The organism is Alteromonas sp. CyTr2 (assembly GCF_947311905.1).
GTDB lineage: Bacteria > Pseudomonadota > Gammaproteobacteria > Enterobacterales > Alteromonadaceae > Alteromonas > Alteromonas macleodii.
Genome location: NZ_CAMZMZ010000011.1, coordinates 1 through 57,671 on the forward strand (window position 1 = coordinate 1; position 57,671 = coordinate 57,671).

A 57,671-nucleotide genomic window follows, 5' to 3' on the forward strand; every position below is an offset into this window, starting at 1 on the left:
CAGTTACCTGATACCGGATTTTGAAGCCTTAAAAAGATCGGTCAACCGATCATTAAATTCTTAACTGATCGGCATTAGCCATAAAGGCGCTTTTTGAGTTTCTGTAAGCTTTGAACGCCTACTTTTCCGCTAACTTCGCTTCAAGCTCAGCAATGCGGCTTTCCATAGCGTCTAGCTTTTCACGAGTGCGAATAAGCACTTGGCTTTGAATATCGAACTCTTCGCGAGTCACTAAATCAAGCTTAGACAGCTGCGACTGCAATACCGCCTTTACTCGACCTTCGGCTTCTTCAGCCATGTTTTTAACGCCAGGTGGAACGGCATCAGCAATTTGTTTCGCTAAATCTTCGAGTTTCTTCGGATCCAACATGGAATTCCCTTATAATGCGCAGCTCAAATTATGAAAGCTATTCTATCGGTATCGACACGACATGCAATGAAAACTGTGTCGCGCCAAAAATGTACGTTGTTCTAGGTATTAAATGAAACTAAATGAAGCTCAAGAGTCTGCCGTAACCTTTGTGTCTGGCCCATGTTTGGTGCTGGCTGGGGCGGGTAGTGGTAAAACGCGCGTAATTACCAATAAGATTGCTCATTTAGTTAGAAACTGCGATATGCCAGCTCGCTACATTGCAGCGGTAACCTTTACCAACAAAGCAGCACGTGAAATGAAAGAACGTGTAGCGCAGACCTTGGGCAAGCCGGAGGCGCGCGGGCTAAAAGTGTCGACCTTCCACACTATGGGCTTAACCATTATTAAAGCGCATGTGAAAGATCTTGGCTTAAAGCCAGGTTTCTCGTTATTCGACGATAAAGACTCGTTCGCGTTGCTTAACGATTTGACGTCCGACACCCTCGATGGCGATAAAGATCAGCTTCAGCTCTTACAAAGCTGCATCTCGAACTGGAAAAACGATCTTATCTTACCTGATGCTTTATTAAAATCAGCAACCAGCACGGGCGAGAGAGAGTTTGCAGAAGCCTACAAGCGTTACCAAGACAACCTTAAGGCATATAACGCGCTAGACTTCGACGACCTAATTTTATTACCTACATTGCTTTTAAAAAGTAGCGAAGCAATAAGAGCCAAATGGCAGAGCAAGATTCGCTACTTGCTGGTGGATGAGTACCAAGATACCAATACCAGTCAGTACGAGTTGGTAAAGCTATTAGTAGGTGAGCGTGCGCGCTTTACCGTAGTGGGCGACGATGACCAGTCTATCTATTCATGGCGTGGCGCTAAGCCGCAGAATTTGCACCTGTTACAGCAAGACTTTCCGCGCTTAAACGTCATTAAGCTACAGCAAAATTACCGCTCGTCAGGCCGTATTCTGCATTGCGCGAATATTCTTATTCAGAACAATCCGCATTTGTTCGATAAAACCCTGTTCTCAGAGCTGCAGTACGGCGAGCCGCTAAAAGTGATAGAGGCGAAGAACGAAGAGCATGAAGGTGAGCGCGTGGTGGCAGAACTGCTGGCGCACAAGTTCATGAACCGCACCCAGTTTAAAGACTACGCCATTTTGTATCGCGGGAATCACCAAAGTCGTATTTTTGAAAAGCTGTTAATGAGTAACCGCATTCCGTACAAAATCAGCGGCGGTATGTCGTTCTTTGGTCGTGCTGAAGTGAAAGACATCATGGCGTATTTAAGGTTGTTGGTGAACCAAGACGACGATAACGCTTTGCTTCGCATTATTAACACGCCAGGGCGCGGTATAGGCCGCGCTACGCTGGAAAAACTGGGTAACTTTGCAAATAGCTTGGGCGTGTCTATGTTCGAAGCGGCGACGCACCCTAACTTAAATAGCGTGCTGCCCGATAAAGCCTTTCATTCGGTTTCTACCTTTGCCCGTTGGGTAGTAGAGCTATCGGACAATGCGGAACGGGGCAACACCGCTGACGCGGTTCGCACCATGATCCGCACGATGGGCTACGAAGAATGGCTATATGAAACCAGCGCCAGCCCCAAAGCCGCCGAAATGGCCATGGCCAACGTAAGTACCTTATTCGGCTGGGTTAACGATATGCTGGAAGGCAATGACCTAGACCAACCCATGACCTTAACCGAAGTGGTGAACCGTCTGATATTACGCGACATGATGGAGCGCGGCGAAGACGACGGGGAAGGGGATCAAGTTCAGTTAATGACGCTGCACGCTTCAAAAGGTTTGGAATTCCCCATTGTATTCTTAGTGGGCATGGAAGAAGGCTTATTGCCGCACCAAAGCAGCATTGACGAAGACAACGTAGAAGAAGAGCGCCGACTTGCTTATGTGGGAATTACTCGCGCCCAGCGCGAGCTTATATTCAGCCTTGCTAAAGAGCGTCGACAGTTTGGTGAAGTGATTAACCCAGAGCCAAGCCGCTTTTTATTCGAACTGCCGCCAGACGATGTACAGTGGGAAAATCAGAAACCGAAGGCGACAAAAGAAGAGCGCCAGCAAAAGGCACAGGTGGGAATTGCTAACCTACGAGATATTCTAGGGAAAAAGTAGTCTGCTAATTGAGGCGAGGTTACGCTGGCAAGTAAGTACTAACTATCAGCTTGCTAGCGATGTCATATCCAGCACTTTTGCGTGCTTCAATACTTTGCCTTGGCCATAAATGCATTCAATTTCGTTAAGCGCATCTAGCTGCGCCTGTGAGTCTACGCCTTCAGCAATAACCTGAAACTTCAAATGTTCTGAAATAAGCATGACAGACTGAATAAGCTTTAAGTTTCGTTGAGAGCGAGGCAGTGACTTAACAAAGCGATGATCAATTTTGATGAAGTCGAAAGGGTAGGCAAACAAATAACTCAATGAAGCTAATCCGCTTCCAAAGTTATCCAGCACCAAAGTTACGCCCGCACGTTTTAACTTCTTAATAGCTGGAAGAATGAACTGAGAGCGGCGATTTAAGTCGTTTTCATCAAACTCAAATACCAGCTGGCTAGGCGTAATACCTGATGTTTCAATCACATTAATCATCTGGTTTATCATAGAAGCCTGTAGTAAATGATTAATTGAAACGTTAACTGCTATTTTATTTATCGGGTCGTCGGTGTTTTTATAATGGTTTAACAGCTCGCATGCTTTGGTCAGCTGGAACAAGTCTAAATCTAGCGTAAGGCCACTATGTTCTGCCACTTGTCTAAACTGCTCTCTTGCAATCTTGCCGTAGGCAGGGTGCGACCAGCGAATATACATCTCTTTATACAGCGTGCTGTCGTCATTAAGCTTTATAACGGGCTGTAGGAAATAATCGAATTCTTCTTCACGCAGTGCACGTCTGAATTCATTTTCAAGCTCAAGCTCTTCAATAAGCCTGTTGCGCATGCTCTTGTCAAACATAACAAAGCGTCCGCGGCCTAGCGTTTTCGCTTGATACATGGCGGCATCGGCATCACGAAGCACTTCATCAGCGGCGCGATAGTAGGTTTCTAAGTGCGCAATACCAATACTTGCACCTGAATACATCTCCCGACCATCAAGCAAGAACGGCTCGGAAATAGATGAAATTATACGGCTAGCCACTTCTTTTACGTCTGCTTCATCTTCAAAGTTATCAAGCAATACAACAAACTCATCACCGCCTAAGCGCGCTAGCAGGTCGTGACCACGAATACATAGCGCGATACGTCTGGCTACTTCAATTAAGAACTCATCGCCGGCGTGATGACCTAGGGTATCGTTAATAACCTTGAAGCGGTCTAGGTCGATAAACAGCACCGCAAACATGTTTTCGCTGTAACGCTGCTTACTGGCAATAGCCAGCTCTAAGCGGCTAGTGAACATGGCACGGTTAGGCAAATCAGTTAACGAGTCGTGATGCGCATCGTGAATAAGCTTAAGCTCAATCTCTTTACGCTCTTCAATCTGTTGCTTTAAGAATTTATTAGCGCGGTTTAGCTCAGCTGTGCGTTCTTTAACACGCTCTTCTAGCTCAACGTTATAGCGCTGCATCGACTCGGTATTGCGCTTACGCTCAATGGCTACCGCAATATGGTGCGATACAAAGCGCAAAAGCTCTTGGTCGCGAGAATTGTATTTAGCGTGTTTACCGTATGTTTGTACGGCAATAACACCTGCAATTTCTCCATCTACAACAAGCGGCGAACCTAACCACGAGTTCGCACTGTTTAGCATAGTTTGCGCAACCGACACATCCAAATCGCCAGACTCTGCAAGCTCCAATACTCTGGGCGGGTTAACCAGCTCAGCTTGCCCCGTTCGCAATACGAATTCAGTTAGACCAAGCCCCAAAGGCCTTGAACTTATGTTCTTTTCTTGTGCGTCACTAAAATACGGGAATGCGAGTAGCTCTTTTTCCTTGTCAAGAATGGCAATGTAACAGTTAGGTGCGCTAATTAGCCTGGCTAAAATTTCGTGCAGACTGGAGTAAAACACATCCATATCGCCTTCAAGGTTAGCGGCCAGCTCAGATATCTCGAATAAAGCCTGCTGTAGCGACTCTACTTTTTGGCGCTCTAATATTTCTTCTTGAAGGTCGTCGTTAATTTTTCGCAGTTGGCGGGTGCGTTCGCGGATGGTGCGTTCAGTGAGCTCACGGTTTTTTACTCTATCAACCGTGGTAACAATGTGTTGAGAAACGAACAGCAGTACTTCTAAATCTTCTTGCGTATAGTGCACACCTTCATCATAAGTTTGCACTACCATGGCACCTATGACTTGGCTTCCTCGTTTAAGGGGCACGCCCAGCAGCTCAAACGGCTGCGAGCCAACTAGCTTTATATTATGCTGAGAGGCAAAGTTTTCTTCGTCGTCACGTTTGTAAAATAGGTGATTGCCGGTTTTGAGTATGTAACCGGTCATGCCGTCCATTAACGATTCAGCGGGGAACTGGCGAACAGTTTGTTCGTCGAATTCGTCAATGAAGTAAGCGAAATCGACAACGTTACTGTCGGGTTCGTAAAAGGCGACAAAGAAGTTATCGGCATTCATAAAATCGGCAATGATTTCATGAATAGCGGAGTAAAGACGGTTAAGGTGACTTACAGAACTAGCAAGTTCAGAAATGTCGAAAAGCGCCTTCTGAACACGTTCAGCGCGCTTGTACTTGTCAGTGAGTTGCTGAAGCTGCGGTATAAGTTCGCGCAGTTCTTCTTCCGTCAACTCATGTTGCGTCGAATCTTGTGACATTCCGCTCGCCAGTAAAAAAGTAACGTTTCCCCAAAGAGTTAAATTACCCGATCAGAGGGTAAAACGCTACTTTTTCCATCAAGTTGTTACGATTTAGCGGGTATTAGATACCTTCAATCATATACTCGATTGCAGCTTTAATTTCGTCATCAGAACAGTTACCGCATGTACCACGAGGAGGCATAGCGTTAATACCGTTCAATGCGTTTTGCCATACGCCATCAAGACCGCGCTCGTCTAGACGTGGTTGCCAGTCTGCTGCAACGTGAACTTTAGGAGCTCCTAAAACGCCTGCTGAGTGACATGCAACACATGCAGAGTTGTAAACGTCTTCACCAGACTTTGCACCGCCAGCTGCGCCAGCACTTCCTTCAGCCGCTGCGCCTGCAACGTGTACCTGACCTACCGGCTTAATGCGATCGGCAATTTCATCGTTACTCATTTCTTGTGCTTGTGCTGCAAAAACAGTTAGCGCAGTAGCAGCAACAGTTAACCAAGTCTTTAATTTCACATCTGTCTCCAGGCAATGATGAATTTGTTTAAAATATAACTGGCCAGATTATAACGGTTAATTGGGGTTGAACAACTATTTGAAGCCAATTACCCATAAAAAGTAAGGATTTTTAACACTTGTTCCAAGCCACCTAAAGAGATTTTAATAAATGAGTTGAAGCTAACCCACCGCGTAAGTATTATTACGCCCCGTCTGCAGCGTACATTTAACTGCGTATTTTTCCTTTGCGAACGTACACGGTTATTACAACCGAAGCACGATCCGCCCTTAGCTCAGCTGGATAGAGCGCGGCCCTCCGGAGGCCGAGGCCAGAGGTTCGAATCCTCTAGGGCGGGCCATTTCCTTTTCTAGTGACCTATGAAGGAATAATCTCCTTCAGCCTTTCTATATCAGAATCAGCACGCCTACCTTAGACGCGGCTGCAACTCTAACGTCGAATCCAATGCAACATCAAAGTCATTCCAACGCATAGCAAAGTCGTTATACTGTTTTTCACTAGTTCATTTTAAAGCGTATCAACGTGCCAATAATGTCGCCTCAGTCTATTCAACGCCCAAGTTTTACTCAGTCACTACTTTGTTTTGGTGTTATTGTCGCACTGATAGCAGGCGGATTATTTGGCCTGGGCATTAGCCTGCATGTATTACTATTTCTGTGTTTGCTATGGACTGGTATCAATGCCTTTAGTTTGGGTTACAAGTACCTGCAAATCCGCGATTTAATGACCAGCGCATTAACCCGGGCCATGCCTGCAATCTATATTTTTATTCTCATTGGTATGGTTATCGCCAGCTTTATGCAAAGCGGCACTATCTCAACGCTAATTTTTTACGGTTTAAGTTGGCTAAACCCCAGTATCTTCCTTGTGGTGGGATTGATTTTGTGTGCGGTAATGTCGGTAGCCACAGGCACATCATGGGGTACGGTGGGCACTATGGGTGTAGTGCTGATGGGTATTGGCGCTGCCATGAACATACCACTCCCCATTGTGGCAGGCATGGTGGTATGTGGTGCGACGTTTGGCGATAAAATGTCCCCGGTGTCTGATACCACCAATCTCGCATCCATGAGCGCGGGTACCAACCTGTATCGGCATATGTACGCCATGCTGCTAACTACACTGCCTAGCTTTCTTCTAACTTTAGTAATTTTCTTGGTAATTGGCTTTAGCTACGCAAACCAAAGCTTAAATGTTGACGAAATAATTGAAATAAAAGCAGCACTCGCCAGTCACTATAACCTTGCACCCTATATAACACTGTTACCGCTGGTGTTGCTTACGGTAATGAGCATCAAGAAAGTGCCGGCTGAAGTAACCATGTCGTGCAGTATTCTGCTTGCCGTTATCATTGCTATTTTCTACCAAGACACCAATACCATTAGCGTGCTTAACGCATTGTGGGAAAACACCCCTCAAAATACGGGTATCGCAAATTTAGATGCCTTACTAGGACGAGGCGGCATCAGCAGTATGAGCTGGACGTTGCTCCTCGCCTTAATGGTAATCGCATTGGGTGGCATACTGCACGGTGCAGGCTTTCTAGCTGCGTTACTGACAGGCATTATTGAACGGGTAAAACGCACAGCAACCCTAATTGCTGTGACCATTGCGTCTGGTTTTCTAGGCAATGTGGCCATGGGCGAGGCCTATACCTCTATCATTTTGAATTGCCAGCTGTTTAAACCGAAATATGAACAGCAAAACCTTGACCCCGCTGTGCTATCTCGGTCGGTAGAAGAAGGTGCCACTATGACCATAGGCCTTATTCCGTGGACAACGGCGGGTGCGTTTTACTCTGCCACCCTGGGCGTTAACGTGCTCGATTACGTGCCCTATGCGTTCTTCAACTATCTAAACGGCGTTATTGCGGTATCTATGGCCGCATTGGGCATGGGCATGCTAACAACCAAAGCACGAATGAATAAACGCACATCGATTTGAAGCAGCCCAATAGCTAACACAATTCTGATAAACTGTTTTTTAAGATCGCCCGTTTAAAGCCAAACGTATAAGGCATCTATAAAAACAAAACAAAGGATCGTGTATGAGTAGTAATACCCGAGATGCGGCCTCCTCCAAGGCCATTATTAAACAGGAAGGCGCGTTTAGCGTAATCGACAAGCCCACTTTTTTTGGCTCTCTAATTCTTCTTCTCTCTGTCACCATTCCCCTAATTATTTGGCCGGACCAAGGCGCACAGTGGGTGGCAGCCGCAAAAGACTTCGTAACCAGTAAACTTGGTGTTTTATATCTCTTGCTTGGTGTTGGCGCTGGTGGGTTCATGGTTTACATCATGTTCAGCGACATCGGACAAATAAAACTAGGCGACCCGGAAGAGAAGCCCGAGTTCTCGCCAGTATCATGGGCTGCCATGCTGTTTTGTGCAGGCATTGGCGCGTCTATTTTGTATTGGTCCATGATTGAATGGGTGTACTACTACCAAGCGCCACCGTTTCATATAGAAGGTGAAACCCCCGAAGCCGCAAAATGGGCTGCAGCCTACGGTATCTTCCATTGGGGCCCGCTTGCTTGGGCTATTTACCTCATTCCCGCCGTACCTATTGCGTACTTCTACTATGTGCGCAATCACAGCGTACTTAAAATCTCTGAAGCACTCATGCCGGTTATTGGCGAGAAAATGGCTCACGGCTGGCTGGGTAAAATTATCGACATCAGCTTTATCTTCGGAATGTTAGGCGGCGGGGCGACCACGTTAGGTTTGGCTGCGCCAATGATAAATGAAGGGGTGCACGAACTATTCGGCGTGCCTAAATCACTTACCACCCAAGTTCTGGTGCTAGTAACCTGTACAGCTATCTTTGGTTACAGCGCGTATGTAGGTTTAAAGAAGGGCATTAAGCTGCTGTCAGACATTAACTTTTGGCTGGCCATAGGGTTGCTACTATTTATATTTGTTGTGGGACCTACGTTGTTTATGGCCAATACCGGCCTAGATGCTTTGGGCAGAGTACTTAGCAACATCATTAAAATGGCTACCTGGCTAGAGCCTTTTGCTGAATTTAATGGCTTTCAAAACACGCATTTCCCTCAAGACTGGACCATATTCTATTGGGCATGGTGGCTGGTATTTGCACCGAGCGTAGGGCTTTTTATCGCGCGCATTTCAAGGGGGCGCACCATTCGCACTATGGTCGCGGGCTCCATGTTCTTCGGTACTATGGGGTGCTTCTTATTCTTCATGGTAATGGGCAATTACGGCCTGTACCTACAGCTATCGGGTGAACTAGATGTAGTTACTATACTGAACCAACAAAGCCCAACAGCGGCTATTTTTGCCATGCTGCATACGCTGCCGCTCGACTACTTAGTTATTTCTGTATTCACGCTATTGGCGCTAATATTTACCGCCACGACGTTCGATTCCATTTCATACATTTTGGCTGCCGTTGTACAAAAAGAAGTAGACGAAGAGCCACTGCGCTGGAACCGCTTATTCTGGGCCTTTGCGCTATCTTTCATGCCTATAGTGCTTATGTTTGTGGGCGGATTAGAAACACTGCAAACCGCATCGATAATTGGTGGCGTACCGCTATTAGCTGTAGCCTTTATGCTGTGTATTTCAATTGTACGGGCCGCAAACTACGACATGCGTTACCAGCCCGACTACTCGGTAAAAGAAATTAACATAGGCGAGTTCCCAGACGACGACCCGTGGAGCGAAGAGGGCAGCTGGGATCTTGAAGAAGAAGCCGAAGACGACGTGCCCATAGCCGCAAAACCCAAACCGCGCGGGCCGAAAGATCACATTGAAGGCGACCCACACAGTAAGCCATCGCGATTGTAGGCTTTACCGAACAGGTCATAAATACTGGTTAACTTTTAAATAGTGATTAAGTGACCCGTAAGTTATAAAGCAAAGCGCTACCAAAAGGTGGCGCTTTATTCATTTTGAAGCGGCACAATTAACTTTCACGAAAGTCGTGCTGTGTTAACGTAGCCACCACGAATAGCCCTATTTTTTTGCAATAACGTTCAAGTAAATGGCAGCATGTCAGTAAAGAATTACCAAAAATTCTACCAGCCACTAAGAGCCGTGAATTCAGAAGACTTCGGGCGCTGCTTCTATTGCGGCTGCGAGACTGCACGCCAAGACTTTATCCCGCCCATAAAATTCATTCACGACTGGCAAAGCGGGCACCTGCAGGCCGACTTTATTTTCGTACCTTCATGCAATGAATGCTTCGACCTGCTAAAAGATGAAAACAACGGCACCCTAGAGCCCAGAATAAACACCTTAAAAAAGCGTTTGGCAGAAAAGTACAAAAAGGCTATTCGGGTGTTTAACCACTGGAGTATGGAAGAAATTGAAGAAATGGACGCGGCATTTCAGATAAGCCTTAAAGGCGGCATGCGATTAGGTAAAGAAACACTGTCACGCCTTCAATTTGCTGGGTTCGACTATGAAATAAACGGCAGCACAACGCGGGTGGCCAAACCCCAGCGCGAAGTGTTTAACGTGTTCGACGAAGAGTTTAGCAGTTTTAGAGAAGCGCTAGCCTTTGCCAGCGCCACCTACAAAATAAAGAAAAGCCGATTAAGCCAGCTTTATTTCGACAACGATGAAAGCTTTGATATGGCTATAGAGGTTTTTCATGGGTTGGTTGAAGATCATCAATCAAAAGCTGATTGATGTTATCAGACTCCGGAATCAGCGGTTCGAACCCTATCGGCCCACCATTATTCTTGACCGTTCTTTAAGAAGTACAAATCAGAAAACCCCATTTTTACAAACTCGGTATCTCTGAAGTTTCTTACGGTTTTTTGTCTTTGCTGATAGCGGCAAGTTGCTGTTCAGTTTGCAGGAACTGGGAAAGGTCTATTCCCTCAGCATCGGCCACAGCTTCGTGCATATTTTGATAGCGGCTGTAAGAAAAATTTATCTCTTTTGCCACACCTTTAAACTTATAACGTACTTTATGGGCCATGTTCTACTCAAGTTGGTCGATGTAATTCAAAAACGGTTTAACCGCTATTATAAACTCAATTAGCGCCAATAATTAGCGTATTAAGAAATGCGGGTGGTAAAACCACAGCGCGAGGTGTTTAAAGTGTTCTAGAATAATAAAAGCTTTGATAGGGCTATTGAGGGCTTTCATGGGTTGGTCAATAAAGGATAAATACTTTAGATTGCTATGATGTTTTAAACCAAACATCATTAAAGCTTACCTAAAATACGAGGGATGTATGGGGCCTGATTTCGAAAATAGTAAAGTTCTCCTAATGAGGGGACCTGTTGAATTGATCAGCGAGGGATATGCTGGAATTGGATGGGGACAATTTGAGCTCTGTGAATTTACCGTTGCTGATGAGTTTTTTAAGCATCTTGAAAGAACACAGCAAAGTGTGGGGCGTAGTGGTAATCAATTGCGTCGATTCATTGAAGTTAAGCAAGGCGACATCATCGTGGTGCCAGCGCCTGCCCGCATATACATTGGTATTGCTACTGGCGAGAAACGATTCTGCGCAAATAAACCATGGGGCGAAAACCAAATAGAAGTTACGTTTCCCTGCGATGCCGAAAACGAGCCAATTTCTATCGCACGTACAGACCTGAAACAAGGTCTACAATCTAGGCTGCGTATACGTTTAACGGTTGCTGATTTAGACTACTTCAAAGACGAAATCATAGAGCGCTACAATGACATTAAAAATAATGTTAGCAGTGGTGCTTTATCCAAAATTAACGAAAAAGCCGGGGAAAAATTAGAGCAATTTAAGGCAAAACTGTTAGATAACCTTCGAAATAGAAATCATTACTTGGAAGCTGGTGGGCAGGGCTTAGAGCACCTTGTAAAAGAATTGCTTGAAATTGAGGGTTACACCGCTGTTATACCTAGTAAGCAAAGTCACGAGGTTGGTGTAGATGTTGATATAGAAGCCCAGTCACGCAATCCATTTATTACGCAGGAATTGCTGGTTCAAGTGAAAGATCACGTGGGATATACAGGTAAGCATGCCATCGAGCAGATAGCGAAAGTTGAGAAAAAAGACGATTGTTACCGATGGGTAGTATCATTAGGAGATTTTGCCGAAGATGTAACACAGCACGCGGACGGATTGAGCGTTAACTTAATGAATGGAACTCAACTTGTAGATTGGTTAGCAGAGCGTTGGCAAGATCTGTCCCCTTTGACCAAGCAAAAACTTGGTATCGCTTCAGTGCCACAACTTATTTTTTAGGCTTTATAGCGCAGAGTTGTTTCTTGTTACATCTTCCTTGCTACTTCTTAATTCGTCCTTGGAACTTTGCCTGTACCTGTAAAGTACATGTGTCTATGGTTAGCTTAAAGTCTATTATTTTTCACATAGGTATGGATAAGGTGAATTTATGTGAGACCAATGCCGAGATAAGGTTCAAAACGAACACAGGTTTTTTCACAACTTAAGAAATTTGTTCTACTTTGACTATTATGTTCGTAACTTTTACTAAAACAAAGGAATGTAAAAATGCTTAATTGGCCTCCCTTATCAAAAATAACTTGCTATAACATGGATGATGAGGAAATAGCATCGTCCTACCGTGGAAAGTTGGATCTTGCCGACTCGTTAATGCTTTATTACTTCGAAGCTGAGCCTCTTGAATGCACTATCACTGTTTCTACAAAGTCTAAAAAGTGGGTATCGTGGAACACAGAGAATGTGGAAAAAATAGAATCACATATAAATTATGATTTAACTGAAGATGGTTACCTTGTAGAGATTGAGCGAATCTCAACACCCAGTAAAAAGCATTGCACTAAGCCATTCATCTGGCGCTTAACTATAACTGCTGATGACGATGACGAAGAAGTTGAAAAAAACAAAACGGGATTGCGTTATAAAAAAGCGAGAAAAGACGCGTCTATCTCAACAATTCAAAAGCAAATAGAGAAAGTGTTCGGTCTACCAGAGGGGTCTGCACAACTACTTAATGCAAAGAGAGAGCCAATGAAACCTGAATCAACGATAGATGATTTAAGACATGACTGGCTTCAACCTAAACCGAAACCGTCAATAGGTGAAATTAAAGTAAAGCTCAAATCTCCGGAGCAAGAACTTGAGGAGAAGTTTGAGGAAGCATCTAAGAGACATGATGAATTAAATAGTTGGATGGAAAAACAAGGTTTCGACTCTGGACGGAAAAATGACGCTGACCATGAGATTGAAGAATTTCTTTGTAATGTGGGCGAGCTTATCGACGAGGCTCCCTTAAGTGAGTTGGATCTTTATAAAGAAGACTTGGAAGGTCTATTAGATAATTTCACTGAGTGCTACCGTCCAGAGTACCACCTTAATGATATGTGCGAAAAGCTCGAAGCAGAATATGACGGTGATGTTTATGAAGATATCTATAACAAATTCCAAGACACCTTCGACGAAAAATTCAAAAGCGCGCTAAGTGCCTTGTGTGAACTACATGAGTTTGTAAATAACGTTTATCTCTCTAGCCAATAGTGGTTCACTAAAAGTGTATTGAATTTACAAAGGTAAATCGGTAGGGCGGCCATAGTCGCCTTTTTTGTGCAGTTATATTTAACTACGCAATTTCTTAATGAGAATTTCCACCCAAAGACGTTTGTTTGAAGACAAGTGAGAAACGCTATTTACCGCAAAGCTAATTTTTATTAGCTGTAGTCTTAATCCGTTATGAATATTAAAATTTGATCACAAATACTGCTATTACTTAAGGAAAATTATAAACTTCACTGAGTATAGTCTGTGGCTAAAGATAGCTTGAATTGTTAACATAATAATGTAATTAATACAGATGGTTAACGATGCTGAGTGGTTAGTGATAATAATTAAAAACTAATATGTTGTTCTACGTTTTTGTTTACATTCGGATGTTTTAGCAATATTAAGGATAGTAATGACCACAAAATATAATGGATATATTGAATACTTAAATTCCCTTCATAATGTTAGCCCTTCAGGTGCAAACGCGCTCGCTGAGTCTCAAGCTTTAAACGATTACTTTCCTGAAGTCTATGAGCCTTTACCCATCGTCGATCATGTGGCTGAACTATTACGTAACGGTGGAGAAAACGTTGTCATTCTTACCGGGCACGCAGGTGATGGTAAATCTACGGTAGCGTTAGATATCTATAAAAGGCTTAGCGAGCTCCCTCTTGAATCCAGCTTAAAAGCACCGCTAAGAGAGCGCGAAGAGTTGAGCGATGTCGGTGTCAATATCGTCAAAGATATGAGTGAACTTAGTTCAAAAATGAGAGTGGAATGGCTTAGTGAAGCGTTCTTAAGCCCAGGAAGTTGGCTTATTGTGAGTAATACGGGCCCTCTTTTAAGCGGTTTGCTTGAATTTAAACAACGAAGTGGGGAGGCCAGTAAGTCCGAACTCGTGCACTTAGAAAGTAACATTTTGCGCGCTCTCGATAGACCCCTTGAACAAGAATCTTCAGCTGAGCATGTGATTGAAGGATTCGCAAAAGACCTAATTATCCTTAATCTCACCAAGCTTGATAATGTAAATGTAGGTTCTCGATTATTGACTAAATTAGTCGAGCATTCTGCCTGGAGTACATGTGAAGGGTGCCAGGCAAGAAACACCTGCCCAATCAAAAAGAACCATGACGCACTTACACAAACACTTGACACAACAGAGCGACGCGTCCGTTGGTTATACACTAGGCTTAACGCTTATGAACATCGTTTGACCCTTCGTCAGATCATTGGTCACCTGGCTTACAGCATCACCGGGGGGGAAAATTGTATAGATATTCTTGATAATAGTCTTTCATCATCGGGGGCCTCGTTTAGCCAGCAAGACGTTCTCTTTAGTGAGTCTTTCTTTGGAATGCGAAATAAAAGGAAGTGTGATGAAGCTGAACGGCTTCATGCTGTTTCGCTGCTGAGCAGATTGAACTTCGGTGCCCCAATCGGCATTGAGTTCGAACGGAATTTTGAGAGCAGTGAAAGCAAATCTTGGTTTACTATGCCCAGCGCAATGGCTGATGTATACAATGCTTGGTCCAGCGAAGCTAAAAGACAGGAAAGTGTGAGGACTCGATTTGCACTTCGGAGAATGCAATACATTTTCGGCATAGAAAGAGAAGGGTTTGCACTACAAAGCCAATTGTTTTTTGATGACTTTCTCCAATCCCTAAGTGCAAGAGATTTTGACCGCTGGAAAGAACTTGGCACACTCGATTGCAGCCGCTCAGACAGGCGTAAACTGTGCGAACTTTGTCTCAAGGTGTTGTTGGAATTTTTCACCGGATTTAGCGCCAATCAATATGCTTCAACTGATAAGTTGTATCTTAGCCTGCGACGGAAAGATGAAAGTGTTGTTCAACCTACTCAGCTGGTGATTGGGTCAATTCCCTTCAAATCGTTTGATATCGCTTTCGATACAAACGTGAATCTACCCAAACTTTTTGTGAAGGGTGAAGCGGCAGAACTCGTTTTATCGCTACCACTGTTTGATTACATTAAGGCCAGAAGTCATGGTGAAATTGGCTCGTCACTGGCGCCTATCCATCAATCAAAAATCGATTGGTTTCATTCAGAGCTACTTAAAACTCATCATAATTCAGGAGACAGCGAAGAAGAAATTATCGCTATCAAAGCGGGTATCAATGGTGAGGTAACGCTACATAATTTCATATTAGATACCGAACAAGGAATGTTGGAGGTAGATCGATGAAAGAAAGTATTAAAACCATGCTTAGTAAACGTTTTCCTCAAAATACGGCAGTTGGAGGAGATGGAAAAGATAAGACAAATGCCGCAATTAGACTTTATGGGAGAAGGCTTTACAAAGATCAAACTCCTGTCGAATACCTAGCTGAATTCCTCTTGGTTTTTTTGTCACCAAAAGGAAATGAGAAGGAATATGAAAAGTCATTTATGCTTGATGAGAGCTCAGAGCCTTGCTACTGGCCTGAAAATCGCCTCGCTCTGAAGTTATTTTCATTTTTCCCTTCATCCAAGTTAGAGACGAGGCACAGTATTCATCAAAAAACCTATCTGGAAGCCCTAGAGCTGTTGCGAAAAAAAATAGAAGGCTCATCAGAGGAAAAAGATGAAACGATTCGAATTTTGCAGAACCTTTTTTCAGGGTTCACAGGAGTCGCTAAGAATCGAACCTGGGTTACGTATAGCTTTTTGCCAGCTGCAGAATCTTTCGTTTCACGAGAGTTAGCTTGGAAACATACACAAGCACAAAAAGATGCTGCTCTCTCTAACTGGGATTCAGCAAAGCAATATTTTTCGCATAATGGGCATTTGTTTTTAGCAAGGGGCGGGGAAGTGCTTTTTCTTCAATTGGCACATCTGTTTTCAGAGCACGCAACAAGCAGCGACTTGATAGCAGCTGTTAAGGAAAAGAAAGGCTACGAGCACCTTACCGAACTCAAAGTTTCTGAATTACAGAAAAGTCTGGAAACTGGAATCAGTGCGCTTTTTACGGGTTCAATTCAGAAAATCGATCACCTCTCCGCTTTTGTGGAGGAAACGCTATCTGATATAAACAGACTCGGTGAGCCTAAAGACTCAAAATTAGGTTGGATATCACGCGCAACAGCTCCTGAAGCATTTTTATTTGCCTGCGAACTCAATAATATATGCTCATCAGCCATGAGCGGCTTAGACAAACTCGAGTTATTGCAGACATTGTGTTGTTTGCATGTTTTACGCAGCCTGTGTTTTCAAGCTCATAGGGTGGATGAAGTCCAGAAGTCCACAAACGGGTTTGTGGGGAATTATACGTGGATAGTTTCGAACCCCGATTCAGCACCCGGTGACGCCGATCGGAAATTATCTCAAGCCTCATTCGACCGGACGGAGAGCACACTTTACCGTGTCCTTAGAATTGTGAATGAAGTCTATGATGAGGGAGGTGCAGGTACTGAACTCACACAGGCTGATGACCACGGTTTTAAAATATTCAGAAAAATCGCAAAAGAAATTGGCTTAGTAATCCCTAAAACCGGACAAGGTCAGAGATTCGTGATGACACCATTGATTATGCGGGTGCTGGTAGCAGCAACTGTCAGGCCTGCCGAAAGAATCCGTCTGACTACTTTTTATGAGAGAGTGTTTGCCCATTTTGGCATTGCATTGGCAGACCAGCAATTATCTCAAGCCATGACGTGGCTGTCCGAAGAGGATGAATTAGTTGATTATTCGGTTAATAAGGATTCACTTTGGCTAGAGGAAGGACTCAAGCAAGGCGGTTTCCTGGTAGAGCTTTCGGATGCCGTGTCTATGGTTCATAACCCAGGCAGTAAGGAGTAATTGTTATGAATCTTCTTGTAAAAACGCTAGATAGCTATCTAAAAAAAGAATGGAGCGAAACCCAGAGACATGAACCAGGCTCCCTAGAGGCTCGCTTCATTATACAGAGTATGGGGCCCTCAGAAGTATTCGAATTATTTTCCTCGCTAGAAGAATACAAGTGCCAGCAACAGCAACAGCATTCACTAAAGTGCTATTTCCGTATTGCCAGTGGTCTTTGGAAAGATTGGTGTAAAGTAGATGGCCAGGAAGATGAACTGCAAAAGGTTATGGAGGGTTATGGTGCAATTGGGCCAAACCGTGAGCGTCTCTGGATTGATGAAGAGGATAAGCTGACTTGGTATCGGAATCGTACAGTTAGTGATGAAAAAGTAGATACCCTTATCGTTGTGTTAGTGGGGTTAAATCATGCTACTGATCAGGGCGGCCTGTCAGACTTCCATATTGTTGATGAATCCAGTGTATGGGCGTATCTGCAAAAAAGCTTTAAGTTCTGGATAGAAGCAATCTGCGACCATAGAGATATTGGTCACACTGCAGGCCCAACGCAAATCGAGAGCTTAGAAAAGATTTTTCAGCAACTTTTTGAAATTCGACCACTACAGCTTAGCAAACTTGCACGTTTTATTGAGGAAAGGTTACTTACACAGAGCTATACCTCGGTGGAGCAGTTACAAGAACAGCTATTGGCTGAATTACCCTATTGGGGTATTCCACCTATTCTTAATGTCAGCACGTTTAGCTCAAATGTCATATCGTTAATTAAGAATGCGGACAGGTTCATCTCCCACCAACAATTTAAGAACAAATCTACGCAGAAAAAAGAGTGGGCAAAAATAGAGAAATGGCTCGAAGATCCACTTTTAGACCTACCAGCAGCCACGTCTTCTGAATTTTCACTAAGTACAGTTGATGAATATAAGGATATTCTTCAGCGATTTATATTTAGGGCAGATGCATCTGCTAAAAGACACTTACTACAGCTAGATATTCGTCCCTTACTCGACACGCTTGCTAAAAAAGAGCGAAAGAAAAGGTCTAGCAAAAAGTCCATTAAATCATTTAAGGGCTTTGCGTTAGAGTCCATTCTGCAAGGGGTTGAGGAAGCAGTAACGGACTTTAAAAAGTCATGCGAAAGCCAGAGCTTAGTTGAGAGTCTTCAAAGTATTCATGTCGAAGTTATTAGCTTTGAACACGATCTGTCTTTCGACGAAGACAGCAGTTTAGGAGGCGGGGATTTAGCCAAAATCTTGTTGGTTGGTTGTTTAGGCGGGCTTGAACAGGTTTTTACCGAACTCGATTGCCGGCTTCCCAAAGACGAAGAAGAGGTTTTACTACAGACTGACAATTGGAGTGTGCAGCTTCCCATTAAGTTTGGCTTCGACAAAGACTCTGTGCTTTATATGGCAAGTCGTTCCAATCCTAGAGTTAAATTCAAAGTTGAGGCGGTTGGGTATACCGAAGAAGAGTCTATCGAGCAGTTGTTTTATTGGCAGCTTTCACCTACACAATCTGAAAGAGTCTTCGTCGATAGTATTCGGTTTGCTCGCACTAAGTGGGAGGCTGCCGAAGACCCCGCTAAGTTAATGCCCGCTTTTCAGATTCCTGAAGTGAACATGACTGCTCTGTATTACGCTGCAGACGAAACTGAGGCCAATCGTTTGGTCAGTCAGTCAATGACCGATATGGAGATACTCAACCTACTAGAAGGCTGCGGCTCAAGTGATTTTGCGGCGTCGCTAAATTTGGAGATTAGCCAATTTATTCTCGCGTATCGGGACTGGTTAGAAAAATCATTCAATGACGGATTTCACAGTGCTTTATTCACGGAATTAAGCACCATGCTACAAAAATATGTGGCCTTAGCGGAAATGGCGCTTGATAAAAACTTGTTGGGCAGTTCGGAGTTTTTGCGTCGTTTTTATAAAGCTTTCTTCATTGTCGATCAGCACAGTAAAGCTAATGATGCATATTTACAAGCCGGCGTAGCGTGGGGGCTTTCTCCCGCGGTATTAGAGCAAATAAAGGCAAAAGTTCGCTTTTTAATCGATGGATTTCCAGAAGTGATCGCGAAGCTAGCTTTAGGTGAAGCGCATTCGGAGACATTTGACCGCCTGATTGATTTATCACAAATTCACAGGCCAATCGCTGGCTTGGTAACTGAAGAAAACCAATTAACTGCAGACTTAAGCTCATATGGGCTCATTCACTATTTAGGTGCAGAGCCTACTAGTGAGATGAGTTTGGCAGTTCAAACACTGCTTCGGGAGAGTGATGAAGAGGACGGAGATAACGTCAAAGAAGCAGTTAGACCCTGTCAGGAAACGAAAGCCGTATCTCGAGTGTTTGAACAATATTTGTCATTGTATCCGCACGCACACGACGGTATTCGAGTATTAGCGGTGAACGTCAAAGAACTTCAGACCATTCTTTCGGGTCTGCAACACTTTCTCACTAAATATCTCAAAAATACCTTGCCGGGGACATCGTTACCTCCGTTTCACCTTTACTTGATGGTTTATACGTCCTCATCTTCTCCGATGGTAATGGAAAAGCTATTAAGCGCTTGGAGAGAGCAACTAAACGAAACTTTCGATGGCAAATTCAGAAGATTGAAAGTAACCGTAGGACACAAATTCGCTTCGCATGAAAATGTAGAGGATCTCTTGAAAAAGGAGCGTTTACGTTATGACATCGCTTTCTTGTTTCACTTTTTAAAGGATGGGTTAGTAGGTCGTGCTGACCTTGCACAGCCTTATAAGTTTGCGTTCGATAATTGCTCTTTTTTCCCCATAGCAGAGCACCCCAGGCCAGTTAATGCGGGTGATGCCAGCGTTCGCTATAACCTGATTAGTAACCGAAGATTGCGTGCACAAACGCGACACGGAGATATGTCAGCTCGGCTATGCTTTGGAGGCTCACAGGGATATGACCATATAATTTTTGGTAAGGTCGATTTTCAACCATGGAAAAAAACAATTGAAGCGCTTCATGGTGCGGGTCATTGGGTTGTATGTGTCGACCCTTTTGTCGACAAAAAGCTGTTGTCTGATGATGAAGACCTAACAACCAGGATTGTTGGGTTTGCTTCAGGACTCGGCACTTATGGAGAGTTAAACCTCACGATATCCACTCAGCAGGATACGCTTAAACAGCTTACTAAGAAGGTATCCGATAGGCTTAACATGCTGTTCTCTTTTGAGTCCAGTGAAACAGTAAATGTTATGGCGGTCCGCGTCGTTAATGAACTGGAAAACATTGTCGGGCTGTCCTCAATCAGCGCTGTGATCGGTGAAGACCAAAGGGTCAGGGATGTTATTGGGTTTGCTGCCATACGACGGGCACTGCAAATTCCCTGTGGTCATATGTCTCAGTTCGTGCCGCTTGATGATATGCAGCACTGGTATTCGGATAACGATACGAATATGCGTCAGGATCTTCTGCAGTTGACGCTTGAGATGCGGGATAACGATGTACCGCTTATTCATGCAAACTTGGTGGAATGCAAGTTGGCCTTGAAGAATGAAGACCATGTTGAGAAGGCCTACGAACAAATTCAATCGGGTCTGCGCTATCTGCCAATCCTGTTGGCACCGAAAGTTAAAGGCCTGAAAAGCACTGATTTTGACCGGCGTTACTGGTGGGCACAATTGCACAGGGCAATTAGCTCGAGAGCCTCTGTGAATTTACCTGAAAACGAGTGGCGTAACCTAGATCATGCTTTAGAAAATATTGCAGAAGGACTGTACGAAATTCACTGGAGAGCATCAATTTTTACATTTTGGACGGATGACGATTCGACCCAGGCGACCGTGGATCAATTGTTACTTCCCTCCGGGATTGTAAACGACCCCTTTGTAGTTGATGAAAATTTCACTATCCAGCATATATCAGTCGGTTATAAGGTTTTAACTTCACTGTTTGAAGAGAAATGCCCTGCTCCGCTTTTAAAACTAAGCGAGAGTAAAATTTCGCTCAAACCGAATTCAAATAGATCTAAATTTAATTCAGATATTGAACAGAAAGCGGATGATGCAAATTCAGGCATTGACTCAACAGGTTTAAACCAGGAAGACACCTCAAGTGAGGATCACGAAAGTGCACCTTGTACCGGAGAAAACTCAGACACTACCCGAATAAAGGATGAAGCTGATAACGGATTATTAAAGCCTGATGTGGAAGTGGCGCCGACAACGGTTGATTATGGCAGCACTGACCAAGATGAAGAGATAGCAATAGTACCGGCAGGTAATGGGGAAGTTACAACACCTACCTCGTCTACTGATTTATTGCCTAGTTTCAAGGTGCCTGATAGGGTGTTAATCGGGACACGGCGAAATAATGAACCCGTCTATTGGCATTTTGGGCACCCAAAATTAGCAAACAGACATATGTTGATTTTTGGTGCATCGGGCTCAGGTAAAACCTATGGTATTCAATGCTTGCTATCTGAATTGGCAGCGCAGCAGGTTCGGTCGTTCATCATTGACTATACTAACGGCTTTTTACCCTCCCAAGTCGAACATGAATTTAACAAAGTAGGGAAACCTAGAAATCATCTTGTCAAAACAGACAAACTGCCACTGAACCCTTTTAGAAAGCAGCAACAGCTAATAGACCCGTCTCTTCCAGCCATGGAAGAGAGCACATTTGATGTGGCAAGCAGAATTACAAGCATATTCACAAGTGTTTATCCCACTATGGGTGACCAACAATCTGCTGCATTGAATAGAGCCTTTACCAAAGGGCTTGATTCTGATGAACACTTTAGTTTTGACAAGCTGTTACCGCTGCTGCGAGCTGAGGGTAGTCAAGGTGAGTCACTAGCGAATAAGTTGCAGCCTTTCGTTGATTCTAGATTATTTAGCGAAAGTCAAAACAAAGCATGGGAAGAGATGTTATTAACTGAAGGACACTGGGTCCATGTTCTTCAGTTAGTTGCCCTAAATCGGGACATACAAAAAATTATTACCGAGTTCACTTTATGGGATCTGTGGGATTACGCTCAGAACTTTGGCACTAAAGATAAACCTATTCCCGTGGTGCTCGACGAAATACAGAACCTCGATCACCGCAGTGATTCCCCAATCGATAAAATGCTAAGAGAAGGTCGAAAATTTGGCCTGTCTATGATTTTGGCAACGCAGACAACCAGCCAGTTTAATCAAGAGCAACGCGACAGACTATTTCAAGCTGGCCATAAATTGTTTTTCAAACCTGCTAATACCGAAGTGGAAAGGTTTGCTCAAATTTTAAGCCAAGCGACTACGGGGATACCAAAAGCGGAGTGGGTACAACGACTTAATAAATTAGAAAAAGGTCAATGTTGGTCTTTAGGGCCAGTAGAAAAATCAAATGGCGCACTGGTTGACGAGCCTGTACTTGTTTCGGTAACAGCGCTGACTGAACGCGGGTTTGGCGGTTAGACTGATGAGCTTCAAAGCACAGACGTTACCATTAAGTTTCATGCAGGATTTTAAGCCCGAGAGAATGCTAATCGCAAAACTGCTGGCGTTTGTACGGGATGATGGTTCTGGCGACAAACACTATATCAGTAACCAAACGGGAATTCCTACAGGCCAAAGTTCTGGAAAAGTAGAACCGATGATCTACTACGCAACGGGGATGGGCTTGATAGAGTCAAGAAAGAAGGGAAATGAGTGGCAGCTCACATTAACGGATTTAGGTAATGTGGTATTGAGAGAGGATCCCTTTTTAAGTGAAAGAGTGAGTTTATGGTTACTACACTTAATGCTCTGTCGCCCACTTGCCGAAGACTCCTCTAAACAGGTTGGCGTGGTCCCTCCTTGGTACAACCTCTTTATAGAGGGTGTTACCAGGATGGGAGCAAGTTTCAGTGCAGAGGATTATCTGGCGTTTATGAGAGAATGCTTTGGAGACTCATCCAACCGCAAGGGCATGGTTAACCTGATTCTTAAAAGCTATATAGAAGACAGTTGTCTGGGTTTAACTCGTGCTCTTAGGGTCAGCTTGTCTGGAAATGAAGAGATATACGCCAGAAACCCCGCCCCAAAAGACATTGAGTTCTATCCCGCTTATACAGCATATCTGATATTGCTCTGGGAGCAGTTATATCCTGAGCGAGAGCAGCTTCAGCTCGATGAGTTTTTTCAAAGAGCAGGGGTTTTGATTGCACTTAATTGGTCACAAAACGATGCTAAAACTTGGCTGGACTGGGCAGCCGATCACGGCATTTTACAACTAGACAGACAGACAGGTCAGACGTTGGCGTTAAGAACTGCCAGCTTAACGGTGGTATTAGCAAGCATTTACAGTGAGTTGGTTTAGCGGCGCAAGGAGTAAATCGTGAAAATTGGAAGCATAGTTACTTTTGATGATGAACTCTTCTTTGACGGAGCGGTTCAGCTAAGTTGGTTTGAGAGAAGAAAGGAGCAAGCTCAACGGGCCGCGCAATCTTTTGTCTTTCATGGCCCTCGCTACCATGGTGCTAACGATGCCGCCACCGATGGTGTGGATAGCAGTTATCAACTCAAGGACACTGCAAGCTTTACTCGGGAGTTAATTGGTTCATTATTAAGCGGTGAAAGGGGGCAAGACACCAATCCATATTGGCTAGTCGTTGCCGGATATGGCTCGGGAAAATCACATTTAGCCCTGACGTGCTCTACTCTGCTATCAGCGCCCCAAAGTGAAGCTGCATCATCCATAGCGCAACATATTATTCAGGCCGATGCAGAGATAGGAAACAAAATTTCAGAGGACCTGGCGCTGTTAAAAAAGCCAGCACTAGTTCTTCCTCTCGATGGAATGTCAGGCTTTCATTTGGGGAATGCGTTAAGCAAAGCCGTTTTCAGCCAATTCAAGCTCTTAGACATTGATCCAACGCCGATACGTAACCTCTCCCCCAGGTTTAAAACGGCCGCGCAGTTCGTTGAAAGAAATTACTTAGTCCGCCAGGAAGAGTTTAACGATGTCCTTTCTGGCCTGACTCAAGATGAAATTATTCAGAAATTGAATGAAAACGATGAGAGCGTTTACGAAGGTGTTGATAGGGTTTATGAGGAGGCTAACGGCCATTCTATTCCGGTAGAAGGTCAGGAGTCAGCTCAGGACCTCATCGATACTCTGTGCAACTATTATTGCAGTGATGATGGGCCGTTTTCCCACGTCATTATTATGTTCGATGAATTCGGGCGCTATCTTGAGTATGCAGCTGATAAGCCACACCTAGCTGGTGACGCAGCGTTACAGCAAATTTTTCAAGGCATTCAGGATAATAGTGAAAAAGTTCGTTTTATCGGCTTTATTCAATATGAACTAAAGACTTATCTCAAGAGGTTTAGTGGCAATGGTTTGAGACAGTTGCAGCGTTACATCACACGATTTGATGCGGCTGAAAAATGGTATCTCTCTTCAAATCTCGAAACCATTTTCGCCCATATGATCAAAAAAGATGAGACGTTAATCGATGAACTATGGTTGAAGACTAACGCCGAAGTGGTTTATCAGCAGGCACACATTCGCCTGTCGAGTTGTTTGCCAGGGTTCTCCCGGTACCCTGTATGGCAAGATGGAAGACGTTTTAACGAAGTAATTGGTAGAGGCTGCTGGCCTTTACATCCTCTAGCGGTTTGGTTTCTAACGCGGCAAAAAGATGTTGTTCAGTCACGTTCGGCATTAACATTTATCAAAGCTATTGTAAGTCGCGTATCAGATGATGAGGCTGCACACGAGGGTAGGATACAGCAAGTAAGCGTTGCTGAGCTGTTATTGCAGAACATGTTATCTGAACTTGTGGCTGCTGAGCGTGATGCCGGAGGCACGGTTGCTGAGACACTACAAACATTGCTAGAAAAGTTTGGCGGACACTTAGATCAAACTCTTCAGTTAATTCTTGCTGGTACTGCGGCCTTAGAAAAAATGCGTATTGGCCGCCAAGCTCGAGAAAATGCGGAGGCCCTGATTTGTGAGGCCACATCATTAGATAGCCTGGTCGTAAAAGATGGATTAAAGAGCCTATCTGAATTAGGTGCGCTTGAGTGGAATAGTGACTTAGGGCAATTTGAGCTGTTAACTGACGGAGCAAGCAGAGCCCAATTCCAACAATGGCTGAGGAAACTTCAGCAGGATGTCAAAATAGGTGATATCTATAACTTATTTATGCGTTATGGCGCAAAAGAACAACCCCTTGCAGACATCGTCACAGATTTTGGGGCACTAAATCAAATTTCGACACCAGACTGGCGATTTGAATCATTACTGGCTCACCCTGGTAACATCTCAACCTGTATAAAGCAGGCCTTCAAAAACTGGTCAGAGGCATATTTACCAACAGATGCCAAAGGCAAAGTCATTTATTTCTACATTGGCAATGAAGACAATAGCAACGACTTGCAAAGCCAAATGCATGCTATGTTCGCCGAAGAATTGCAAAAGTGGGGGGTAACTAAAGCGCCGATTTGGGTGATTGGTATACGCGACAACCAATCATTAATTGGGACGAACCTGACAAAGCTACACCTGTTCGAAGAACAAGTCAGTGCTAGTGATCAAGAGAGGTTTCGTCGCTTTATCCCAGAAGAGGTTGAGCGAAGCAAAGAGGCACTTGAGACTGCGCTAAAAACTGCTTTGAAAGAGCGCCTGTACTGGGTTCCAGGGATAACGACTCTTACGGAGCAGAGACAAAAGCGGGTTGGTAGCGAAATATTCTCTACTATTTATACGCATCCAATCCCCTTTCCTTTTGATGGTTTTGCGACAAAAAATGGAACTGCCAAAGCTGATTGTGCGCAGCTAATGAGAGGTCTCGTTGCGCGTCAGGTTGACGGTAGTTGGGTCCAGTCTCAAAGGAAATCATTACATAATCGCGTGGACTCTCTGCTGGCAAAAACCTGGGGCAGCCTTCTTCCCTCCGGAGCGCTCGTCGCTCCTCGAGAGCCCAATACGAAAAGTATTTTCGATACGTTGGTTGAAGAGCATAAGAGCAAGACAGACTTAACGCTTGAGTCCAGTTACAAATGGTTGATATCTCCGCCGTACGGTATGTCGGCAGCTTCGGCAGGCATACTGATTTCCTTGCTAATCTCTCTTGATGTGCCACCTAGGCGGTTAGAGTATAACGGTGAGCTTCAATCGTCAGAAGACTGGCTGAAACTGGCTTTTCAAGGCAGGTCAAATGACTTGCAAGTCGATGTGTTGGCCAAGACAACGCTCCATTTCTTGTCTGAAAATGGCGAAACAAGGTGGCGTGCACTTTTACAAAAATGGGAGTCCGCGCAGGCATATGATGAAAAGCTAAAAGTCGCAGATGAAGCTAAATCTTTGTACAAAGCCGACCCTATTCCTGAAACTCTTGAAGGGCTCTATAGATATCATCTTGATGAGAGCGAAAAGGTCAAGGAACTCCTTCTAGCCAAGACGGATTTTCTGAAAAATGTCGAGCGCAGTCTCGCGAACGCTGAGCGCACCGGAAGTGTAGAGGGTGCCTTAAAAGCTGCGAAAAAAGTATTATTTACGCGTGATGAGTTAGTTGGCAATGGTTTATGGCCTGAAAGTCTGATTACAGAGGCAGATAATTTATTAAACTTCGTGCATGAGCTTATCTCAAGTAATCTGAGAGAATGGATCCTTCGTCAGGTTTGTCAAAGTGTTGTAAATCTCGCGGATTTCCGTGCTAAGACGGAGTCGTACATTAATACAATAAAAAAACTGGGTTATGAGAAGGAGTCTAAAGCGCTTCATGCTCAAATGACCAGTTCGATAAATCGAGTTGAAAAGCTCCAAAGCTACCAATTAACACTCGCAGAGTGCGAAGATTACCCAAGACAGCCCGCTCCAACAGGTACAACACCAGTAAAAGAATTAAGGGACCAGGTTGCTCGTGGCGAAGAGCTTATTAAAGCGATCACATCAGCAAAAAACGTTCTGACAAGTGAAGAGATTAGTGCTTACGTTACAGCAATTAAAGCAAGACAAGACACGCTGAAGAAGGCAGATAAAGAGAGACGTGAGGAGCTAGGGTTGCTATATGAAACACCTAAAAGTGAACAAGCTCTCGCAGAGTTGCTTTCTAGAGCCCGCGTGTTGCATCAGTGCTTTCTCGGTACGCGTGACGAGACAGATATTAGTGAAGTCATATATCAACTAGAGCACATAATAAATGACATAACTTTGTGGCCCTCTAGTGAGATGAGTGCCGACAGGTTAGAAGCTTTACTTTTAGCACAAATACAGCAACAAGAGGCCATATTTTCAAAAACATTGGAAGAGCAGGATCTAGAGCCGGCATGGCCTGATAATATCTATGAAATACTAGCCCATGAGCGTATTAACAATCTCGTAAAGCAGTCAAACAACTGGGTGCTATCAAGGACTACTAACATTTCTGAGATTAATCAGCTTAGTAAGCTGCAATGTGTTGAGCTAAAACGTGAACTTGAAGCAGCTCCAGGCTTTTTGACAGAGCACGATCGTAAAACGGTAGCAGATTTACTAAGTGAACTAGATGGTAGGTTAGACGCTATAGAGCGTGATGAAAATTTTCAAAACAATCATAATTGGCTCAGCCAATTTCCATCTTCTGAGAGAATTGCAAACCTTAATCAGGCGGAAACTAATAAGTGGCTTCAGCGTGCTGAGGCCGTGCCCTCGAGCATGGATGAAAGTGGTTGGGAGAAAATAGATAAAATCCAAAAAGAGCTGAAGTCTCGATTAGACAATTTATCGGCAGAAGACATTATTCAAAGAATAATACAGTTACCAGAGAGACAACAAAGGGAAGTATTGGAGCTATTACTTAAAGAGTTAAACCCCATATCTTGAAGTATGTACTTTTATACAGTTTTTTTTATTACACTTTATAAAAAGCACTATTCAATATAAAATTATAATTGGACAAACTCTCCAGAGGTTATAACGAATGGAACCTAAGTTTTCAGGGCATGAGACTTTTCCGCTTAGATATGGGTGGTTATTTAAATCCGCAAACTTGTTGAATATCAAAGGGAATTTGAGTACCTCGAGTGCTAAAGATGTACAAGAAGCTATTGTCGAACTCGGCGTGGGTAAAAACATGGTGAGTGCTATTCGATACTGGAGTGAAGCTTGCTCTATAGTTAAAACACTGAAAAATGATGCTTCTCAATCGTTAACAGATATCGGAAGATATCTATTTCTTGCTTCGAATGATGAACTTACTACAGGAAAAGTGGGAGTTGCGAATGATCCGTTTCTAGAGCGCATTGGAAGTATATGGCTGATACATTTCTTACTAAACTTTGATGAGGATGTTCTCACCTCTTATCGCTATTTCTTTAATCTATCATCAATGCAAAATTTTGAAAAAGCTAAGTTGGTTTACGACATTGATAGAGAAATCAAAGTCTTGTGTGATAAGGAAGTGAAGGAAGGTACTATTAAAAAAGATGTCGACTGTTTCCTTCATACTTACTCAAGTAAGCCATTATCTAAAGGTAAAAAGAATGTTTCTATAGGTGAAGACCATTTTGCTTCACCTCTAATAGAGTTAGGCCTTATCCGCGATTTAGGCAAGAGCAACTATTCATCTATTTTAGATGAGCGGCCAAGCCTGCCTACCGAAATTTTCTCATATGCTTTATTACGCTTTGTTTCTGAAATCAAAGCATCTGAAACAGCTGGTTTTGACGCATTGTTATCAGATCAGTGTTCTCCCGGTAAGATTTTTAGGCTTTCAGAAAGGGGCTTAGGCGTACAGTTAGACAATGCGGTAAAGCAATATCCTAATTTGTTCGAAGAAACAGATACGCAGGGAATGCGACAGGTGAGGGTTTTGAAAACGTTCAATGAAAAAGAAACCTTCCAATTTATCTTGGACGATTATTATAGAGGCTCGAAGTGATAACGATAAAGCAAAATTATAAAAGCTCTACAAGGATTGATGGCTTAGTAGATTCAAAGCAATTTATAGACAATATTGTTTTGCATGGTACAGCGCTGAGTACGTTGGAAACGTTAGGAAAAGAAGTAAAGAATACTAATCAGCGTTGCTTCACCCTTACCGGAACATATGGAACGGGTAAGTCTACGTTTGCTCTATTTATGTCGCTACTATTGTCTGCAGATAAAAAAGTGAGAAGTTTAGCCAGCAAAAAGTTGTTAGCGACAAGTGCTGATAGCACTTTTAGTAAAGACTTTAAGGTAAAAAAAGGTTGGAAAGTTGTAAAGCATGTATGCGGCTTAGGCGCTCCTGCAGAAGGCTTAGCAAATAGCGTTTTAAGTGCCCTACAAGGTAACATGGCACCGTCTAGCGAAGACGATCACTTCTATGTCGAGCTTATTAAATCTGCACTAAACTCGCACGATGAGGGCGCTGATGGTGTTTTGATTTTACTAGATGAGATGGGTAAAGCCCTAGATTATCAATCTCGAGAAAACAAAGACCTGCACTTTTTTCAAGAACTATCTGATGCTATCGAGAAAAGCAAAAAGCCAGTGGTCCTAATAGGTTTTCTTCATCAGTCATTTGCGGAATATGCACGCTCTATGACATCTCACATTCAGCGTGAGTGGGGGAAAGTACAAGGTCGCTATAGAGATATTGCTTATTCGCCTTCAATTGATGAATCGCTAATACTCATCGGTGAAACAGTAAAGGCAGATGATGGCCTAAAGCAAAAAATAGTTAACAAGTACGCCCATTTGGTTGATGTTGTAGCCAATTATTTGGGACAAGAGAAAAATATAACTAGTTCGTTAAAAAATGCGTTACCTATAGATCCTGTGGTTAGTTTATTACTAGGGCCTATATCTAAACGCTCATTTTCACAAAATGAGCGAAGCCTTTTTGGTTTCTTAGCTTCCAGTGAAAAGCTTAGTTTTAATCAGTTTATTACTACTTTTTACGCTGATGATGAATCAGCAGACGCCCTCAAACTTTATAACGCCAACCTTTTTTGGCAGTACCTGACCACAAATTTAGATCACATTATTTCATCTAGCCGAGATGGCAAAATATGGCTGGAAGCCAAAGATGCACTATATAGAGCTGCGTTAGATGGTGAAGAGCTTCACGAAGCGATAACTAAAACGGTCGCGTTAATAACGATGTTTGGTTATCAACATCAACTGTTCGCGTCGAGAGAGTTTTTAATTAGCTACTTCGAGCAGCTCGGCTACGAAGCTAAAAATGTAACTACTGCACTAGAAGAACTAGAAAGCTGGAAGGTTCTAATATATCGCGACTCACATCAGGCACTGACTATATTTCAAGGCAGCGATATTGACGTTAATGAACTTGTTACTTCGACAGTGGATGCCATCAAAGATGGTGTCGATTGGGTTTCGGAAGTTAGCTCAACTAAACACATATTAGCTTCGGCGCATTATCATCGAAAGGGCACGCTTAGATGGGCTGATGTCCAATTAGTTAATGAGCGTAGCGTGAATTTGATAGCTTCAAAGACTAGAAGTGCCTCGGAGAATAATGCGTTTGTAAACTTCTATGTTCCTACCTCAAAGTCTGCATTAGAACTTCTCAAAACGGTAGCTGCTGAACAGCCGCGAGTAATTTTTAGCGAAACCATCGCCTCAGAAAGTTTAAGGACGCTCGCAATCGAGCAAATTGCATTAAGAAATATAAGAGAGACCAATAAAACTTTAGTGCATGACAAAATTGCGAGAGAAGAGGTGGAGAGTAGGCTTCAAGCAAATGAGCGAGCTTTAGAAAACGAGTTAGATGCTTTGTTTGATAAGTCAGAGTGGCGCTATGAAGGGCGCAAATATTCTGATGTAAATCTAAGCACGACCGTTTCTGCCTTCGCTGATGAAATCTATAGTGAATCACCTGTAATCATTAACGAGCTAGTCAATAGAAATAAGCCTTCAGGTAGTGCAAACGCCGCAATTAAAAAGCTTGTATTGGCAATGGCCGAGAACTATGACGAAGAATTACTTGGTTTTCCAAGCGATACTTTTCCAGCTGAAAAAGGGCTCTACTTTTCTTGCTTAGCAAACTTTGGAATTCATGGCGCAATCGAGAATGGCTGGGGTTATCCAACTGAGATTGAAAATAGTGACGTAAATAACCTGTTTCGAAAAACTCACGAAACGCTAATAGCTGATACCAACGCTCCTGTCTGGCTGTCGGAAATAGACGATTATTGGGCTGCTGCGCCTTATGGTCTAACCAAAGGAATACGTTCCATTTGGCTAATGGCTTTTGTCATGAAGCACATGAAAAACTATGCGTTTTACGATAAAAATGAGGCTACCGGTGAAATTATTTTTATTACGCAACCTGATGATGAATTTGCTTTAAAACTTATTCAGAAACCACAGAACGTAGCAGTTCAGGCCATACACATAGACCAAGAAAAAACCGCTTACCTCAATAAGGTCGCGGAAGCATTAGATAGCGTAACTAATTCCGGACACGACTATTCTAAGGATGTTACGCCATTAAACATAGCAGAAGGGCTGGTAACTTTTTATTCTTCTTTATCAAGCTACACAGTTGCTACAAAAAACGTAACTAAAAAGGCTAGGAAGTTTTTAGAAATTACTAAAAAAGCGTCTGACCCTAATGCTTACTTATTTAAGGCCTTACCTGAATTACTAGAAACCGACGTAGATAGTATTTCTGTACAAGATGTTGAAGATATCTTGCGTACGCTTAAGAACGCACATGATGAGTTGCTCAGTAACTTCAAAAAAACCATTGAAAAAGCGCTAGGAACTGGTTTGATTGAAAAAAGTACATGCACTGCGGTAATTGATTTTACTGATGACCATAAACTGAAATCGTTCGCGCAACGCTTAAGCGAGAGAAAAGAAAGCGACGACCGGTGGGTTTCAAACTTGATATCGTTGCTATCATCTAAATCGGAAAGGAACTGGGATGACCTTGCAATTAAACGTGCACAAGTAGCACTTCCAGAGCTAGTTGAGAAATATAAGATAGCAGCTCATCGTGCAAAATTTAGTGGTTTTGACTTCGCTGAGATTGAAAAAGAATTCAATGAACAGATAAAAGGAGTTACAAGTTCACTTAAAGGGCTGGAAATCGAGAAGAAGAAGACGTTGTTAGTTGCCCTACTTGATGAGTTAGAAAATGGAGCTGTAAAAAGTTGAGTTCGCAAAAAACGTTACACGTACTAGGTCTCTCCGGAGGTAAGGATAGTGCTGCACTCGCGATGTATATGCGTGACAATTATCCTGAGCTAGATATTCACTATTACTTTACAGATACTGGCAAGGAGCTGCCTGAAGTAAATGTTTTTATCGATAAACTTCGCGGTTACCTAGGTAAAGAAATAATCGATCCTTACGAAGAAGTATTTACGTCCAATCGTAAAAAGAAGGACTTCGATTATCACCTAGAGCAACATAAAAATTACCTGCCTTCTCCCCAAGCACGCTGGTGTACCATTCAAATGAAGTTAGTGCCATTCGAACAGTGGGTAAAGAAAAAAATCGAGGAAGAAGGCTACACTGAAATAGTATCTTACGTGGGTATCAGAGCTGATGAACCGGCCCGGGATGGGTTTCTGACCAATAACGTTACCGAAGAGTATATTACTATAAAGATGCCTTTCAGAGAGGATGGCTTAAATCGCCAAGATATTCTGAATATTTTGCAGCAGGCAGATTTATACAGTGATGATGAAGAGGTACAAGCTTTTAGAGAGTTAAAGCTTGGCTGTAATGGTATTGAGCAAAAGCTACCAGAAGAGCTGTTAGAACAACATTTTGAACAGCGATTGAAAGTGATAAAAGCAGACGAAAGTCATCCTTATTTCAGATCAAACATAAATGTCCAGACGTTGGCTAAAGTCGTTAGTGCCATGGACCAAGGTAAGCCCGGCTATTATGGGTGGAGATCGCGAAGCGGTTGCACTTTCTGTTTCTATCAGCAAAAAATAGAGTGGCTTCGCCTGATGGAAATTTATCCTGATGCATATGAAGAAGCTAAGCAATATGAAAAAGCCGCGGAAGATCAGCGACCTGATGGAACGTTTTACTGGTTAGGTAAAGGTACCCCTCTTTCAGTTCTTGAAGATGAAGAACGAAAGCAGATGATCCTAGAAAACCATAAAAAGCGTTACGACCGCTTCATTAAAAAGCAAGAGCGACAACGTTCTAGGAATCCGTTACAAAAAATAATCTACTTCTCTGATGTAGACGTGATGGATGAAATCTACGATCAAGCAGAAGGCGGCGGCGCTTGTGTTACTTGTTATAAATAAACTACGCACCTTCAATAAAAGTTTGTAATTTCGAAACTAAAGTGCTGATGTCGTGTTTTGTTGTATTGAAATCAAAGCTGAGTCGAATTGTTCGCTCAGCTTTTTCTCTATCTAGGCCTATAGCTTTCAATACGTGTGAAGCCTCGATCTCTTTTGAGGAACATGCTGATCCTTGGGCTAACGAGAAGTCTTCGCTGTGAGCCAGTAAAAACGTAATTACATCAACTTCCGGCAATGTGAGTGAAACAATGTGAGGTAGTTTGTTTTCACCATTGATAGTGTATTTGATGCTTTTGCTTTTTAATTCACGCTCTAGATGTGCGTTGATTTGGGCAAAATCTGCGCTAACGTAATATTTTGGAAAAATGGTGCATGCTTCCCCTAAACCAGAAACTAAAGGGGTTGCAACAGTTCCACCTCTTATCCCTATCTCTTGCCCTGCGCCATGAATGACGGGCAGAACATCGATATCACGGGCATCTCTAATATAAAGTGCCCCTATACCTTTAATTCCCCCAATTTTATGGGCGGACAGAGACAGGAGATCAATATTCATGTCATCGACATCGATTTCTGTTTTGCCAAAGCTTTGCGCTGCATCTGTATGAAACAAGGTTCCGTTTTGAAAGCATAGCTCACCTATTTCACTAATAGGGTTTAGAGTTCCGAGTTCATTATTAACATGCATGATACTGACGAGCGCGGTGTCACCTCGGAGCGCGGTTTTAACTGTATCTACTGAAATTTTCCCCGTAGAGTCTGGCGACAAGTACGTTACTTCATAGCCGCAAGACTCTAAGTAGCTACATATACTCAGAATACATTTATGCTCTATTTTACTCGTAATAATATGTTTTTTATTCTTAGCTAAATCGCAATTTAACAGGCCTTTTAACGCTAAGTTGTTTGATTCAGTTGCACCGCTAGTAAAGATGATTTCACTTGGGGTTGCCCCAATCATTTCAGCTATTTGCTCGCGCACTTTTTCTATTCCATCAGCTGCCATAACTCCTGCAGCATGGTCTGAAGATGGGTTTGCGTAATGCGAGGTAATGGTACCAATGACTTTCTCTTTCACTTCATCAAGTACGGGAAAAGAGCCTGCTGAATCGAAATAAATCATTGCTATTGACCTTGGGTTGGTTTGGGAGTCAGACGAATTCGTTTTTGTTTTCTAGCACCGGAGCGCTATGTTCATTCAAGTGATAGTCAAAGAAATCAACATCTTGATCAGCCATTTTGATTTTAACTCGCTCTTTCAAAGTAGGAGCGTTACTTTCCTCAAAATTGTCATAACCAAGTAGTGTAAGTTTACCTGAATTTATATGGATTTTAATTAGCTGTATGTCTTCTAGTTCACCATAAAGTTGCAATGCTGAGCTTACATAAACTCTCAATAGTGGGGAAAGTAAGTCTAAGTATTGCTTATGGAAAGTTAGGGAATGTGGTTTTTCGAACTCTTCTGCCAATACGCTTTTAGGCAAGGTTTTGTGGGCCTCTAAGCATTCGGCCTCAATCATCTCTACATCTGCTATTTGAAAGAGAAGTTCTTTCGCTAACCTTTGGGCGTTTTTGTTAGTGTCGAAGAAAGCTTTTATGTCACGTTTGGTTTGCTCTGGTTGATATTTGTATGGCTTTCTTTGTCCAAAATGGCCTACAGCGAAGTAAACTAGCAAGTCTTCCGTTCGCATTTGCTGCGCAATAGCAAAGTCATCATTGCCATAAAAGTTTAGGCACAGCCTAAACGCTTTTTTCATGGTACCAACTAGTTCTATTAACTCGTCAGCTTTAATAAACTCGTCTTTCGCTGGAGCCCGCCCTAACAACAAACATGTTTTCCAGTATTCTTCGAAAAGCTCGCTGTGCTTGGTAAATAGAAGCTGTGTATTGGCTTCTTTGATATCAATAGGTTTAGACTTCTGTTCCCAAGTTCGCGTTCGCTTATGTCGGTTCTGAAGATAATCTTGTTCTAAGTATTTATCTTTGAAAACGAAATATATGCCAGGGGCTACTGCAATGGCTGACTCATCTAAGCTCAGCTCAATGAACATTTTTAGTTCGCTTTGCGTGAAGTACTTCTGAAAGGTATTTCGACTAGTGATAATGCCATCTTTGTATGGTGTAAACTTAGCGAGATAGTTTTCGTTCGCGAGCATGGCCGAGATAACAAGCAGCTTATCGGTAAGGGCCCATGCGCCTTGGATAGCTTCCATGCGCTCGTTTCTTTCTTCTATAACATTAATTACGAAACCAATGTTAACCAAGTCAGCGTTTACTTTGTCTGCGTCTGGTAGAAAATTCGGGTCCCATCCAAGGGCGTCAAGCCCATGCGCTTCAAGCTCTCGAAGATCATCGCCTCTGCCACAACCATAATCAAAAATTGAGTACTGACCTTCTAAAAAACCGTGCTTTGCCAATACCTTCATCGGTGCGGAGAGTTCGTATCGAACTATTGCTGTTTTATCGCGCTCTATTTTTTTCTTATCGTTGTCTAGCAGTAAAGCAGAGTTTCGAAACAAGCGCCCATCAACCAGTTCATACCCATGGGTATTTATCAGTGCTTGCCAAGATGCTTTAAACCCAATGTGACGCGAGTTTTCATAAAGGCCTGCTTGTTCACCTTCTTCGGTGATTTGTTTGAATTCTTCAAACTGAGGGTGGTCTGGCAAAACCATGGTTTCTTTACGATGAAGAATAGGCGGGTTATCGTAGTTAGAATAGTCTGTTACTTTGTGCGTAAGCTTTTGCAGGTCTACCGTTACACTCTGCTTTAACGCGGGGTAAGATTCTTCTTCGAAGGTAGGATAGTGCAGTAGGCTTAATGAAAACTGTTTCCTAGACAACTTTATTAAATTCCACTGCTCCCTTGGAATCTTAAGCGCCTTACCAATAGCCAATATAACATTTCGTAGTTTGTCGGGAAGTTGCGGCAATGTACTGTCATGAACATAAATGGCGTCGGGAAGCTTCTTCCCAATTTTCAATTCACCAACTAATGTTTTAAATAAAGCTGCGTCCACTATAAATCCTCTGCCAGTATTACCGCTTGATCACCAAATGCCTTTTTGCCCGGGTAACGTCTACCATTTTCGCTTTCGCTCATAATCTGTAGGTGTTTAAGCGGGTCGGTTAAATGAATACTGACATGAAGTGGCCTGTTATTACCATAGTAGTAAATTCGGTCGTAATTAAGCTTTTGCGTAATGAAACGAACGATATCGGAAGTTGGCATTCCTTCCACAAAGAAATCACACGCTGCGCCACCCCGGCTACATATTTGGGTATCAGCACTATTGGTTTCGTATGATGAATGCTGGTCGAGTGTAGGCGCGGTGCCGCTAGGTGATGCTTTCTGTATAAATTTTTTGAGAGAGAAAGAAGTGAAGCCGTAAGTGATTATTGGTTTTCCCAAGGTGCGGTTGATAGGTAGAAGTACTTCACCGACCAATTCTTCTAGTGCGAGTAACGAGCTATCAATAATAGGTTCATTAGATTGTAAAAAGTCGTGCTTGCTTTTGTACCAGTTTAATAAGCTTTGACCTAGTGGATGATCAAGTATTGAATAGCCAGCAGGTAAAGAGTAGAAGAATGCTCGACCGCGTTTCTCATAGGCAATGCCACCTCGTTCGCGTAGGTGCATTAGCTCGCAGTCGCTGATGTTCAATGCTTGTGCAGTTTCTTGGCTATTCAATTTGTGCATACGATCCATCATATTTCATTTTAAGACTCTTGGGTATATGACAAAACAATAATTAACTCTAAACATTATTTCCATAATCACTTTAAGGTTGACTTTGTTTTATTTTAACTTAACCTGTGTATGATTTTTAAAGTAATGTTGAGATTTGGAATGGAAAAGCATCAAAATTTAAACGAGCAAGCTTTCACGATGGTTGCAAAGTCATTATTAACTTACTTCACCTATTGCCTAAATGAATACTCTGGATACGAAACTCCTCGTATTGACTATGAAGCTGTTGGAAATGAACAATTTCTTGATATGTTAGAGCGGTTGTACCGATGTGGGATTAATGGGCAGGTTATTGAGGGGGATCTTGCCCCCAATGACTTAGATGACATTGAGAAGTTTGCGAAGCTAGAGAGTGTCATAGATGTTCTTACACAAAATGGCACTTGCGCCACTCTATTCCATGCCTTATCAGGGCGGCTAAAACTATGCCTACACGAAGGAATTCCAATCGAAGATATTTACGATACAACGTTTCATATCAGCCATGAAAATGCGCTTTCTGTTAGAGAACTAGTTGCTCTTTCGAACACTAGTGAAGGTTCTGTACGAAATGAGCTGTCTAAGATGCCAGCCAGTGCTTTTAGTAAAGAAGCCACAGGTAAGCAATTATTGAAAATTGAAGAAGCATCTGAATGGCTGAAGTCGCGCAAAGAATATAAGCCAACTAAAAATTTGTCAGGGATGACGGGATTAGAAAAAGAGTATGTTAATGTTCCGGTTGCCTCAGACGGCACTTATTTTTCTTATACTTGTGCTTATAAAAGAGGCGGTTATACCGTTGGTGAAAAAGGCGATGAAATTAAAGTTGAGTCTTTTGATGAGGCCCTGGACTATTTAATAAACATGCCGCACGCAAAATGGCGTAGGCCTAATGCGGCTGGAAATTATGGCATTGTCAGTGCTGTTGAATGGAAGCGAATACCGAGAATTGAATTGAATAAAGTGTTGTAGATTTTTGTACGTGGTTGAGCGCAATGAAGCGCTCAACTAATTTCAAACGAAAAAGTTGTCTTAAGGAAAAGCTACTTAACTTCCAAGTATCTGTAGGTTTTGTATTCACTATTACAGAATAAGTCTACGTGTGAGTCGGCTATCACATTACCATCACCATATAGGCCCCATGATTTGAAGCCGGTGTAACCACCGAAGCTATTTTTGGCATTCACATCAAAACACACATATTGGATAGCGCCTTCTAAGAGTTCAGGATTTTGTTTAACTGAGTCTGTAGTAATTTCAGCTATGCGAATATTTCTATACTCCGCTGAGCTTGGGTCTTTAAGCACATAGGTCATTAACTCTTTTGTCTTTGAAATAATTTCGCTGTCGTCCATATTGTAAAAAACGTTATGGATAGGAGAAGTGAGATGTTTTGGTGTAGCAATACAGCCCGCTAAAAGAATAAGAGAAGAAACGCCTAGCGGTAGCTTAAAAAAAGAGCTGATTTTCAATTAGATACTCCACAGATTGAACGTGACAAAAATGGGCGCGGAGAGTATCAGTATTTAATTGTATTGACTAGTAATTCAAGGCTAGGTTTATGCACTAGTCCTCACAATTTATTCAGCTACTTTCTTCATCTTGCCATTATCTGGATGCACCCTTGCAATGCGCGTTTGTAAATAGCAATAATTATCATTTAAATTAGCTTTAATTTATCTTATACTCCCCCGCCGTAAAGTTCTTAACCCTTCATAACCAAATAACAGAGAAAACCATGAAATTAAGCAGTTTATTTGCACTAACGCCTATCGCGTTTGCTTTGTCGGTAAATGCGCAAACAACTCAAAGCGATACAGTAGAAGTTAAAGAAGCAGACGTAGAAAAAATTCGTATTGTAGGTGTTCGCCAAAACCGTGTTAGCCGCGGTGCAACTGGCTTAACCATGGAAATCAGTGAAACGCCTCAGTCTATCAGTATTCTTTCTGAAGACCTTATGCAGTCGTTCGGTGCGTTCAACATTAACGACGCACTAAAGCTAGCACCAGGTATTAACGTAGAGGAGTGGGAAACTAACCGTACTAACTACACCGCACGTGGTTTTGAAATTAAAAACACCCAAATTGATGGTGTAGGCCTGCCTAACGACTGGGGTATTGTTACCGGTTCGGTTGAAGCTTACGGCTACGAAGAAATTGAAGTTATTCGTGGTGCGAACGGCCTGCTTACTGGTGTAGGTAACGCGTCAGGCACCATCAACTATGTGCGCAAGCGTCCTACTAACGAAGAAGGCGGCGAAGTGGGTGCAAGCATTGGCTCTTACAACTTCAAGCGCGTTCAAGGCGATTACTCTATGCTGCTTACAGAAGACGGCAGCTGGGCGGCGCGTGTAGTAGGTAGCTTTGAAGATAAAGAGTCTCACCTAGATGGTTTAGAAAACGATCGCGGCTTTGTATACGGCGTTATTGATGGTCAGCTAACTGATAACGCTACGATAACCTTCGGTTTGTCATACCAAGATGCCAATACCGACGGCAACACGTGGGGCGGGCTAGTATTCAACTATACCGACGGTACGCAAGCTGAGTGGGATATTAATGACACCACTACGCAAGAATGGACCAAGTGGGATACTGAAACCACTAACGCCTTTGTTGAGCTAGACTATGAGTTCGACAACGATTGGCAATTGCTACTTAGCTATAACTTCCGTGGCTACGAAGATGAAAGTAAGCTGTTTTATGCTTACGGTGCCATTGATAAAGAGACTGGCCTTGGCTTAGTTGGCTGGCCAGGTCGTTACGATTCTGAAATTGACTCTCACCTGTTAGAAGGCCGTGTATTCGGTGATTTCGAGCTGTTTGGTCGCAGCCATGAAGTTAACTTTGGTGTAAGTCACGCTACTAGCGACGACGTGTCTTTTGTTCATGCGTTTGACTACGCTACTACTCCTGCATACGGCCCAACACCTGCATTCCCGTACGGTTTGGATGCGATTGCTGAGCCAGAGTGGTTAGGTGTGTCTGAGTACTCAAATATTGAGCAAACACTAACGCGTTACTTCGGCTCTGCTCGATTCAGCGTAACAGACGCAATGCACATCATTGCTGGTTTTAACGCGATCGACTTCGAGCGTACGGGCCAAAACGCAGGCGCGGTTATCGATAACTCAGAAAGCGAAGCCAGCCCTTATGTTGGTGCGACTTACGCGGTAACAGAAGATGTTAATGCTTACGTGAGCTACTCTGACGTGTACCAGCCACAAGAACAGTATGACGTAAACGGCCAATACCTTGACCCAACTAAAGGTAAGAACTTTGAAGCGGGCTTCAAGGCACAGTGGTTCGACGACAGACTACTAACAACATTCGCTTATTTCACCGCTGAACAAGATAACTTGGCAGCGTATGCAGGTACTAACCCTGAAACTCTTCAGTACTACTACAAAGGCGTATCGGTAGAGTCTGACGGTTTTGAAATTGAGCTAGCGGGTCAGTTAACTGATGATCTGCGCATTAACGCGTCTTACACCAACATTGATGTAGAAGACGAGCAAGGTAACGACGCTAACCTATGGGCACCACGTGATGTAGTGACGTTCCAACTAGGTTACACCGTACCGCAAGCGCCAGAAATTGAAGTAGGTTTTGGCGGTAGATGGCAGTCTGAAATCAGCAACGTTGACTACAATGTTAAGCAGGGCGCTTACTTCTTAGGCAATGTTTATGCTTCACATGCGTTTACAGAAGATTTCACCGTTCGCATGAACATCAACAATATCTTCGACAAGAAGTACATTAACAGCCTACATACGGTTGGTTACTACGGTGCGGGAATCAACGCTCAGTTGAGTGCATCATATACGTTCTAATATGAACCAAAACATGAATGACAAAAATGCGGCTTAGGCCGCATTTTTTGTTTGTGATCCATCATTAATGAAACAGTTTGCTTAGACTCTTAATTTAAATTTTTATTAATTGATTAAAATTAGACCAGTTGCTATTGTTTTAAAACGTTCAGAAGATGGAGTTTCAAATGAATAAACACTTAAACAAAGTGTTCCCAAATACCGTTAAGTTGACAGTACTAACGTTAGGTACTTTTCTTGGCGGCCACCTCGCCGCACATACCGATAAACAAAACTACGAAACAATTGACGTAGTGGGTGAGAAAACTTCTCCTCAACTGAAACGCGCATTCGACAAGCAACGTTTCGAGTTCCTAGAGTTGTATAACAGCATTAATGAGGTCGCAAAGTTCGACGTAATCTGTAAATACCACAAGCCAATTGGAAGCCAAATTGCCCGTAAAAGTTGCGAACCGCGTTATGTGAAAGACTTTCGTTCAATGATGATGCAAGTCTCGTCTACTGGCCCGGGGATCGATTTTAACCGCTTACCCAGCGATGACCATATTCGCTTTCTTACTAACGACACGAGAGAAGATGCTTTCGAGCATGTTGCAGCGTTGATTGCCACCCATCCAGAACTATTTGATAGCTTTACTAAACTAGACGCTATTCACCAGCGCATTGAGCAGCGTAAAGAAGAAGTTTACGAAGATTAATTCATGAAAATCACAGGAATTAAAATGAACCGTATTCTTAAAAAACATTTCGCACTAAGCGCTGCTTTGGCGCTTTTTTCACTAACCAGTGGCCACGCAATGGCCCAGTTAGATAAGCAGAAAGTAGAGCGAATTGATGTTGTGGGGCAGAAAACAACGCCTCAACTCGTAACAGCTTTTGAGCAAGAGCGCTTTGCTTTTTTGGAACTCTACAACGAAATTAACGACGTTGCTAAGTTTGACATGATATGTCATCGCAGTAAGCCCACCGGCAGCCAAATTGTGCGTAAGCATTGCGAGCCTAGGTACTTGAAGTCTTACAGGTCCATGATGATACAAAAAGCCAGCAACACGTCGACTAGCGATAATACGTACATCAACTTTGGTCTATTACCTCATGATGACGACATTAAATTTCTTACCAAAAATACTCGTGAAGAAAATCACGACCATGTTGCAGCATTAATCGCAACACACCCAGAGTTATGGGAAAGCTTCAAAAAGCTTGATGCTATTCACCGTAAAATAAAGCAGCGGGAAGAAGGCAACTAGCGCTGTTTGGTGCAGCTGTTTAACCTTTAAAAAATGCGGCTTAATGAAGCCGCATTTTTTGTATCAATTATAACTACTGATACTTCTTAAGCTCTAGTCGTGACACCATGCCTTTATGCACTTCGTCAGGGCCATCAGCTAAGCGAAGGGCTCTTGCACCAGCGGCAAATCGCGCCAGAGGGAAGTCGCTACACATACCCGCACCGCCGTGAATTTGTAATGCCATATCCACCACGTTTTGTAGCATATTCGGCACTACCACTTTAATGGCTGATATTTCGGTCATAGCATGCTTAACGCCTAAATTATCAATTTTCCATGCGGCGTGAAGCGTAAGCAAACGCGCTTGCTCAATAGCCATGCGAGCATCTGCTACCCGTTCTAAGTTGCCACCTAAGCGTATGATTGGTTTACCAAACGCAACCCGTTCGTGACCGCGTTTAAGTGCAAGCTCTAGCGCTTTTTCTGCCATGCCGATAGCGCGCATGCAGTGGTGAATACGGCCCGGGCCCAAGCGCCCTTGTGCAATAGCAAAGCCTTTGCCTAAACCCATAATTAGGTTGTCTTTGCTCACGCGCACATTATCGAAATGCATCTCCCCGTGGCCGTAAGGCGCATCGTAATCGCCGTAGGCATCTAGCATGCGCTTAATGGTAATTCCAGGTGTATCAAGCGGCACTACGACCATACTGTGGCGACTGTGCTTGTCGTTATCGGGGTTAGATAAGCCCATGAATATGGTTATAGCAGCGTTAGGATGGCCTAACCCTGTCGACCACCACTTTTTACCGTTAATGACTACATCATTGCCATCTTCAATAATGGTGGCGGCCATATTGGTGGCGTCAGACGAAGCAACATCAGGCTCTGTCATACCAAACACTGAGCGTATTTCACCTGCAAGCAATGGTTTAAGCCATTTCTCTTTTTGGGCGTCGCTGCCGAAGTGATACAGCACTTCCATATTGCCGGTATCAGGCGCATTACAGTTAAAAATCTCTGGTGCAAAGAGGTATTTTCCCATGCGCTCTGCCATAGGTGCATATTCAAGTGTGGTAAGGCCCTGGCCTAGCTCGGCATCGGGCAAAAACAGATTGGCTAACCCTGCTTCGCGCGCTTTAGCTTTAAGCGCTTCAGTTCCAGGGTGCAGCTTCCAGCTTTTCCAGTCGCCGTGATTATTCTCTTTGTGGTGAAAGTCGTAAACTTCATCTTCAATTGGCGCTATATGCTCGGCTATAAAATTATCGAGCTTCTCTAGTAAGGCTTTGGTTTTGTCGTTATGTGAAAAATCCATAGGGCACCTTTTTACATTCGTTGAAATTGTACTAATTAAATATAGAGAGTATTTGCTTCGCATCTCGCACTTGGGTCGCCGCAAGTTAAAATGTAGGGACTGTCTCTAAAGCGTGCGATAACTGTTCGTTAAACGCATAGTAGAGAAAGTTGTTAAGTGAATGAAATGAAATATAATCCTTAAATGGTGTGAATTTCATTCATGGTGGTGGCAATGTTCGAAAATAGACAATTCGAGAAGTTGGATCTAAACCTGCTAAAGGTTTTTGAAGCGCTTTGGCAGCATAGGAATATGACCCGCGTAGCTGAAGCGCTTCACATTACGCCATCGGCCGTTAGCCATGCCATGCGCAGGTTTAGGGATATTTTGGGCGACCCACTTTTTGTTAAAGAAAAACAAAGCATGTTGCCTACTGCGGCCTGCGAACGGTTAGCGCCCGCTATTCTAAAAGCCTTAAGTGATATTCGAAAAGCATTGGGGGAGTTTGCCGACTTCGACCCGTTACACAGCCATCAGCGCTTTGTTATTGCCATGCAAGAGTCTCTTGAATTAGGCGTTTTACCTGTTCTGCTTTCAACCCTTGAAAAACAAGCACCTAATGTCGAAATAGTAAGCACTCGCTTACATCGAGATACAATGCTGGCAGACTTAACAAATCGAAACCTCCACCTTGTTATTGATATTGGTCGCGCTGTTGCCGCGCCCATCTCTCACTCACTATTGCGCCGCGACACCTACAAGGTGCTTATGAATAAGCAAAACCCGCTGGCACAAAATATAGATAAGAAAAAGTATGTGGCGGCACGCCATATAACGGTGTCGAACCGGGCAAAAGGGGCGTCGGTAGAAGAAATTGCGCTGCAGCAACTAGGTATAAGCCGTCCTTCATTATGGCGTTGCCAAAACTATCGCGCCGCGGCAGATGTGGTGGCTAGTACTAACGCTTTGTTAACTTTGCCAGGCTCTGTGGCTGATGCGGTAAGCGATGATAACCTGATTAGCACCAAACTGCCGTATCAGCTTCCCGCGTTGGAAACACACCTTTACTGGCATAGCCAGCAGGAAGGCGAGCCCGGGCTAATGTGGTTACGCAATTTAATGCTACACTTGTTCGCTGAATCTGGTCTTACCAGATAGGTTCTGATAGGATTCAGCGCTATAGGCATTATCACGCAGCTCACACTTTGCCAGCGATTAGCGGGGTTTAGTGCTAGTGTACATGAGGTATGTCAGATACCACGGTTGGCGCGTGTTTTGGTGAAAAGGAAGCAGTAATGAATATTCACACACTTGCAGGCTACATACAGCATATTTATCTTGTTGAAGACAGCAAGGGGTTGCTATTGCTTGATGGCTGTAGCCGCGCCGATGTAGACAACGTGTGTCGATACATTACGCAAACCTTAGGTCGTCCGTTAAGTGACTTAAAGCTGATTGTGGTTACACACATGCACCCAGATCACGCCGGAGGCGCCATTAAACTACGTGAACGTACTGGCGCGCAGGTGGCATCTCATCCCAAAGCCATCAATTGGTATGCTGGGTTTGCTGGGCGTACTGCTCACGGTATAGATTTGTTGCTAACCTGGTGGGTGGCCAATCGTATTGGCAAGCCAAGAATGCCTATTTGGTACAATCCAATTCTAGCGCCAGACATGACGCTTGCCGACAATCAGTTGCTGCCCGGTTTTCCTGACTGGCAGGTTATGTACACGCCGGGCCATACCGACCACGATTTAACGCTAAAGCACATTCCCACGCAGCAGGCTTACATTGCCGATGTATTGGTACAGGTGAAAGGTGAACTAGTACCGCCATATCCGTTATGTCACCCAAACCAATACCGCGAAAGCTTAAAGAAGCTGGCCCAGTCACATATTGATACATTCTTTTGTGCTCACGTTCCGCCCACCAAAAAGTCGGATATCGATTTTGAACACGTTATTGAAAACGCGCCGCGCAAACCTAAGAATCACTGGCATTCCAGTAAAAATCGCATAAAGAAAAAGCTATTCAATAAGACTCGCGAGCATTAGTTTATTAGCCGTCGTTAGCGTTACTTATTTACGAAGCGGCGTGTTTAGCTGGCACTGCCCTTGCTTTTCCCCCTTAATAACCACATTAATCCTATAGGCATATCTATAATAACGAGAGGGCAATAATGTATAGGCTGCACTCTCTGGATATTATTTTTAAAGGTTTAGGTTTAAGGGAATAGGAACTGCAAAGGCAGAATACAAACAAAATAATGCAAAAAAATATCGCTACGCTTTTTGACAAGACTCGGGCAATGGCGTCGCTAACTGGCGACAAACTTAGCAGTGTGTTTAACAAAGAAACTCACAGATTCACCATTACTGGGCTAAGTCGAAGCGGTAAATCTATGCTGTTCACCAGCCTTATCACTATGCTGAAAAGCCGCAGTGAAGAGGGCTATGCGTGTTTACCTTTGCTACGTTATTTGCCGCCATCCCAAGTGCTTGATATGCGCATACAGCCCATTGAAGGCTACAAACCGTTCCCGCATATACAGAACATTGCTGATCTTGAAAACGGCCAGTGGCCTAAAGCCACCGAAGAAGCATTCGGTTTTAAGCTGGTGGTGCGTTTAAAAGAAACCGCCTCACTGAAGCGTCATGTATTGCCTCATAGCAATGTGGTGTTTGAGTTTATCGATTACCCTGGAGAATGGGTGACCGACATTCCCATGCTAAGTAAAACCTATGCTCATTGGTCAGACTCTGCGTGGGCTCAGCTTAGCAGTGGGCCGCAGCAGTATTTTGCCAACCAGTGGAAAGCGTTTGTTAATCAGTTTGATTTTGAGCAAGAGCCAACCGAACAGCGTATTCAGCTGCTGGTTAATGCCTATCGCGATTATTTAGTAGAAGCGAAGGCCAACGGCATATCTCTTCTTCAGCCGGGCAGTTTTTTATTGGAATCGAGCGACTTCGATTGGCAGGCCTTTGGTTTTACGCCGCTTCCGTCTAGCATCACCAGCGATGTATCACATCCTTGGTTTAAAATATTCGACAAGCACTTTGCTAAATTCCAAAGTGGGTGGTTAACGCCGCTGAAGCAGTCCATTTTCAAAGAAACAGACAAGCAGATTATTCTAGTCGATTTGTTTGAAGGGCTTAACCACAGCAGACAGCATTTGTATCAGTTAAAAGAAACTCTGAGTCATCTGGCCGACACCTTTGTGTACGGGCAAAGCACGTGGTTTTCACGCAATGTGCTGAAAAAAGAACAAATAGGCAGAGTGGCGTTTGTGGCCACTAAGTCTGATTTAGTGCCTGTAAGTCAGCGCGCTAACTTACTTAATTTACTTACCCAAATTACCGAAGGGGCGAGAGCACGGTTTGACGGTAAACCCATACAATTCGAGCATTTTTTAGTGTCTAGCATGCAAGTAACCGATGAAGGTAGTAATGATGATGCTATTCGTTACAAAGACACTGATGGCCGCTATGTAGAATCTACGTTCGAATCTATTCCCAGCACTTTGAAAGAGATGGAAGAGGGTAGCCACTTTCCAGTACCTGATGTGAGTGTACCTAGCGATTTTAAGGCGCGTATTTTAGCGGGTAAGGGCGTAGATAGATTGCTTCAGTTTTTACTGGGCAAAGGAGAGTAAGAATGAGCGATAAACCTTATACATTTGACGAAAGCCCAAAACAAACAAGCCAGTCTACGCTTAGAAGCGATGCAATTTACGGCGATGTCGGTGAGGAAGCGCAGCGCAACACGGCGACTGGCTATGGTAAACCCAACAATGACAGTGAAAGTGATGCGGTAACAAAACCACAGTACAAAACTAAAGTTAAAACACAAACCTTAGACATAGCGCAGCCTGAAACCAAACTTCCGCAACAAGTTACCGAGGATGTATGGGAAGTGGATACAAAAAAAGGTGGCCTGTCGTTAGGTGCGGCAACATTAGGGTTTGGCGTGGTTTCATTAATTGGATTTTTCGTATTTGAAGCTTATACCACCCTTGCGGCAAACGTTTCCGAGCACCCCATCGGTACGGGCGTACTGGGCGCGCTATTAGTTGGGTTTGTTAGCTGCTTTAGCTTTTTGAGTTTTAAAGAATGGCGAGGCTACAAGCAAGTAAATACGGCAATGGAAGATGCAAGCGTTATCCGAGACTTGCTGGCTAGTAATGGGAAAGAGCCTTCAGCGCAGAAAGAGCCTTCAGCGAAACAAAATCCATCAGCGGGAACAGAAGCATCGCCACAGAAAATAGATCGCGTGCTAAGCCAGCACGGCAAACGCTTTTCGCGGGGTTCTTACGCAGCGCATTGTTTCCACCGTTATAAGCAGCAACTTCAAGACGACATGACAGGCTCAGAAAGATTAGGCCTGTACGAAGACACGGTACTAAAACCGGTTCAGGAAAAGGCGCACAAGGTGCTGAATAAAGAGTCGGTGACCGCCGGAAGCCTTGCGTTTATAAGCCCAAATAATCTTATTCAAACTTTTGCTGTGGTATGGATTAGCTTTCGTACCATTCGTCGAATGGCCCGCGTGTATGGACTAAGGCCAAGTACAGCAGGGAACTGGAAGTTACTTAAAGTGTTGGCGCAAAACATTGCGGCGCAAGGCGTGTTTGACTTAGCTACCGACGAAGTTGCCAATCAAATTGGCGGCAGCTTGTCGGCGAAGTTTATGGAAAATTCTGCTGAAGCGATTGCTGCGGGCGCGCTCAACGCCCGTTTAGGGAGAGCGTTGATCAAGTTGCTTAAATAGCGCGTCTTGCCTGCTTGTTAGGCTGCGCTAGTTATTTTGCGCAGCCCTAGTGGCACCAGCCGCGCTCTAGCGTGAAACCCTTAGGTTACTGTATTTACGTTATAGCGCCTTTTTAGTGGGCACCACCACGTTAGCAAAGATTAATCCCGCCACTAGCGACATAAAGATAAGAAATACTTCCTGTCCCAAGTGGTCTGCCTTCACAAAGTCTTGGCCCGTCATAAACGAGTTCAAGCCAATATAGGTCTTAGACCCCGGCACCAGCACTATAAGTCCGTGCATAGCCACAATGGTCGCGGGTTGGTTAGCAATGCGGGTGAACGCATTAGCAAAAATGCCTAACGCAAATGCACCCACGAATGCACCTAGACCAGGGCTCATGTAGTCAGAGCTCCATGCGGTAGCACTGTAGGCAATAAATGCTGCTGCCAATGCCCATGGAATGTGTTTAATACGCGTTCTGAATATCGCAACTAGGGCAATGCAAAGCAAGAATACCGATAGCCAAGTGGCCCAGTAAGGCAGCGATTCTGCAGGGGTATACACGTTTTCACCAAACGCACTAAAGCCCACTGACACACCCAAAAAAGCACCGAAATACAGCTTAAACAGCTGCATGATGGCGTCCATAGTACGAGCCGTGCCCGACACCATGTTGCGCGATGAAAGTTCGGCAAGGCCCATAGTCAGCGCTAGTCCGGGTACAAATACAATGACCGATGAAAGCACAACCAGCGGAATGTTAATGCCAGGGTCAACGTATTGACCAATAGCACAGGCAAGAATGCCGCCAACGAACGCGGTGACAGGCTCTAGCATCAAGTTTACGCGTTTAGACTGCTGTGCCCATAAGGTCCAAAGATAAGCCACTATACCCAAGGCACCCGACCAGCCAATTTCACTCCAGCTTGCACCCATTAGCATAGCAAACGCGCCGGTGGCCATAGCAAAGGCAACGCCTGTCACCCATTTACCATAAGGGCTGCCCATGGCATCTATTTCATTTAAGCGCTTGTCAGCTTCACTTAAGGTTAATTTGCCCGACAGCAGTTCGCTGGCCAGTTCATCGGTGAGCGACAACGCGTTCATGTCTAATTCGCCTGGAAGCAAACGCGCAGCGTGGTTATATTCGTCTTCGTGACGGTCGCTCCAGATAACAAAAGTCAGTGAAGTTGGCGTTGAAATAAATGAAGCGTGTACGCCTAAATACTTAGCGACTTCACCTAGGTAAGCTTCAAGTCGGAACGCAGGGGTACCGTACTTGTGCAGCATTTTGCCTAGCTTCACTATAAATCTACGAATTTGAATAAATTCAATGGTATCCAACGCACTGCCCTTTAGTTTTGATAAATCTAATATGAGATAAATGAGACAAAAAAGCCAGACGCATAGGTAAAGTGTCTGGCTAAAATTTGGGCGGATTGTACGGAGGGTTTTGCACGAAAGCAAAACAAATTTTCTCTTATTTTCCCTTACAAAAACTAATCGATTAATCCATTAAAAGTACGCTCTTAGCGCGAGTTTTCAAACGAAAAATACAGATATTCTTGCGCTTAAACACGTTCTGTAAACTGCATCCAGTCTTTCCATACGGGTTCCAGTCCTTTCATTGAAAGTGCGCTCACGACATCTGATACAGATCGGTTGTCGTCAATATCGAATTGATTTAGTGCCTTCGATGGGGCGCTGTAACCGCCAGGCTGTGTTTGCGACGCTGCACTCATAGACGTTATGCCAAGAGGCATTACGCCATCCCGAAATACTGCCGACTCTCGGGTAGACAGCGAGAGTTCTGCTTGTGGGTTAAAAATGCGGTGGGCGCATATTAGCTGCAGCAGATCTCGCTCGTTAGGGAGTTTACGGTTGGTGAGGGCGTTGCCGCCAGTGCTGTTACCTTCACAGCTACGAAGGCGCGGAAAAGCAATAGATACACGGCTTTGCCAGTAGTGTTGCTGTATTAACTTGCCGTGAAGGGCGGTCATGGCGCCATCAACCCGCCAGTCGCCTAAACCCAGTAGTGCGCCAATGCCTATTTTATCAATGCCGGCTTTCCCTATGCGATCGCTGGCTTCTAAGCGCCATAGGAAGTCCTGTTTTTTACCTCGAGTGTGGTAATTAGCGTAATGCTGCGGTGAGTAGGTTTCTTGATACACTAACACTGCGTCTAAGCCCAGGTGCTTCAAGGTTTCATATTGCTCGCGCTTTAAAGGTTGTACCTCCATCATAAGGTAGCTCACCTTTTCGCGAATGGCGCTTAGTGTTTGCTCAAAATATTCCATCCCCACTTTGGTTTCATGTTCGCCAGTAACCAGTAACACCTGTGAAAAACCTAAATCTTTGATGGCTTCAATTTCGGTCAACACTTCGCTTATAGACAGGGTTTTGCGCTTTATTTTGTTGCTCATGGTAAAGCCGCAATAGGTACATTCGTTGGCACACAAGTTTGACAAATACAAAGGCACAAACAGCTGCATGGTATTGCCAAAGCGATGGCGAGTAATTGCTTTAGCGCGATAGGCCATGGCTTCTAAGTACATAGCGCCAGCGGGAGAGATCAGTGCCATGAAGTCGTCTAAAGAAAGTGTGTCTTTACCTAGCGCTCGTTCTACGTCGCCCGCTGTTTTGCTGTTTATCGACATAGCCACATGCGACAAGTCTTGCTGCATTAATGCCTGCGCTACCTTCATACCGCCGGCTCCAAAAAGGCGGTAAGCGGGCTAGAGGCTTGGGCAAAACTGCTGGTAGCACCAAGTCCAGCTTCAAAGGCTTTTCGCCCCGTTTCTACGGCGCTTGCGAAAGCTGCTGCCATAGCAACTGGGTTCTTAGCCGTGGCGATAGCCGTATTCACCAGTACCGCATCTACTCCCAGCTCCATGGCCGCCATAGCTTCGCTTGGCTTACCAATGCCTGCATCTACAATGACGGGTATCGACGCTTGTTCAACAATAATTTGCAAAAAGGGTTTGGTTTGTAATCCCTGATTGCTCCCAATTGGCGCGCCCAATGGCATAACGGCAGCGCAGCCTACCTCTTCTAAGCGTTTACATAAAACGGGGTCTGCTCCGCAGTAGGGCAAAACGTGAAACCCTTTTTTAACCAGTGCCTCTGCGGCAAGAAGGGTTTCGATGGGGTCGGGCAACAAGTAGCGTTGGTCTGGGTGAATTTCCAGCTTCACCCAAGGGCTACCTAATGCTTCGTATGCAAGTTCGGCGGCGAATATGGCTTCTTTTGCGTTCTTCGCTCCCGACGTATTCGGCAAAAGAGTAACGCCCAATGCTTTTAATGCCGAAAGCGTTTCATCTTGTGAACTATGGCTGGCGACACGCTTCATTGCCAAGGTCACCATGCTGCTCTTGGCTGCCTGTACCGCGCTTTTCATGGTGTCTGGGTTACTAAATTTGCCAGTGCCAGTTAACAGGCGGGAAGGGAAGGTGTGATTTGCGAGTGTTAGCATTTTAGCCTCCTGCCACTAGGGTGAAGATATCCACGGTATCGTTGTTACTTAAATACGTCGTCGGCCATTCTTGCTTGCTGATAATGGCGGCATTTTTGGCAACGGCAGTGCCTTCGTCTTTCAATTGTTTAAGGGCAATTAATTCACTAAGTGATATAGGAGAAATCACGCTCATTAATTGATTGTTCACGTTGATGTTAATTTGGGTCATTGGCATACCTCACAAGAAGAAGAGGGGGGAAGCTTGAAACTTTGCAGCGTGCCTTGGCCTGCATGGGCGTTTACGTAATGGCCCCATTTAATATCGGCATCGAAGCCTCTTGCCAGAAATAACAAGGCTTGGGTAGCTTGGTGGCATGCTGCCAAGCCTACTACGGGGCCCAGTACACCTTTGCTAACGCAATCTTCGCGTATGGCAACATTATTCACTAAACACTCGTAGCAACCGCAGGTGGCTGAGTTTTGAGGCAAGTTCAGCGCTTGCCAGGTAAGCCCACTGGCTGCTGCAATAAAAAGCGGAATAGAGGCGCGAAACGAGGCCAGGTTTATCTGCCTTCGTACCGTAACGTTGTCGGTGCAATCCAGCACGCAGGTGGCTGATGCAATTAATGTTGGTAAGTTGTTACTATCAGCAAATAAGCTTTTAAACTGGATGTTTAAATGCGAGTTCACTTTACGCAGTTCATTGTAAAGCGATTTAGCTTTAAGCTCGCCTAGGTGCATTTCATTGTAGCTTATTTGGCGCTGCAAATTACTAATGTCGACGGTGTCACCATCTATAAGTGTAATGTTGCCCACGCCTGCGCCTGCTAAATAGCGGGCGGTTACGCTGCCTAATCCACCTAAGCCAACGATAACAGCGTGTGCACCCGCCAAATTAAGCTGTCCGTCGTGATCAATGCAATCGAGTAAGAGTTGTCTGCTGTAGCGACGTATATCCTGATGCGCTAACTGCTGGCCTACTGAGTGACTAAGTGAATGAGTAGCTGAATGACTAAGCAAACCCAGCCTCCTCAACCAATGCTTGGTAGGCTTTTAGCGGGTATTCTGCCTGAGTGATTGCACTTACCACAGCAATGCCGCTAACGCCGGTTTTAGCTACATTGCCTATACGCGATAAGTTAATACCACCAATAGCAACGGTGGGAATGCCATCGCAAAGCTGCACATACTTTTCTAAACGTGCTACACCTTGGGGCTTCGAAGGCATGTCTTTGGTATTGGTGGGGAAGATATGACCAAGGGCAATGTAAGACGGGTTTAAAGCGCGAACACGTTGAATTTCAGCGAAGCCGTGCGTTGATATTCCAAGCCGTAAACCCGCACTACGGATGGCGTTTAGGTCTGCGGTGTCGATATCCTCTTGCCCCAAGTGCACTCCGTAAGCCCCGAGCTCTATGGCCAGCTCCCAATAGTCATTAATGAATAATTGGCAGTCGGTGTGTTTCACCAATTCTATTGCCTCTTTTATTTGCTGACGAATGTCTTCTTGGGAGCCTTGCTTAACCCGCAGCTGCATGATTTTTACGCCCGTTGGCCAGAGGCGTGCTATCCATTGCACGCTATCTACTACAGGATAGATGCCTAAATGAGTATGAGTAAGTGCAGGAAAGTGGCCTTCTTTACAAGACGAGGCTTCAAGAAGGGTATCCTTATCCCGCTCTTTTTCATTGGCAGTGGCGCCACGTTGGTGAAAGGTCACCAGCGGAAAGCTCTCTGGTTTTGCGGGAAAGCCGTTAGTTCGTGCAAAGTAGGCGGTTAATTCGTTACTTATGGCGTTTGCGTTAGCCGCTGCGCATTGCTTTGGTAGTGTATGGTTGCGAACTTCGCTGACGTAAGCATTAGCAAGCGTAAGTGCGTCTTCAATGCAGTAGTCGTGCACAATGAATGCCGCTACTGCGCTGGCTAACATGCAGCCTGTGCCGCGAAGGTTGCCGTTAGCGTATTTCGGCTGGCTAAAAAGAAGAGTGTGAGAGGCACAAACAAAAATATCGCTTACATTTTTTTGCCAGTGGGCGTGACCGCCCTTAACGTAAACGCTCTTTGCGCCTTTACCCCTTAGCCGATTGATTGCAGTTAGCAAGCTCGCTTCATCAACAACTGGCAAATGGGTGAGCCACGCAAGCTCATCGATATTTGGCGTAACGATATCTACCGTATTCAACAGTTCGTCAACTACGCTTTCGCTTAACTCACTCAGCACGCTACCTGACGAGGTAGACAATACAGGATCCCATACAACGAAGGGGCGAGGGTTAGATGTTTTTTGAATACGTGCACACAACAACAGCGCTTGCTCATCATTAGCAATAGCGCCAATTTTAATAGCGCGCGGCGGGGTATCTTCAAACAGCACCTGCCACTGCTGATTTAATGCCGACGCGCACATGCTTTCCTTACTAAGCATTATTGAGTTGGACTGCACGGTAAGCTGTGTAGTGAGCACACAAGCGTGGATGCTCAGATCGGCCAATGTAATGGCGTCGCGGGTAACGCCCGCACCACCGCTACAGTCAACGCCTCCCACACACCACACTACAGGAAGTGCAGTGTTGAGGTTGTTGGATGCAGGGCTTATGGACGCTTTCGCCATCATGGTAGCTCTACCTTGCTATCTGCAGTGTGATAAAGCTCTGCGCCAGACTGATTGAATGCCTGGGCCATCTCTTTCATACCTTTTTCTTTCTCAAACTCTTGCTGCTCCGCTTGTTTAGCCACATCGCGCACTTCCTGAGAAATTTTCATGCTGCAAAATTTAGGGCCGCACATAGAGCAGAAATGCGCAACTTTGCCAGACGCCTGCGGCAAGGTTTCATCGTGATAAGCGCGCGCGGTATGCGGGTCGAGAGCTAAATTGAACTGGTCTTCCCATCTGAATTCAAAGCGAGCTTTCGACATGGCGTTGTCGCGAATTTGTGCACCTGGGTGGCCTTTTGCCAAGTCGGCAGCGTGGGCTGCAATTTTGTAGGTGATCAGCCCCTGTTTAACGTCTTCTTTGTTAGGTAGGCCCAAATGCTCTTTAGGTGTTACATAGCACAGCATTGCGCAGCCATACCAACCAATCATGGCGGCACCTATACCTGAAGTGAAGTGATCGTAGCCAGGAGCGATATCGGTGGTGAGGGGGCCAAGGGTATAAAACGGTGCTTCGTGGCAGTGCTTAAGCTGCTCTTCCATGTTCGCTTTAATCATATGCATTGGCACATGCCCCGGGCCTTCAATCATTACCTGAACATCGTACTCCCATGCAATTTTCGTCAGCTCACCAAGGGTACGTAATTCAGAGAATTGCGCGTCGTCGTTAGCGTCAGCTACGCTACCAGGGCGCAGGCCATCACCTAGCGACAGCGCCACATCGTACTTAGCGCAAATTTCGCAAATATCGTGAAAGTGCTCATACAGAAAGCTTTGCTGGTGGTGGCTTAAGCACCACTTTGCCATTATCGAACCGCCGCGCGATACAATGCCGGTAACCCGCTTTGCGGTAAGGTGTACGTATTCAAGCAGCACGCCAGCGTGAATGGTGAAGTAGTCTACGCCTTGTTCGGCTTGCTCAATTAGGGTGTCTTTAAACATCTCCCACGTTAAATCTTCGGCTACACCGTTTACTTTTTCTAGCGCTTGATAAATGGGGACGGTGCCAAGAGGAACTGGACTGTTTCGCAGCAGCCACTCTCGGGTTTCGTGAATGTTTCTGCCGGTAGATAAATCCATGATGGTATCGGCGCCCCAGCGCGTTGACCACACCAGCTTTTCTACCTCTTCTTCAATAGACGAGGTGACTGCTGAATTACCAATGTTTGCGTTAATCTTTACTAGAAAGTTACGCCCTATAATCATTGGTTCCAACTCGGGGTGATTGATGTTGCATGGAATAATGGCGCGGCCTGCGGCCACTTCCTGGCGTACAAATTCAGGCGTGATGGTCTCGGGTAAATTCGCGCCAAAGTGTTCGCCTTTGTGCTGCTGCGTCAGTTCAGCATCTTTAATGGCTTGGCGACCCATATTCTCGCGAATGGCAATGTATTCCATTTCAGGAGTAATAATGCCCTGTCTTGCGTAGTGAAGCTGGGTAACGTTTTTGCCTGCTTTTGCTTTTAGTGGTTTGCGGCTGCGAATAAAGCGGAAATCTTCGGTAAAAATGTCGTTTTCACGCTCTTTTGCAAAGCTTGACGAAACGCCCTCTAATTCAAGGGTATCGCTACGCTCTTCAATCCACTTTTGGCGAAGCGGAGCTAGGCCTTTGTGCACATCTATGTTTTCTTGTGGATCGCCGTAGGGGCCTGAAGTGTCGTACACAGGAATGGGCGGATTTGGCTCTAAAATAGGGTTGTCTTCGGTTCCACCCACTAAACTGTCGTGTTGGTGAATAAGGCGCATGGCCACACGAATATCGTCACGGCTGCCACACTCGTAGTGGCGTGTTGAATTTGGGTAAGCTTCGCCCGCAAGTTCATTAATGAATTGTTGAGCTTGTTGGCGCTGTTCGCGTCTGTTCGACATAGCATTTTACCTTGTAAATTTAGGTTCTAAAAATGCTTGTCAGGAGTGAAGGAGAATACAAAGTGTAAGTGTAGAGAGGAATAATCCCGTTACTCTAGCGAGATTGTTGGTAAAGGTTCTGGTGATTACAGCCCTTTACACCGTTGATGTTGACTTGGGGATAAACTTAAACAGTTTACCTTGAGTGACGAGCAGCACCGTAATGGGTGTGTCTGTATCATCAACAGCAAAACAACTTCGCTTCACAACGCTAAACCACGGTTTAACAGTGTGCACATTGTATTTTCTTGTTCCCTTCGCAGGTATTAGCCTGATCAGGTTCTACGGATCCCACTTTCGCGGTCTCAGCTTACTGGGTTAACAGTGAAGCACTCCGACAAGTTGTTTAAGTCAATTCGGGTTGTGGTTGAAACAACCCGAATTGAGAATTCCTTTTTACTATATCTTCAATTTTATGGGTAATACAAGTACTACCAGAAAGCTAAAGGAATATTCATCTAGCTGGCTAGCTGCTGACCTTCCTTGTAAAGCTGAAGTGCAGTGGCTGTGTCATGCTTGCGTTCGCTAATTGCAGACAGCAGCAATAAGTCTTCTTTGCGCGACTTCATTTTTGTGGCTTTAAGCAGGGCTTTTTCCGCCAACACATCATCGCCTGAGTTAAATGCAACTTGGCCTAGCGTGGAGTATAGCGACACGTTTTCTTCGTCTTGCTTTATCCAGCTTTCAAGCAGTCGTAGTGATGGCGATGCATCGGGAATATTAAGCTGCGTGAACAGCGGAAACAGGGCGCTATTCGGGCCACGTTTTTGCCATTCAACTAGCAAATTCTGTGCGTCGGCATGCATACCTTGGTCAAGTAACTGTTGAATGTAGGCCGCGCGGTAAGCATCGTCGTGACGAAGCTTACGAGGTAGGGTTTCCCAATACGATTTAAGCTCGACAGCGCCTTGTTTGCTGGCAATTTCGGCAAACTTACCTTTGGCGATGCGCTGGCTCCACGTAGTGTAGTCTGCTTTGGGCAATGCTTTACGCCAGCCTGACAAATTCTCTTGAAGTACTTGCCATTTACCTAGCTTGGCAAGAATTTGCGCTTTTAACTGCACAACCTGCTTGTTCTCGCGCTCTTGCTCGTCAAGCTCGTTAAGTTTCTCTAGTGCCGCATCGTATTTTTCTTCAGCCATATCAATACGCGCGTGCATGACCGTTGCGGCTACTCTCGCTTTTGGAAAGTCAGTTGCCTGAACAAGGAAATAACGGGCTTTGGCTAAATCGTTATTGGCAAAAGCAATTTGCGCTGACGCCAAATAGTTAACGCCTTCGAAATCGCCGTTGGTGGTTTTACTTAACGCCTTTTGAGCTGTATCAAAATCACCTGCAGCCATTGCGTGTAAGCCGTCGTAGAACGCACGCTTGCGTTTGCGCTCACCTAAGGTGCCAAACCATTTATGTGAACCTGTGATCAGGCTTAACGCCCACAATACAAGTCGAGATAGTACGTACCAGGCAATGACGGCACCAATCACTAAAATACAAAAGCTAATCACCGTCATTTCAACAGCGGTGTTACCCAGTGATATGAGTACGTAGCCCTTATCGCCTAACAACATTGGGCCAACAATGAGTGCAACAACGAATGCGGCTAATACCGCAAGGGCAATAGCTAACCATTTCATAGTGCACTTGCTCCTTGTCCGAACACTTGCTTAACGCGGCTATCCAGTAGACGCTCTAGCGGTTTTTGT

At 44.3% G+C, this 57,671-nt stretch carries 39 protein-coding genes, 1 tRNA gene, 1 pseudogene and 1 riboswitch (1 of these 42 running past the window's edge); of the genes and pseudogenes, 23 read left to right on the forward strand and 18 right to left on the reverse strand.

Going from position 1 to position 57,671, the window contains the following annotated elements:
• Window positions 1–118: 118 nt before the first annotated feature.
• Window positions 119–370: an accessory factor UbiK family protein gene (locus QME20_RS08130; protein WP_014975278.1), complete on the reverse strand. Its 252-nt coding sequence runs from the start codon at window positions 368–370 to the stop codon at window positions 119–121.
• Window positions 371–482: 112 nt separating this feature from the next.
• On the opposite strand from QME20_RS08130, the gene rep reads away from it, so the two are divergent.
• Window positions 483–2,498, forward strand: coding sequence for a DNA helicase Rep (gene rep, locus QME20_RS08135; RefSeq protein ID WP_039226949.1), 2,016 nt, complete (start codon window positions 483–485; stop codon window positions 2,496–2,498).
• Between the two features lie 45 nt (window positions 2,499–2,543).
• Here the strand turns inward: rep and QME20_RS08140 are convergent, their stop codons facing one another.
• Both QME20_RS08140 and QME20_RS08145 read right to left on the reverse strand, forming a co-directional pair.
• Window positions 2,544–5,144, reverse strand: coding sequence for an EAL domain-containing protein (locus QME20_RS08140; RefSeq protein ID WP_187446339.1), 2,601 nt, complete (start codon window positions 5,142–5,144; stop codon window positions 2,544–2,546).
• Between the two features lie 103 nt (window positions 5,145–5,247).
• The gene (locus tag QME20_RS08145) at window positions 5,248–5,655 is read right to left on the reverse strand and encodes a c-type cytochrome (protein ID WP_014947775.1); all 408 of its coding nucleotides are present in this window, start codon (window positions 5,653–5,655) and stop codon (window positions 5,248–5,250) included.
• 264 nt (window positions 5,656–5,919) lie between these two features.
• Here QME20_RS08145 and QME20_RS08150 point away from each other — a divergent pair.
• From QME20_RS08150 to QME20_RS08165, 4 genes are all read left to right on the forward strand, one after another.
• Window positions 5,920–5,996: transfer RNA gene (locus tag QME20_RS08150), tRNA-Arg, on the forward strand.
• 191 nt (window positions 5,997–6,187) lie between these two features.
• The gene (nhaC, locus tag QME20_RS08155) at window positions 6,188–7,600 is read left to right on the forward strand and encodes a Na+/H+ antiporter NhaC (protein ID WP_281715748.1); all 1,413 of its coding nucleotides are present in this window, start codon (window positions 6,188–6,190) and stop codon (window positions 7,598–7,600) included.
• Window positions 7,601–7,703: 103 nt separating this feature from the next.
• Complete coding sequence (locus tag QME20_RS08160) at window positions 7,704–9,464, forward strand: BCCT family transporter (protein ID WP_281715749.1); 1,761 nt, start codon at window positions 7,704–7,706, stop codon at window positions 9,462–9,464.
• A gap of 204 nt (window positions 9,465–9,668) precedes the next feature.
• Window positions 9,669–10,310, forward strand: coding sequence for a hypothetical protein (locus QME20_RS08165; RefSeq protein ID WP_281715750.1), 642 nt, complete (start codon window positions 9,669–9,671; stop codon window positions 10,308–10,310).
• Between the two features lie 47 nt (window positions 10,311–10,357).
• On the opposite strand, the pseudogene QME20_RS08170 reads toward QME20_RS08165, so the two are convergent.
• Window positions 10,358–10,605, reverse strand: a pseudogene (locus QME20_RS08170) (DUF2960 family protein).
• Between the two features lie 295 nt (window positions 10,606–10,900).
• Here QME20_RS08170 and QME20_RS08175 point away from each other — a divergent pair.
• From QME20_RS08175 to QME20_RS08220, 10 genes are all read left to right on the forward strand, one after another.
• Window positions 10,901–11,860: a restriction endonuclease gene (locus QME20_RS08175; protein WP_281715751.1), complete on the forward strand. Its 960-nt coding sequence runs from the start codon at window positions 10,901–10,903 to the stop codon at window positions 11,858–11,860.
• Window positions 11,861–12,127: 267 nt separating this feature from the next.
• Window positions 12,128–13,114 (forward strand): hypothetical protein, encoded by a 987-nt coding sequence (locus tag QME20_RS08180; RefSeq protein ID WP_281715752.1) that lies wholly within the window; start codon window positions 12,128–12,130, stop codon window positions 13,112–13,114.
• 415 nt (window positions 13,115–13,529) lie between these two features.
• Window positions 13,530–15,320 (forward strand): hypothetical protein, encoded by a 1,791-nt coding sequence (locus QME20_RS08185; RefSeq protein ID WP_281715753.1) that lies wholly within the window; start codon window positions 13,530–13,532, stop codon window positions 15,318–15,320.
• On the forward strand, window positions 15,317–16,912 hold the full coding sequence (locus tag QME20_RS08190; RefSeq protein ID WP_281715754.1) for a hypothetical protein: 1,596 nt from the start codon (window positions 15,317–15,319) through the stop codon (window positions 16,910–16,912). Before QME20_RS08185 ends, QME20_RS08190 begins: the two co-directional genes overlap by 4 nt.
• Window positions 16,913–16,917: 5 nt before the next feature.
• Complete coding sequence (locus QME20_RS08195) at window positions 16,918–22,338, forward strand: type IV secretion system DNA-binding domain-containing protein (RefSeq protein WP_281715755.1); 5,421 nt, start codon at window positions 16,918–16,920, stop codon at window positions 22,336–22,338.
• A 4-nt stretch (window positions 22,339–22,342) separates the two neighbouring features.
• Window positions 22,343–23,221 carry a DUF4007 family protein gene (locus tag QME20_RS08200; protein ID WP_281715756.1) on the forward strand — a complete coding sequence of 293 codons (879 nt, stop codon included), beginning with the start codon at window positions 22,343–22,345 and terminating at the stop codon, window positions 23,219–23,221.
• A gap of 18 nt (window positions 23,222–23,239) precedes the next feature.
• Window positions 23,240–27,715 carry a hypothetical protein gene (locus tag QME20_RS08205; protein WP_281715757.1) on the forward strand — a complete coding sequence of 1,492 codons (4,476 nt, stop codon included), beginning with the start codon at window positions 23,240–23,242 and terminating at the stop codon, window positions 27,713–27,715.
• 97 nt (window positions 27,716–27,812) lie between these two features.
• A complete protein-coding gene (locus tag QME20_RS08210; RefSeq protein WP_281715758.1) occupies window positions 27,813–28,772 on the forward strand; it encodes a DUF4007 family protein in 960 nt (319 codons plus the stop codon).
• Window positions 28,769–32,002: a hypothetical protein gene (locus QME20_RS08215; protein WP_281715759.1), complete on the forward strand. Its 3,234-nt coding sequence runs from the start codon at window positions 28,769–28,771 to the stop codon at window positions 32,000–32,002. Before QME20_RS08210 ends, QME20_RS08215 begins: the two co-directional genes overlap by 4 nt.
• The gene (locus QME20_RS08220; RefSeq protein WP_281715760.1) at window positions 31,999–33,117 is read left to right on the forward strand and encodes a phosphoadenosine phosphosulfate reductase family protein; all 1,119 of its coding nucleotides are present in this window, start codon (window positions 31,999–32,001) and stop codon (window positions 33,115–33,117) included. Before QME20_RS08215 ends, QME20_RS08220 begins: the two co-directional genes overlap by 4 nt.
• A gap of 1 nt (window position 33,118) precedes the next feature.
• On the opposite strand, the gene QME20_RS08225 is transcribed toward QME20_RS08220, so the two are convergent.
• The 3 genes from QME20_RS08225 to QME20_RS08235 are packed head-to-tail and all read right to left on the reverse strand — an operon-like array spanning window position 33,119 to window position 36,817.
• A complete protein-coding gene (locus tag QME20_RS08225) occupies window positions 33,119–34,240 on the reverse strand; it encodes a cysteine desulfurase family protein (protein ID WP_281715761.1) in 1,122 nt (373 codons plus the stop codon).
• Window positions 34,241–34,268: 28 nt separating this feature from the next.
• Window positions 34,269–36,137, reverse strand: coding sequence for a DNA phosphorothioation-associated putative methyltransferase (locus QME20_RS08230; RefSeq protein ID WP_281715762.1), 1,869 nt, complete (start codon window positions 36,135–36,137; stop codon window positions 34,269–34,271).
• On the reverse strand, window positions 36,137–36,817 hold the full coding sequence (locus QME20_RS08235; RefSeq protein WP_281715763.1) for a hypothetical protein: 681 nt from the start codon (window positions 36,815–36,817) through the stop codon (window positions 36,137–36,139). The genes QME20_RS08230 and QME20_RS08235 overlap by 1 nt, the downstream gene beginning before the upstream one ends.
• Before the next feature lie 150 nt (window positions 36,818–36,967).
• Here QME20_RS08235 and QME20_RS08240 point away from each other — a divergent pair, with 150 nt between their 5' ends.
• Entirely contained in the window at window positions 36,968–37,819 is an 852-nt protein-coding gene (locus tag QME20_RS08240) for a hypothetical protein (RefSeq protein WP_281715764.1), read from the forward strand.
• A gap of 71 nt (window positions 37,820–37,890) precedes the next feature.
• Here QME20_RS08240 and QME20_RS08245 read toward each other — a convergent pair whose 3' ends face one another.
• Entirely contained in the window at window positions 37,891–38,319 is a 429-nt protein-coding gene (locus tag QME20_RS08245; RefSeq protein WP_281715765.1) for a hypothetical protein, read from the reverse strand.
• Window positions 38,320–38,585: 266 nt separating this feature from the next.
• On the opposite strand from QME20_RS08245, the gene QME20_RS08250 reads away from it, so the two are divergent.
• The 3 genes from QME20_RS08250 to QME20_RS08260 all read left to right on the forward strand — a co-directional run bounded on the left by QME20_RS08250 (window position 38,586) and on the right by QME20_RS08260 (window position 41,929).
• Window positions 38,586–40,679 carry a TonB-dependent siderophore receptor gene (locus QME20_RS08250; RefSeq protein ID WP_014947783.1) on the forward strand — a complete coding sequence of 698 codons (2,094 nt, stop codon included), beginning with the start codon at window positions 38,586–38,588 and terminating at the stop codon, window positions 40,677–40,679.
• Window positions 40,680–40,846: 167 nt separating this feature from the next.
• Entirely contained in the window at window positions 40,847–41,377 is a 531-nt protein-coding gene (locus QME20_RS08255) for a hypothetical protein (RefSeq protein ID WP_168463311.1), read from the forward strand.
• A gap of 3 nt (window positions 41,378–41,380) precedes the next feature.
• Window positions 41,381–41,929 (forward strand): hypothetical protein, encoded by a 549-nt coding sequence (locus QME20_RS08260; RefSeq protein WP_230633750.1) that lies wholly within the window; start codon window positions 41,381–41,383, stop codon window positions 41,927–41,929.
• Window positions 41,930–42,002: 73 nt separating this feature from the next.
• Here the strand turns inward: QME20_RS08260 and QME20_RS08265 are convergent, their stop codons facing one another.
• Window positions 42,003–43,223, reverse strand: coding sequence for an acyl-CoA dehydrogenase family protein (locus tag QME20_RS08265; RefSeq protein ID WP_281715766.1), 1,221 nt, complete (start codon window positions 43,221–43,223; stop codon window positions 42,003–42,005).
• 213 nt (window positions 43,224–43,436) lie between these two features.
• Between QME20_RS08265 and QME20_RS08270 the strand changes: the two genes are divergently transcribed.
• The 4 genes from QME20_RS08270 (at window position 43,437) to QME20_RS08285 (ending at window position 47,972) form a co-directional block, all read left to right on the forward strand.
• The gene (locus QME20_RS08270; RefSeq protein WP_075177690.1) at window positions 43,437–44,360 is read left to right on the forward strand and encodes a LysR family transcriptional regulator; all 924 of its coding nucleotides are present in this window, start codon (window positions 43,437–43,439) and stop codon (window positions 44,358–44,360) included.
• A 137-nt stretch (window positions 44,361–44,497) separates the two neighbouring features.
• Complete coding sequence (locus tag QME20_RS08275; RefSeq protein ID WP_014947788.1) at window positions 44,498–45,259, forward strand: MBL fold metallo-hydrolase; 762 nt, start codon at window positions 44,498–44,500, stop codon at window positions 45,257–45,259.
• A gap of 212 nt (window positions 45,260–45,471) precedes the next feature.
• Window positions 45,472–46,857, forward strand: a complete 1,386-nt coding sequence (locus tag QME20_RS08280) for a YcjX family protein (protein ID WP_168463313.1) — start codon at window positions 45,472–45,474, stop codon at window positions 46,855–46,857.
• 2 nt (window positions 46,858–46,859) lie between these two features.
• Complete coding sequence (locus tag QME20_RS08285) at window positions 46,860–47,972, forward strand: YcjF family protein (protein WP_281715767.1); 1,113 nt, start codon at window positions 46,860–46,862, stop codon at window positions 47,970–47,972.
• Window positions 47,973–48,071: 99 nt separating this feature from the next.
• Here QME20_RS08285 and QME20_RS08290 read toward each other — a convergent pair whose 3' ends face one another.
• From QME20_RS08290 to QME20_RS08330, 9 genes are all read right to left on the reverse strand, one after another.
• Complete coding sequence (locus QME20_RS08290; RefSeq protein ID WP_281715768.1) at window positions 48,072–49,298, reverse strand: threonine/serine exporter family protein; 1,227 nt, start codon at window positions 49,296–49,298, stop codon at window positions 48,072–48,074.
• A 227-nt stretch (window positions 49,299–49,525) separates the two neighbouring features.
• On the reverse strand, window positions 49,526–50,659 hold the full coding sequence (gene thiH / locus QME20_RS08295) for a 2-iminoacetate synthase ThiH (protein ID WP_281715769.1): 1,134 nt from the start codon (window positions 50,657–50,659) through the stop codon (window positions 49,526–49,528).
• Entirely contained in the window at window positions 50,656–51,426 is a 771-nt protein-coding gene (locus QME20_RS08300; RefSeq protein ID WP_069943503.1) for a thiazole synthase, read from the reverse strand. Before QME20_RS08300 ends, thiH begins: the two co-directional genes overlap by 4 nt.
• A 1-nt stretch (window position 51,427) precedes the next feature.
• Window positions 51,428–51,637 (reverse strand): sulfur carrier protein ThiS, encoded by a 210-nt coding sequence (gene thiS / locus QME20_RS08305; RefSeq protein ID WP_187446322.1) that lies wholly within the window; start codon window positions 51,635–51,637, stop codon window positions 51,428–51,430.
• Entirely contained in the window at window positions 51,634–52,428 is a 795-nt protein-coding gene (locus QME20_RS08310; RefSeq protein WP_281715770.1) for a HesA/MoeB/ThiF family protein, read from the reverse strand. The genes thiS and QME20_RS08310 overlap by 4 nt, the downstream gene beginning before the upstream one ends.
• Window positions 52,421–54,022, reverse strand: a complete 1,602-nt coding sequence (gene thiE / locus QME20_RS08315; protein ID WP_281715771.1) for a thiamine phosphate synthase — start codon at window positions 54,020–54,022, stop codon at window positions 52,421–52,423. The genes QME20_RS08310 and thiE overlap by 8 nt, the downstream gene beginning before the upstream one ends.
• Complete coding sequence (thiC, locus tag QME20_RS08320; protein WP_281715772.1) at window positions 54,019–55,929, reverse strand: phosphomethylpyrimidine synthase ThiC; 1,911 nt, start codon at window positions 55,927–55,929, stop codon at window positions 54,019–54,021. Before thiC ends, thiE begins: the two co-directional genes overlap by 4 nt.
• Before the next feature lie 274 nt (window positions 55,930–56,203).
• Window positions 56,204–56,315, reverse strand: a riboswitch (TPP riboswitch).
• Between the two features lie 111 nt (window positions 56,316–56,426).
• The gene (locus tag QME20_RS08325) at window positions 56,427–57,602 is read right to left on the reverse strand and encodes a heme biosynthesis HemY N-terminal domain-containing protein (RefSeq protein ID WP_281715773.1); all 1,176 of its coding nucleotides are present in this window, start codon (window positions 57,600–57,602) and stop codon (window positions 56,427–56,429) included.
• Window positions 57,599–57,671: the end of a uroporphyrinogen-III C-methyltransferase gene (locus QME20_RS08330; RefSeq protein WP_281715774.1), read on the reverse strand. 1,100 nt of this gene lie beyond the right edge of the window; the window shows 73 of its 1,173 coding nt (coding positions 1,101–1,173); its start codon lies off the right edge, out of view; it ends in the stop codon at window positions 57,599–57,601. The genes QME20_RS08325 and QME20_RS08330 overlap by 4 nt, the downstream gene beginning before the upstream one ends.

What these genes read in the sequence shown, in the direction of transcription:
- QME20_RS08185 (WP_281715753.1), top strand. Translation starts at nt 13,530, where the DNA reads ATGACCACAAAATATAATGGATATATTGAATACTTAAATTCCCTTCAT.
- QME20_RS08270 (WP_075177690.1), top strand. Translation starts at nt 43,437, where the DNA reads ATGTTCGAAAATAGACAATTCGAGAAGTTGGATCTAAACCTGCTAAAG.
- rep (WP_039226949.1), top strand. Translation starts at nt 483, where the DNA reads ATGAAACTAAATGAAGCTCAAGAGTCTGCCGTAACCTTTGTGTCTGGC.
- QME20_RS08255 (WP_168463311.1), top strand. Translation starts at nt 40,847, where the DNA reads ATGAATAAACACTTAAACAAAGTGTTCCCAAATACCGTTAAGTTGACA.
- thiS (WP_187446322.1), bottom strand. Translation starts at nt 51,637, where the DNA reads ATGACCCAAATTAACATCAACGTGAACAATCAATTAATGAGCGTGATT.
- QME20_RS08235 (WP_281715763.1), bottom strand. Translation starts at nt 36,817, where the DNA reads ATGCACAAATTGAATAGCCAAGAAACTGCACAAGCATTGAACATCAGC.
- QME20_RS08195 (WP_281715755.1), top strand. Translation starts at nt 16,918, where the DNA reads ATGAATCTTCTTGTAAAAACGCTAGATAGCTATCTAAAAAAAGAATGG.
- thiH (WP_281715769.1), bottom strand. Translation starts at nt 50,659, where the DNA reads ATGAAGGTAGCGCAGGCATTAATGCAGCAAGACTTGTCGCATGTGGCT.
- QME20_RS08175 (WP_281715751.1), top strand. Translation starts at nt 10,901, where the DNA reads ATGAGGGGACCTGTTGAATTGATCAGCGAGGGATATGCTGGAATTGGA.
- thiC (WP_281715772.1), bottom strand. Translation starts at nt 55,929, where the DNA reads ATGTCGAACAGACGCGAACAGCGCCAACAAGCTCAACAATTCATTAAT.
- QME20_RS08275 (WP_014947788.1), top strand. Translation starts at nt 44,498, where the DNA reads ATGAATATTCACACACTTGCAGGCTACATACAGCATATTTATCTTGTT.
- QME20_RS08200 (WP_281715756.1), top strand. Translation starts at nt 22,343, where the DNA reads ATGAGCTTCAAAGCACAGACGTTACCATTAAGTTTCATGCAGGATTTT.
- QME20_RS08265 (WP_281715766.1), bottom strand. Translation starts at nt 43,223, where the DNA reads ATGGATTTTTCACATAACGACAAAACCAAAGCCTTACTAGAGAAGCTC.
- QME20_RS08190 (WP_281715754.1), top strand. Translation starts at nt 15,317, where the DNA reads ATGAAAGAAAGTATTAAAACCATGCTTAGTAAACGTTTTCCTCAAAAT.
- QME20_RS08280 (WP_168463313.1), top strand. Translation starts at nt 45,472, where the DNA reads ATGCAAAAAAATATCGCTACGCTTTTTGACAAGACTCGGGCAATGGCG.
- QME20_RS08165 (WP_281715750.1), top strand. Translation starts at nt 9,669, where the DNA reads ATGTCAGTAAAGAATTACCAAAAATTCTACCAGCCACTAAGAGCCGTG.
- QME20_RS08210 (WP_281715758.1), top strand. Translation starts at nt 27,813, where the DNA reads ATGGAACCTAAGTTTTCAGGGCATGAGACTTTTCCGCTTAGATATGGG.
- QME20_RS08240 (WP_281715764.1), top strand. Translation starts at nt 36,968, where the DNA reads ATGGAAAAGCATCAAAATTTAAACGAGCAAGCTTTCACGATGGTTGCA.
- nhaC (WP_281715748.1), top strand. Translation starts at nt 6,188, where the DNA reads ATGTCGCCTCAGTCTATTCAACGCCCAAGTTTTACTCAGTCACTACTT.
- QME20_RS08130 (WP_014975278.1), bottom strand. Translation starts at nt 370, where the DNA reads ATGTTGGATCCGAAGAAACTCGAAGATTTAGCGAAACAAATTGCTGAT.
- thiE (WP_281715771.1), bottom strand. Translation starts at nt 54,022, where the DNA reads ATGATGGCGAAAGCGTCCATAAGCCCTGCATCCAACAACCTCAACACT.
- QME20_RS08225 (WP_281715761.1), bottom strand. Translation starts at nt 34,240, where the DNA reads ATGATTTATTTCGATTCAGCAGGCTCTTTTCCCGTACTTGATGAAGTG.
- QME20_RS08325 (WP_281715773.1), bottom strand. Translation starts at nt 57,602, where the DNA reads ATGAAATGGTTAGCTATTGCCCTTGCGGTATTAGCCGCATTCGTTGTT.
- QME20_RS08260 (WP_230633750.1), top strand. Translation starts at nt 41,381, where the DNA reads ATGAAAATCACAGGAATTAAAATGAACCGTATTCTTAAAAAACATTTC.
- QME20_RS08300 (WP_069943503.1), bottom strand. Translation starts at nt 51,426, where the DNA reads ATGCTAACACTCGCAAATCACACCTTCCCTTCCCGCCTGTTAACTGGC.
- QME20_RS08180 (WP_281715752.1), top strand. Translation starts at nt 12,128, where the DNA reads ATGCTTAATTGGCCTCCCTTATCAAAAATAACTTGCTATAACATGGAT.
- QME20_RS08250 (WP_014947783.1), top strand. Translation starts at nt 38,586, where the DNA reads ATGAAATTAAGCAGTTTATTTGCACTAACGCCTATCGCGTTTGCTTTG.
- QME20_RS08140 (WP_187446339.1), bottom strand. Translation starts at nt 5,144, where the DNA reads ATGTCACAAGATTCGACGCAACATGAGTTGACGGAAGAAGAACTGCGC.
- QME20_RS08160 (WP_281715749.1), top strand. Translation starts at nt 7,704, where the DNA reads ATGAGTAGTAATACCCGAGATGCGGCCTCCTCCAAGGCCATTATTAAA.
- QME20_RS08285 (WP_281715767.1), top strand. Translation starts at nt 46,860, where the DNA reads ATGAGCGATAAACCTTATACATTTGACGAAAGCCCAAAACAAACAAGC.